This is a genomic window from Methanospirillum hungatei JF-1, from assembly GCF_000013445.1.
Lineage (GTDB): Archaea > Halobacteriota > Methanomicrobia > Methanomicrobiales > Methanospirillaceae > Methanospirillum > Methanospirillum hungatei.
The window spans coordinates 692,059-749,729 of the sequence record NC_007796.1 but is presented as its reverse complement, the minus strand read 5'-3'; the positions used below and the strand labels follow the sequence as shown (position 1 = coordinate 749,729).

General features: G+C 45.0%; 46 protein-coding genes, 3 tRNA genes and 1 pseudogene (2 of these 50 only partly in view). 17 read left to right on the top strand and 33 right to left on the bottom strand.

Annotated elements, in window-relative coordinates; translation table 11 throughout:
* Positions 1-2,888 carry the 3' portion of a NosD domain-containing protein gene (locus MHUN_RS19690; protein ID WP_011447684.1) on the top strand. 391 nt of this gene lie to the left of the window's left edge, so only the last 2,888 of its 3,279 coding nucleotides appear in the window; its start codon lies beyond the left edge, outside the window; its stop codon occupies positions 2,886-2,888.
* 136 nt (positions 2,889-3,024) lie between these two features.
* Positions 3,025-3,690, top strand: a complete 666-nt coding sequence (locus MHUN_RS03390) for a hypothetical protein (RefSeq protein WP_204223022.1) — start codon at positions 3,025-3,027, stop codon at positions 3,688-3,690.
* A 47-nt stretch (positions 3,691-3,737) separates the two neighbouring features.
* On the opposite strand, the gene MHUN_RS03385 is transcribed toward MHUN_RS03390, so the two are convergent.
* Complete coding sequence (locus MHUN_RS03385) at positions 3,738-4,859, bottom strand: response regulator (RefSeq protein ID WP_048067253.1); 1,122 nt, start codon at positions 4,857-4,859, stop codon at positions 3,738-3,740.
* 329 nt (positions 4,860-5,188) lie between these two features.
* Here MHUN_RS03385 and MHUN_RS03380 point away from each other — a divergent pair, with 329 nt between their 5' ends.
* Both MHUN_RS03380 and MHUN_RS17160 read left to right on the top strand, forming a co-directional pair.
* Positions 5,189-6,445 (top strand): ABC transporter substrate-binding protein, encoded by a 1,257-nt coding sequence (locus tag MHUN_RS03380; protein WP_011447681.1) that lies wholly within the window; start codon positions 5,189-5,191, stop codon positions 6,443-6,445.
* Positions 6,442-9,114, top strand: a complete 2,673-nt coding sequence (locus tag MHUN_RS17160) for a cache domain-containing protein (RefSeq protein WP_011447680.1) — start codon at positions 6,442-6,444, stop codon at positions 9,112-9,114. The genes MHUN_RS03380 and MHUN_RS17160 overlap by 4 nt, the downstream gene beginning before the upstream one ends.
* Positions 9,115-9,150: 36 nt before the next feature.
* On the opposite strand, the gene MHUN_RS03370 is transcribed toward MHUN_RS17160, so the two are convergent.
* The 5 genes from MHUN_RS03370 to MHUN_RS03345 form a co-directional block, all read right to left on the bottom strand.
* Positions 9,151-9,798, bottom strand: coding sequence for a 3'-5' exonuclease (locus MHUN_RS03370; protein ID WP_011447679.1), 648 nt, complete (start codon positions 9,796-9,798; stop codon positions 9,151-9,153).
* A 46-nt stretch (positions 9,799-9,844) separates the two neighbouring features.
* Positions 9,845-10,522 carry a potassium channel family protein gene (locus tag MHUN_RS03365; RefSeq protein WP_011447678.1) on the bottom strand — a complete coding sequence of 226 codons (678 nt, stop codon included), beginning with the start codon at positions 10,520-10,522 and terminating at the stop codon, positions 9,845-9,847.
* The gene (locus MHUN_RS03360; protein ID WP_011447677.1) at positions 10,522-11,181 is read right to left on the bottom strand and encodes a potassium channel family protein; all 660 of its coding nucleotides are present in this window, start codon (positions 11,179-11,181) and stop codon (positions 10,522-10,524) included. The genes MHUN_RS03365 and MHUN_RS03360 overlap by 1 nt, the downstream gene beginning before the upstream one ends.
* The gene (locus MHUN_RS03355) at positions 11,178-13,973 is read right to left on the bottom strand and encodes a cation-translocating P-type ATPase (RefSeq protein WP_011447676.1); all 2,796 of its coding nucleotides are present in this window, start codon (positions 13,971-13,973) and stop codon (positions 11,178-11,180) included. The genes MHUN_RS03360 and MHUN_RS03355 overlap by 4 nt, the downstream gene beginning before the upstream one ends.
* A 631-nt stretch (positions 13,974-14,604) precedes the next feature.
* A complete protein-coding gene (locus tag MHUN_RS03345) occupies positions 14,605-14,835 on the bottom strand; it encodes a YwbE family protein (protein ID WP_011447675.1) in 231 nt (76 codons plus the stop codon).
* A gap of 165 nt (positions 14,836-15,000) precedes the next feature.
* On the opposite strand from MHUN_RS03345, the gene MHUN_RS03340 reads away from it, so the two are divergent.
* Positions 15,001-15,597 (top strand): acetate uptake transporter, encoded by a 597-nt coding sequence (locus MHUN_RS03340; RefSeq protein ID WP_011447674.1) that lies wholly within the window; start codon positions 15,001-15,003, stop codon positions 15,595-15,597.
* An 88-nt stretch (positions 15,598-15,685) separates the two neighbouring features.
* Entirely contained in the window at positions 15,686-17,470 is a 1,785-nt protein-coding gene (locus MHUN_RS03335; protein WP_011447673.1) for an SLC13 family permease, read from the top strand.
* A gap of 111 nt (positions 17,471-17,581) precedes the next feature.
* Here MHUN_RS03335 and MHUN_RS03330 read toward each other — a convergent pair whose 3' ends face one another.
* The 6 genes from MHUN_RS03330 to MHUN_RS03305 all read right to left on the bottom strand — a co-directional run bounded on the left by MHUN_RS03330 (position 17,582) and on the right by MHUN_RS03305 (position 24,022).
* Positions 17,582-17,827, bottom strand: coding sequence for a type II toxin-antitoxin system MqsA family antitoxin (locus MHUN_RS03330; protein ID WP_011447672.1), 246 nt, complete (start codon positions 17,825-17,827; stop codon positions 17,582-17,584).
* 3 nt (positions 17,828-17,830) lie between these two features.
* Complete coding sequence (locus tag MHUN_RS03325) at positions 17,831-18,211, bottom strand: DUF4258 domain-containing protein (RefSeq protein ID WP_011447671.1); 381 nt, start codon at positions 18,209-18,211, stop codon at positions 17,831-17,833.
* A 98-nt stretch (positions 18,212-18,309) separates the two neighbouring features.
* Entirely contained in the window at positions 18,310-20,085 is a 1,776-nt protein-coding gene (locus MHUN_RS03320; RefSeq protein ID WP_011447670.1) for a thiamine pyrophosphate-dependent enzyme, read from the bottom strand.
* An 89-nt stretch (positions 20,086-20,174) separates the two neighbouring features.
* Entirely contained in the window at positions 20,175-20,996 is an 822-nt protein-coding gene (locus tag MHUN_RS03315; RefSeq protein WP_143709340.1) for an NAD(P)H-dependent oxidoreductase, read from the bottom strand.
* Between the two features lie 1,241 nt (positions 20,997-22,237).
* Positions 22,238-23,848, bottom strand: coding sequence for an IS1182-like element ISMhu2 family transposase (locus tag MHUN_RS03310; protein ID WP_011447335.1), 1,611 nt, complete (start codon positions 23,846-23,848; stop codon positions 22,238-22,240).
* A 101-nt stretch (positions 23,849-23,949) separates the two neighbouring features.
* Positions 23,950-24,022: transfer RNA gene (locus tag MHUN_RS03305), tRNA-Glu, on the bottom strand.
* A gap of 101 nt (positions 24,023-24,123) precedes the next feature.
* Between MHUN_RS03305 and MHUN_RS03300 the strand changes: the two genes are divergently transcribed.
* Positions 24,124-25,236, top strand: coding sequence for an OBG GTPase family GTP-binding protein (locus MHUN_RS03300; protein ID WP_011447668.1), 1,113 nt, complete (start codon positions 24,124-24,126; stop codon positions 25,234-25,236).
* A 598-nt stretch (positions 25,237-25,834) separates the two neighbouring features.
* Here the strand turns inward: MHUN_RS03300 and MHUN_RS03290 are convergent.
* On the bottom strand, positions 25,835-26,947 hold the full coding sequence (locus MHUN_RS03290; protein WP_011447667.1) for a tRNA (guanine(10)-N(2))-dimethyltransferase: 1,113 nt from the start codon (positions 26,945-26,947) through the stop codon (positions 25,835-25,837).
* 58 nt (positions 26,948-27,005) lie between these two features.
* On the opposite strand from MHUN_RS03290, the gene MHUN_RS03285 reads away from it, so the two are divergent.
* Positions 27,006-27,080, top strand: a tRNA-Arg gene (locus tag MHUN_RS03285).
* A gap of 25 nt (positions 27,081-27,105) precedes the next feature.
* Entirely contained in the window at positions 27,106-27,948 is an 843-nt protein-coding gene (locus MHUN_RS03280; RefSeq protein WP_011447666.1) for a geranylgeranylglycerol-phosphate geranylgeranyltransferase, read from the top strand.
* Positions 27,949-27,950: 2 nt separating this feature from the next.
* Here MHUN_RS03280 and MHUN_RS03275 read toward each other — a convergent pair whose 3' ends face one another.
* From MHUN_RS03275 to MHUN_RS03260, 4 genes are read right to left on the bottom strand one after another with little or no spacing between them, the layout of a single operon-like run.
* Positions 27,951-28,643, bottom strand: coding sequence for a DUF116 domain-containing protein (locus MHUN_RS03275; protein WP_011447665.1), 693 nt, complete (start codon positions 28,641-28,643; stop codon positions 27,951-27,953).
* A 10-nt stretch (positions 28,644-28,653) separates the two neighbouring features.
* On the bottom strand, positions 28,654-29,718 hold the full coding sequence (mtnA, locus tag MHUN_RS03270) for an S-methyl-5-thioribose-1-phosphate isomerase (RefSeq protein ID WP_011447664.1): 1,065 nt from the start codon (positions 29,716-29,718) through the stop codon (positions 28,654-28,656).
* Positions 29,715-30,992 (bottom strand): CoB--CoM heterodisulfide reductase iron-sulfur subunit A family protein, encoded by a 1,278-nt coding sequence (locus MHUN_RS03265; RefSeq protein ID WP_011447663.1) that lies wholly within the window; start codon positions 30,990-30,992, stop codon positions 29,715-29,717. Before MHUN_RS03265 ends, mtnA begins: the two co-directional genes overlap by 4 nt.
* Complete coding sequence (locus MHUN_RS03260) at positions 30,985-31,476, bottom strand: gamma carbonic anhydrase family protein (RefSeq protein WP_011447662.1); 492 nt, start codon at positions 31,474-31,476, stop codon at positions 30,985-30,987. Before MHUN_RS03260 ends, MHUN_RS03265 begins: the two co-directional genes overlap by 8 nt.
* Positions 31,477-31,700: 224 nt before the next feature.
* Between MHUN_RS03260 and MHUN_RS03255 the strand changes: the two genes are divergently transcribed.
* Positions 31,701-32,210 (top strand): phosphopantetheine adenylyltransferase, encoded by a 510-nt coding sequence (locus MHUN_RS03255; RefSeq protein ID WP_011447661.1) that lies wholly within the window; start codon positions 31,701-31,703, stop codon positions 32,208-32,210.
* Here MHUN_RS03255 and pyrI read toward each other — a convergent pair.
* The 5 genes from pyrI to MHUN_RS03235 form a co-directional block, all read right to left on the bottom strand.
* Positions 32,181-32,648 (bottom strand): aspartate carbamoyltransferase regulatory subunit, encoded by a 468-nt coding sequence (gene pyrI, locus MHUN_RS03250; RefSeq protein WP_011447660.1) that lies wholly within the window; start codon positions 32,646-32,648, stop codon positions 32,181-32,183. The genes MHUN_RS03255 and pyrI overlap by 30 nt on opposite strands.
* A complete protein-coding gene (gene pyrB / locus MHUN_RS03245; RefSeq protein ID WP_011447659.1) occupies positions 32,645-33,541 on the bottom strand; it encodes an aspartate carbamoyltransferase in 897 nt (298 codons plus the stop codon). The genes pyrI and pyrB overlap by 4 nt, the downstream gene beginning before the upstream one ends.
* Before the next feature lie 63 nt (positions 33,542-33,604).
* Entirely contained in the window at positions 33,605-36,730 is a 3,126-nt protein-coding gene (locus MHUN_RS03240) for a HEAT repeat domain-containing protein (protein ID WP_011447658.1), read from the bottom strand.
* A 54-nt stretch (positions 36,731-36,784) separates the two neighbouring features.
* Positions 36,785-36,976, bottom strand: coding sequence for a hypothetical protein (locus MHUN_RS18120; RefSeq protein ID WP_083758391.1), 192 nt, complete (start codon positions 36,974-36,976; stop codon positions 36,785-36,787).
* Between the two features lie 66 nt (positions 36,977-37,042).
* Positions 37,043-37,115: transfer RNA gene (locus MHUN_RS03235), tRNA-Lys, on the bottom strand.
* A gap of 85 nt (positions 37,116-37,200) precedes the next feature.
* Here MHUN_RS03235 and MHUN_RS03230 point away from each other — a divergent pair.
* Genes MHUN_RS03230 through MHUN_RS03220 form a run of 3 tightly spaced genes read left to right on the top strand, consistent with a single transcriptional unit; the run spans position 37,201 to position 40,931 of the window.
* Positions 37,201-38,664: a DHH family phosphoesterase gene (locus MHUN_RS03230; protein ID WP_011447657.1), complete on the top strand. Its 1,464-nt coding sequence runs from the start codon at positions 37,201-37,203 to the stop codon at positions 38,662-38,664.
* Positions 38,654-39,274, top strand: a complete 621-nt coding sequence (locus MHUN_RS03225) for a 6-hydroxymethylpterin diphosphokinase MptE-like protein (protein ID WP_011447656.1) — start codon at positions 38,654-38,656, stop codon at positions 39,272-39,274. Before MHUN_RS03230 ends, MHUN_RS03225 begins: the two co-directional genes overlap by 11 nt.
* Positions 39,264-40,931 (top strand): radical SAM protein, encoded by a 1,668-nt coding sequence (locus tag MHUN_RS03220; protein WP_048067250.1) that lies wholly within the window; start codon positions 39,264-39,266, stop codon positions 40,929-40,931. Before MHUN_RS03225 ends, MHUN_RS03220 begins: the two co-directional genes overlap by 11 nt.
* Here MHUN_RS03220 and MHUN_RS03215 read toward each other — a convergent pair.
* Together MHUN_RS03215 and MHUN_RS03210 are read right to left on the bottom strand one after the other, a co-directional pair.
* Complete coding sequence (locus tag MHUN_RS03215; RefSeq protein WP_011447654.1) at positions 40,903-42,036, bottom strand: CBS domain-containing protein; 1,134 nt, start codon at positions 42,034-42,036, stop codon at positions 40,903-40,905. The genes MHUN_RS03220 and MHUN_RS03215 overlap by 29 nt on opposite strands.
* A gap of 79 nt (positions 42,037-42,115) precedes the next feature.
* Entirely contained in the window at positions 42,116-42,898 is a 783-nt protein-coding gene (locus MHUN_RS03210) for an META domain-containing protein (RefSeq protein WP_048067249.1), read from the bottom strand.
* Between the two features lie 150 nt (positions 42,899-43,048).
* Between MHUN_RS03210 and MHUN_RS03205 the strand changes: the two genes are divergently transcribed.
* Both MHUN_RS03205 and MHUN_RS03200 read left to right on the top strand, forming a co-directional pair.
* Positions 43,049-43,309 carry a PRC-barrel domain-containing protein gene (locus tag MHUN_RS03205; protein WP_011447652.1) on the top strand — a complete coding sequence of 87 codons (261 nt, stop codon included), beginning with the start codon at positions 43,049-43,051 and terminating at the stop codon, positions 43,307-43,309.
* 9 nt (positions 43,310-43,318) lie between these two features.
* Positions 43,319-44,044 (top strand): tRNA(His) guanylyltransferase Thg1 family protein, encoded by a 726-nt coding sequence (locus MHUN_RS03200; RefSeq protein ID WP_011447651.1) that lies wholly within the window; start codon positions 43,319-43,321, stop codon positions 44,042-44,044.
* 51 nt (positions 44,045-44,095) lie between these two features.
* On the opposite strand, the gene MHUN_RS03195 is transcribed toward MHUN_RS03200, so the two are convergent.
* The 9 genes and pseudogenes from MHUN_RS03195 to MHUN_RS03150 all read right to left on the bottom strand — a co-directional run bounded on the left by MHUN_RS03195 (position 44,096) and on the right by MHUN_RS03150 (position 56,866).
* Positions 44,096-44,329 (bottom strand): hypothetical protein, encoded by a 234-nt coding sequence (locus MHUN_RS03195; protein ID WP_011447650.1) that lies wholly within the window; start codon positions 44,327-44,329, stop codon positions 44,096-44,098.
* A gap of 277 nt (positions 44,330-44,606) precedes the next feature.
* Positions 44,607-45,523: pseudogene (locus MHUN_RS03190) on the bottom strand (IS5 family transposase).
* Between the two features lie 1,565 nt (positions 45,524-47,088).
* Positions 47,089-50,277, bottom strand: a complete 3,189-nt coding sequence (ileS, locus tag MHUN_RS03180) for an isoleucine--tRNA ligase (protein ID WP_011447649.1) — start codon at positions 50,275-50,277, stop codon at positions 47,089-47,091.
* 60 nt (positions 50,278-50,337) lie between these two features.
* Positions 50,338-52,158 carry a DUF2207 domain-containing protein gene (locus tag MHUN_RS18910; RefSeq protein WP_011447648.1) on the bottom strand — a complete coding sequence of 607 codons (1,821 nt, stop codon included), beginning with the start codon at positions 52,156-52,158 and terminating at the stop codon, positions 50,338-50,340.
* A 41-nt stretch (positions 52,159-52,199) separates the two neighbouring features.
* Positions 52,200-52,379 (bottom strand): hypothetical protein, encoded by a 180-nt coding sequence (locus MHUN_RS03170; protein WP_048067247.1) that lies wholly within the window; start codon positions 52,377-52,379, stop codon positions 52,200-52,202.
* A gap of 44 nt (positions 52,380-52,423) precedes the next feature.
* Positions 52,424-54,037 carry a hypothetical protein gene (locus MHUN_RS03165; protein WP_011447647.1) on the bottom strand — a complete coding sequence of 538 codons (1,614 nt, stop codon included), beginning with the start codon at positions 54,035-54,037 and terminating at the stop codon, positions 52,424-52,426.
* Positions 54,034-54,984 carry a vWA domain-containing protein gene (locus MHUN_RS03160; protein ID WP_011447646.1) on the bottom strand — a complete coding sequence of 317 codons (951 nt, stop codon included), beginning with the start codon at positions 54,982-54,984 and terminating at the stop codon, positions 54,034-54,036. The genes MHUN_RS03165 and MHUN_RS03160 overlap by 4 nt, the downstream gene beginning before the upstream one ends.
* Positions 54,981-55,868: a DUF58 domain-containing protein gene (locus MHUN_RS03155; protein ID WP_011447645.1), complete on the bottom strand. Its 888-nt coding sequence runs from the start codon at positions 55,866-55,868 to the stop codon at positions 54,981-54,983. The genes MHUN_RS03160 and MHUN_RS03155 overlap by 4 nt, the downstream gene beginning before the upstream one ends.
* An 11-nt stretch (positions 55,869-55,879) precedes the next feature.
* The gene (locus tag MHUN_RS03150; protein WP_011447644.1) at positions 55,880-56,866 is read right to left on the bottom strand and encodes an AAA family ATPase; all 987 of its coding nucleotides are present in this window, start codon (positions 56,864-56,866) and stop codon (positions 55,880-55,882) included.
* A gap of 144 nt (positions 56,867-57,010) precedes the next feature.
* Here MHUN_RS03150 and MHUN_RS17155 point away from each other — a divergent pair, with 144 nt between their 5' ends.
* Positions 57,011-57,517, top strand: coding sequence for a phosphate-starvation-inducible PsiE family protein (locus tag MHUN_RS17155; RefSeq protein ID WP_011447643.1), 507 nt, complete (start codon positions 57,011-57,013; stop codon positions 57,515-57,517).
* A gap of 28 nt (positions 57,518-57,545) precedes the next feature.
* On the top strand, positions 57,546-57,671 hold the beginning of the coding sequence (locus tag MHUN_RS03140) for an Hsp20/alpha crystallin family protein (protein WP_011447642.1). It continues 405 nt past the right edge of the window; only the first 126 of its 531 coding nucleotides appear in the window; the start codon lies at positions 57,546-57,548; the stop codon falls past the right edge of the window.

Genomic DNA, 57,671 nt, shown 5'->3' with positions numbered 1-57,671 from the left:
ATTTTTCTGAAAACAACCTGAAAAACCATGTCTCTATATATGATCCGGAAGGGTTCGACTTTGCCGATGGGGGAAATGATCTCATGGCTGCCGCCTATTTCCTTCGGGGTTCTGGGCCGGTACCGGAAAAACTTGACCCATATAATCCGTATTCTTTTATTTCACCCCAGAATCTCCCGGTAGAGACACGGGTCAGCGATGTTCCGATGATACCCGGACGCTCCGGTCCGACCGATAATGAAAATGTAAAATGGGCTCTGGTGAATCTTGGCTGTCTTTACTCAACTATCCTCTATGATGACCAGTACTTCAATACCGGAACAAATGGGTATTATAATCCTGATGGAACAACCCCCAACCATGCGATCTCCATAATCGGCTGGGATGATACCTATCCTGCATCGAATTTTAATACTGAACCGGCAGGAGACGGGGCATTTATCTGTGCAAACAGCTGGGGTACAAACTGGGGAGATAAAGGGTTCTTTTATATCTCATATTACGACACTCTGATTGCAAAGCGGATCTCTGCATTTACTGCAGCAACCGACAATACTGACGGTAGTTATGGCTATGACACATTAGGCTGGGTAAACAGTTTCGGATTTGGATTTGCCGATGCCTCTGCTGCAAATGTTTTCACTGCTGATGCTGATATCGAGGTTACGAGTGCCGGGTTTTACATCCCACAGGTCGGTACCAGTGTTACCGCATCAGTATATCTCAATCCAGATAATGGACCGGTAGGAAGCGCTCCGGTGGCAACGTCAAATGGTGAAGTATATCAGATTCCCGGGTACCACTCACTGCAATTTGATCTCCCGGTAAAGGTAAAGAAAGGTGAGAAATTCTCTATAGTTGTTGATTTTAACACCCCGGACTATGGATTTCCTATCCCGGTTGAATATCCGGTGCCAGGGTACAGCAGCAAAGCGACTGCACAGCCTGGACAGAGTTATGTGAAAACATCCACTGGAAAATGGTCTGATCTGACAACCTGGGATCCTCAGGGGAATGCATGTATTCGGGCAGGATACCGGCTTATTTCCGGGCCAAAAGCAGATTTTTACGCAGAACCAACCAGTGGGAGTGCACCGCTGACGGTAACGTTCCATGATATCTCAACCGGAAACCCTGAACGCTGGCTCTGGCAATTTGGTGACGGCGCTACTTCTACTGAGCAAAATCCCATCCATACTTATACCTATAACGGAGTATACTCCGTCACCCTCACAAGTGATACCCCGGCCGGAGAATCTATGATGGTTAAGAAGAATTATATAACCGTCTCCGAACCGACAAAGATAATCGTTCCCGATGACCATTCGCTTATTCAGGAAGCGATCAACACCGCTCCACCAGGATCGGCGATTCTCGTCAGATATGGGTATTATCCTGAAAAATTGACTATAAACAAACCGATAACCCTTATCGGAGAGAGCAGTTCCGATGGACAAAAACCGATCATTGATGCACAATTTACCGGAACACCAGTCAGCATCACTGCCGCCGGAGTAACGGTTGAGAACTTTTCCCTGACAGGAGCATGGTCTGAAACTGCCATCCGCCCTGGTGTTGCAGTCAGAGGGAATAAAGCGGTTATCAGGAATAACTGGATCTTTGAGAATTACGCAGGAGTAAGGTTTGAAAGTGTTGTCGGAGGAATTCTTGATGGAAACATCATCTGGAACTCAACCAGCAATGCAATCTACGGAGAGTCCAGTTCATATCTTGATATATCAAATAACACCGTTGTCTGGACAAAAGATTCATCAGCGGTCAGGCTTGTATCTGCATACAACTCCGTTCTCAAAGGCAATGCAATCGCAGAAAATAAAAAAACGGGACTTTCTGTTACCGGAACGGGGATGACCATCTATGATAATTACCTGAATAATTCCCAAAATGTTGCACTGACACCAGATACGAAAGTTACCTGGAATATTCCAAAGACAACCGGACCAAATATTGTTCTTGGCCCGTATATCGGCGGTAATTTCTGGGCTACACCGGATGGAACCGGATTTTCAGAGACGCACAAAGATGAAAACGGCGATGGTTTTTGTGATGAGGTCTACCGGATTGGGGGAGACAATGTAGATGAACTACCGCTCGCTATTCCCGATTCCGTGCCTCCATCAGCATCATTTGAGGCTGAACCAAGGACCGGGAGTCTGCCACTGACTGTCCAGTTCAGAGATACCTCACTCGGCACCATTGAGAGCTGGCTCTGGGATTTCGGAGATGGTACGTCCTCATCCGAGCAGCACCCCGTTCATGTATACGAGAACATTGGATCATATAATGTAAACCTGACAGTTACCGGCCCGAAAGGGAGTGATGCCGAATTAAAACTCTCATATATCACGGTCACCGGCACCGGAAACAAATATATCTTGACCTTGATGCCTGGCTGGAATTTCTTCACTCCTCCAAAATCACTCTCACCAGGAAGTGATACTGCCGCACTATTTGGATCCATAGAAACCAGCGGGCACTCAATATTCGAATTTCCAAACCAGACATGGGGCTGGACAAAAGTAAACAGGGATACAGTTCTGCATCCGGTGACGGGGTACTGGATTTACTCCAAGAACCGGGTGGACACAACTCTCTGGCTAGATCCGGTTAGTGGCGGGAAGAAAACGGTTGAACCTGGATGGAACGCTATCGGATCTCCGGGAATCGGACCGATTAAAGCTAAGGATGTAATGAGTACTCTGGGGGACAGCTGGACATATCTCATTGGATATGATGAGAGTATGCAAAAATACGAGGACGTGATAATCAGGAAGGGCTCAGGGATTCATTCGGATGACCGCCTTCTCAAATCAGGACATGGATACTGGCTTTATGCGACCGGGGCGGGAGATATCTATGCTGCCTAACCTTTTTTCTCTGGGAAGAAATACTCATCAGGAAATAAGATGATACACATAACAGATGATTTCTAACAGAAACTGGTTGATATTGTTTGCTCTCTCCTTATGCTGTTCATCATTCCTTCTTTTTCTTCTTCATTATATGATCTTTCATGATATTCATCATATTCTTATCTATACCATCCATGACCTTGCTTTCCTTCCATTAGAAGTCCTTCTTGTTACCCTGATTTTACATCAGATGCTTGAGTACCGGGCCATGAAGAATAAACTCAATAAACTGAACATGGTAATCGGAGTATTTTTTTCAGAGATCGGAACTCCGCTGCTCAGGTATTTTTCTGAACATGACAGGGATCATACAGAAAAGATAACTTTTTTTTCATCGATGAAAACATGGGATACACCACAATATCAAAAAAAACAAAAAGAGATAATGAACCTGCCTTGTTCGATCACCATCACCTGTACGGAACTGATTCCCCTGCGAAATCTTCTGGTGATGAAAGAAGAACTCCTGGTTAGAATGCTCCAAAACCCGGTGCTTTTAGAACACGAATCTTTCACCGATGTATTGCAGGCAGTTTTTCACCTGACCGAAGAACTTAAGCACCGGGGAGAGTGTACAAACCTACCCGAAAGTGATGTGGATCATGTTTCGGGGGATATTACCCGGGCATATTCGATGATGATCCCGGTCTGGCTCTCATATCTCGCACATCTGAAAATTCATTATCCTTATTTGCATTCTCTCGCAGTACGGACAAATCCATTTACCGAAACCGAGGATGTGATTATCAGGGAATGAAAATTCCAAAGAGCTTTATGGTAAGGAAAAAAACTCAATTTATCTGTTTAGGTTTTTTCAAATCTGCCGGCTGGTTCAATGGAGATAACAACTATCTCCTGAACCATCTGTGTTTCAGGGTCCAGAACCGGGCTGTATGTCCTGATAAAGATTCGGGTATCTTCGGTATATCGTTCACAAACTGATTGTTTTGTACTGATGACCTTTTGGATATGAGATTCAAATCGATCGGTTGCTGCTTTATCATGGTAATCCCCATAATAAGTCCCGATATATTCTCCGGTAATCCCCAGCCTTTTCTGGTGATGGGAATTCATAAATTTATACCTGCATTCAGGATCGACGGAATACACCGAGTCCTGCATGGCTTCAACAAGTATTTTATAATGTTCTTCTAGGGTGCTGACCGTCTTTTCAAGCGTCCGGGTATGAGTGATATCAGTAGAAATTACCGTAGCTGCAATGGTGAGATCAAGGATTTCATTCCTGACCGGGCTGATGGTTCTGACAAACCACCTATCACCTTTTCTATATTCGTCATGAACCGGTCTGCTCTCTTCGATAACCTCTTTAATAAGGTTTAAAAAATGTCCGGTTTCTTCATCTGAATGAAGATCTTGATAATAATAATTATGAAAATCCTGGTCACTGATTCCAAGACGGGCTTTGTGATGAGAGTTCATGAAAAGATATTTTCCCCTCTTGTCAACCATGTAGATAGAATCCTGAGTACATTCTACAAGGGTTTTATAATTTGTTTCAGACTGGATGAGGGCTTCTTCTATCCTCTTTCTCATGACAGCCTGATGAATCATATTCCGAAGCTCGGCAAACTGGACTTTTGGTTCAGATCCTTTCTGAAGGTAAAAATCAGCCCCTGAATTTAATGCCTCAATAACAATATCTTCCCGACTTCTTCCGGTAAAGATGATGAAGGGTTTTTCAAGTCCCATCCTCTTGATGGTTTTTAAAAATTCTATCCCATCCATCTGGGGCATTTCATAATCAGAGACAATGGCATCATATTTATGCTCACGGAGCATTTCTATCGCAGTTATAGCAGATGTGCTGGTTTCAACTACGATGTCCCCACCCTTTTCAAGAAAAATCCGGGTTATATCCAGAAGTTCTTCCTGATCATCAACAAGCAGAATTTTAATGACTGTCATATATGCAAAGAGGGATGTTCCTGATCCAAAGAAAGACAACCGTCCATTATTTGTGAGATTGTAATGTATGATTGTACTTCCCACATAAAAAAAGGATTGGATATGTCAACCATTATGCAAATAATTAAATACAGAATGATGAAAAGTTACTGAAATAATTCAGAGAGTGTGCATAATATGATGCACATTAGGTGTACAGGTCATGGACCAATCTATTTTTCAAGTGGATGATACCATTACGTTCAGTAGGCATGGCACGATATTTCAGACACCCCTATGTTGTTTGAATATATACATATACTTTATTCGTCGATTATCATTCATACCCAATGAAACGAAGACTGGATCCAGATTCCCGGATACCATGGTACTACCCGGTTTTACTGTGTTTATTCATTATATGCACTATTCTGTCATGCGGGTGTGTTGAAGAAAAATCTCCGGTAATAAACAAAACCATCACTATCGGTATACTCCTTCCATTGACCGGTGAACTGGCCGGACGTGGAAATGAATGCCTGAACGGCTCCATTCTGGCTATTGAAGAGATCAATAAAAACGGAGGGATTCGATCCAAAGAAGGACGATTGCTCAGATATATCATTGCTGACTCAAAAGGAAATGCAACCATTGGTGCGATGAAAACGAAAGAATTTATCCTGAATCACACGGTAACTGCACTCGTCGGGGCATATCAAAGTAATGTGGCCATCGCTGCTACACAGATTGCAGAGCAATATCAAACTCCTTTCATGGTAAATACGGGAATATCTGATGTCATTATTGAGAGAGGATATTCCTATACATTCAGAATTATTCCCACAGTCGATGATTATGCACATACCAAAGTCGAGTTTCTTGAATCCATGAACCGAAGATTAATTAATCCGATAAAAACTGTTGCACTCATTTATGAAAATACGGCCTTTGGAACCAGTGCAGCCATCGCTGAACATAAATTTTTGAAGAGAGGGGGATTTACCATTCCCATTGATACCAGCTATGTTGCAGCAGATGTGGACAATTATCTTGAAGAGATCAGAAGAACTGTTCGGGAAAAACCTGATGCAATTTTTACGACAACATATCTGAAAGATGGAATAATCATCAGCAGAGAATTAAAAAATGCAGGTTTTACCGGACCTGTGATATATTCAGGTGGAGGAACCATTTCACAAGCGTTTATAGATGCTCTCGGCCCTGATGCTGAAGGCATCTATTCAGTATCTGAATTAGTATATTCTCTAACGGCAGTCCGTGACTTAAATAAACGATACTATGCACGATTCGGCGTGAACCTTTCTGGTGCCTCCGCTCATACCTACCAGACAATACTGGTACTCAGTGATGCATTGGAAAGGGCTGCATCTTTAGAGAGTGAAGATATCCGAACTGCATTATCAGAGACGAATATTACTTCCGATCAGGATATTCTCATCCCAGATGATTATATCTCCTTCAGCTCTGAGGGACAGAATGAATATTCTAGATTAACAATGATGCAGGTACAGAATGGATCATGGACAACAGTATGGCCTGATACATATGCAGAATCAACCCAGGCCACGAACCCTGACAAACCATGACGTACCCAACATCACCCCATACCATCCCTTATCTGCAACGGATTACAACCCGGACCATACTGAGTATAGTTCTTCTTGTAATCCTTATGGTTATGATCGTCGGCTGTGGAGTTATCTGGATAGCATATTCAGAGCAGGGGAATACTATCCATTTGACCCAGAAGAAAACAGCTGAAGAAGTAAGTCTGATAATTTCATACTACTTTTCAAATCTGGCTGATAATCTAATGCTTTTATCCACCAGTTCACATTTTTCAACCTTATCCATCAAAGAACAAAAGGAAGTTCTTATTGACCTCCTCAATGACAAGAGAAAATTGTATCATGAATGCACCGTGTTGACTCCTGACGGAAAAGAGGTTTTAAAATTATCACGTTTTTATACCTACATGCCAGATGAACTTGGTAATCGTTCAACAGAATCGTTATTTAACCGTGCCCTAAAAGGAGAAACGGTCATTTCACCCATCTATGTATTCCCCCAAACAGGTTTAATCTCCGTTGATATTGCAATACCGGTTTCGGATCATCAGGGAGCAATTACTCATGTTCTTATAGGAACTGCCAGCGTTTTGCCATTATGGTCAGAGATAGAGAAGATTGATCTTGGAAACAGCGGGTATGTATATATTGTTGATAAAGAGGGTAAGTTTGTTGCCTATCAGAAGATATCTGATATACTGGACCGTTATGGCTCATTAATGACTGCATATCCACCGGTGCAGGATGTTATTTCAGAAAAATCTGAAAGGACTAATATTTCACCATATATCGGATTAAAAGGAGAGGAGGTGATCGGATCATATGCCGATATAGAAGGAACAGACTGGGCAGTGATTATTGAACTTTCCACAACTGAAGCATTTGAAAATATTCTCCGGATGATTCATGTAACCATTGCAGCTCTTATTATCGGGGCGCTCTTTTCAGGCCTTCTTGGTTATGTCCTCTCCCGGTATCTGACCGACCCGGTACTCAACCTTACCTTTACCGTTTCAAAGATCGGGCAGGGAAATCTGGTGACAGACATTCATGAAATTACCCGTACTGATGAGATAGGCATTCTTGCCCGTGGAATCGAACAGATGCAGAAGAACCTCAGGGAATCATACCTTGACCTTGAATTACGAATTTCAGAATTAACGCTGGCCAGAGAGAAACTCCGTATTTCAGAGGAACAGTACAGGACAATATTTGAACACTCAGAAAATCCCCTGATTCTTGTAGAAAAAGATTTTTCCATCTCACTCATAAATAAAAAATTTGAGGAGTTATGGGGATATTCACAAGATGAAGTGATTGGGCAGAAGAAATGGGTGGAGTTTGTTGCAGATCCTGAAGAACGAAACCGGATGATTGAGTACAACAAGAGACGGCAGGCAGGAGAAAAGGACATCCCATCGCTTTATAATTTCAGATTCAAAACCCGATACGGAGAGATCAGGGATATCATGATCAGTGTTACCCAGATGCCGGGAACAGGTCAGACTCTTGCAACTCTCGTCGATGTTACCGAACAGAAGAGATTTGAACAGGAACTCATTCAAAAAAATTCTGATTTACATGAGGCATATGAAAAGTTAGCAGCAAATGAGGAGGAACTGAGAGAGAGTTACAACACCCTCGCAACATTTGAGCAGGAACTTCGGATGAGCGAACAAAAATACCGGAATATTGTAGAAGATCAGACAGAACTCATTCTCCGGTTCACACCACAAAGAAAAATTATCTTTGTTAATGATGCTTTCTGTTCTTTCTTCCAGTTAAATAGGGAAGATATCCTCCAGCAAGGAGGAGAGATCCAGGAAATTGAAGAATATCTTTCCGGGATTCTGAACCAAATCACCGCACTCTCATCTGATAACCCGGTGGCATTTTTTGAGTGTAGAATTTTCCAGCCTGATGGAGAGGAGAGATGGATCAATGGAACAATTCGGGGATTATTCGATGATTCAGGATCAATCACTGAATACCAGTCAGTCGCACGGGACATTTCAGATCGGAAAAAGGCTGAAGAAGCTTTAGAAAAAGCCAGGAATAAACTTACTCTTCTCAATGCCATCACTTTTGAAGACATAAGGAATTACATATTTACTCTGTCCGGATATTTGGAAGTGCAAAAAGATATGGTCTCTGACCCGGCTGTTCTGACACTCTTTGAGAAGGAGAAGAGTATTGTAAAAAAAGTATCCCAGTCTCTTGAATTTGCAAAGGATTATCAGGATATGGGAATCAAACCTGCATACTGGCAGAATGTTCTGCAGGTATACCTCTATGCAATTTCACACCTCGATCTCACCCATATTGAACGGGTTGAAGAGATAAAAGGAGTTTTTATGTATGCTGATCCCCTTCTTGAAAAAGTCTTCTTCAATCTGGCCATGAATCTGGTCATTCATGGGAAAAATACAGTTACAAGACTCCATCTATATACAGAAATGCAAGGAAACGATCTTAAAATTATTTTTGAAGATAATGGACAGGGAATTCCTGATGAACAGAAGGAAACACTGTTCCAACGAAGAAATGACTTGAAAAAAGGTATGGGATTATATTTTGTTCGGGAAGTACTGGCAATCACCGGTATCAGGATTCAGGAGACAGGGGTATTTGGTCAGGGAGCACGGTTTGAATTGATCGTTCCGTATGGAAAATACAGATTTGAATAACTGGTTAATTTTTTCCGGAATCATTGGGAAATCAGGTCAATAATACGGATTATTCCTTCTTTTCTTCCATTTCATCTCTTTTGGATCAGGTTTTGTCCAGAGTTCCTGAAAAAGACCACGGTTTTTGAGCTCGAGGTAACACCGCATACATGCCCTTACATCAGCACTTGCATCATGAGCATGTTCAAATGGTTCTTCAAACAGAAACTGGTGAAGTTCAGAGAGTGACGGCCACTTATATCCTCTTCTTCCCCCTTTTGCGGGTAATTTACAGACTTCTGTCGACGTTTTCATGGTACAATGATAGGGAAGTTTCAGGATAGGTGCGTTCAGTTTTGCACGTGAATATTCAGATGTCACAATGCTCCGGTCAAATGAGACATTATGACCGACCAGGACATCTGCCTGCTTGATTGATTCTGAAAATACTGAAAGGACCTCAAGTACCGGTTTTCCTTCCTCTCTGGCACGCTCATTGGTAATGCCATGAATCTCCATGGAGGAAGAAGGAATAACAAACCCGTCCGGATAGATAAGATAATTCTCCTCTGTGATAATGGTTTCACCATCAGTCAGAATCCATGCCAGCTGAACCATACGTGGCCAGTATTCAGGATAATGGAAGGGATCTTTCTCCTCTCTGGGAAGTCCAGTGGATTCTGTATCAAAAATCAGATATTTCATGTATAGTAATGTACCTGCCAGGTGATGAACAGATAGGAACTGATAATCATCCGGAGGGGTCCTGAAGTACCTGTCTTACCTGCGCAGTTACCGATTCATGAGCAACGGTGAGGACCTCATCTCCCGGATGAAGAACGATATTCCCACGTGGGATAACCAGTTTATGATCCCTGATGATAGCAGACAGGACACATTCCTGTGGGAGGTGGAGATCTTTAATCGCTTTGCCTGATGCGGCCGATCCACTGGTCACGATGTGTTCTACAAGGGAGTATTCACCGGTCCGGAGTTTGAGCATTGTCATCATATCACCGACGGTCATCTCCCGTGCAATCAGATGAGCCATCAGATCTGCCTGATTCACCATGACATCAACACCCATCTCTCTGGTAAAAAGCCAGGCATTTTTCGGGATGTTTACCCGGGCGATAGTCCTTTTCACCCTGAACTCAAATTTTGCAAGGCTTGCTATGACCAGGTTCATCTCGTCATGTCTGGTGACTGCCGCAACCACATTGACATTTTTTATTCCGGCAGCTATGAGGGCTTGTGGATCGGTCGGATCTCCTTTGACCAGGTGACCCTCTTGAAATTCCTGTTCGAGTTTATGATAATCTTCTGGTGCTCCTTCAAGGATGGTAACAATATTACCGTTGGAAATCAGGATCTTTGCAAGATAGGTCCCGACCTTACCCCCACCGGCAATCAATACAGAAAGACTCATTATCCACCTCCGACGGTCCGCATTTCATTCTTTAACCGGTCAACAGCCCGCTCTTCCACGGCAATGTGAACCACATCACCTTTTTCCAGTGTAGTTCCAAGGGTTGGAATGCTGGTCTTCCCCTTCCTGGTCAGTGACAAGACAATGATCTCACCCGGGACAGTCAGATCCTTCACCTGATGTCCGGCAAGGAGCGGAGGAATATCATATCTGACTATGCCTACTTCTCCATCTCCGATTCCATGAATAATATCAAGAGTTGAAAATGTCAGAAGTTCTGATATCCGTTCTATACCAAGAGTTACATTGGTGACCGTCTCAATACCCAATTTATGATACAGCTCTGCATATCGGGGATCATGAGTTCGGGCAATCACCTTTGGAACCCGGTACATCTGTTTTGCCGCACGGGCGACGACAATATTCACTGCATCATTTCCGGTTACTGCGGCAAGTCCATCTGCCTTTTCTACCCCACTCATCGTAAATGATTTTTTGTCCATGGCATCATGTTCTATTATCATTCCGGAAAATCCTGCCCCAAGACGGTCAAATGCCCGGTGATCATGATCCACTACCGTAATTTCATGATGTGACCGTACAAGACGCATGGCAAGTCCTGACCCCATACGGCCACATCCGATGATGATTATCTTCATGCTATCCCTCCTGATGGATTATTCACTCCCTTTTTCTTTTCAATCATACGAATAACTCCCTTTCTGAACTCCTCTGCCAGTAACAAGACTGGTGCCCAGGCAAACAGAAACAGCCAGTTCTCTACCGGGAAGGGAGCTGTTCCGATTATTTCCTGGAAAAACGGAATATAGAGAACGATGATAATAATGATGAGTTCACTGACAATACCAGCCCAAACCATTCTGTTTGTAAAAAACCCGATTTTAAGAATAGAACTTCGTTCAGTTCGGTGTGCAAGGACATTACCAATCTGGGTGGTCACAACCGCTGCAAGAGCCATTCCTACTGCTGAGTGATAGAGAGGGCCTTGTGCAGGCAGGTCGAAAATTCTTCCCCAGTATCCGTTCGTCCAGTACTGATATAAAAAGGCAGACATCACGGCAAGGCTCTGTATCGGTCCAAGCCAGAGATAGGACCGAAATAGGAGTGACCGGGTGATGACATGCTCTCTCAAATTTCTGGGTGGTTTATCCATAATCCCCGGCTCAGGCGGTTCTGACCCAAGGGCAAGGGCAGGAACGAGATCGGTTCCAAGATCGATGGTAAGAATCGGCATCACATCCAGAGCCAGCGGGATTCTTCCCTTACTGAATGCAAACAGGATGAACGGAACCGCCTCAGGGGTATTACTGGTGAAGATGTAACCGGTGAACTTCTTAATATTAGCGTAGACCGCCCTGCCTTCCTCTATAGCATTGACAATGGATGCAAAGTTATCATCAGTAAGAACCATGTCAGCAGCCTCTTTCGCTACATCAGTCCCGGATATTCCCATTGCAACCCCAATATCCGCTTTTTTCAAAGCAGGTGCATCATTCACCCCATCCCCGGTAACTGCAACAATTTCTCCAGTTTCCCGCAAGACTTCAACTACCCTGAGCTTATGCTCAGGGGTAACCCGAGCAAAGATGACCTCCCCTGACAAAGCCTGTTTTAAGTCATTATTGTCCATCTGATCAAGTTCTACCCCGGTGATGATACGGGGGGTATCACTAGTTATTATTCCAATACGACGGGCAATACTTTTAGCTGTAAGCCCATAATCGCCGGTTATCATGATAATCCGGATACAGGCACGATGACATTTTTTCACGGCCAATGCAACTTCAGGACGGGGGGGATCCATCATGGCAACAAGGCCGAGGAATGTCATGTCATGCTCCACGTCTTCAGCATTTTCCGGAGTAACATCGCCGTGGATATTTTTCCGGGCAATCCCCAGAACACGAAGTCCCTGCTCGGCAAAGGAGTCATTCACCTCCATGATTCTGGCCCGTTTCTCCCCGGTTAACAAAACGGGTTCTCCATTCTCCATCACCATTGAAGAGATGTCAAGGACTGCCTTTGGAGCACCTTTCAGGTAACAGATGAGATCGTTCTCTGCAAGGTGCAGGGTACTCATGCATTTTCGTCTGGAGTCAAAGGGAAATTCCCGAACCCGTGGGAATCGGTGGCTCTCCTCTTCATAATATACTCCTGACTTTTCTGCTGCGACAAGGATGGCAGCTTCAGTTGGATCACCAAGAATATTCCATTGGGGATTTGCAGAATCCGGAGCAAGAAGCCGTGCATTTGAACAGAGAACACCGGCTATGAACAATTCTCTGAGAGCATCCATATTCTTCTGATTCGCCGGTTCGTCAGGAGTAATCTCACCTTCGGGGCCATAGCCGACTCCGGTCACCGAAAAGAAAGAACCAGGGATCCATATCCGGGTAATGGTCATCTCATTCTGAGTCAGGGTCCCGGTTTTATCAGTGCAGATGACACTGGTACAGCCCAGAGTCTCCACCGCTGATAATCGTTTGATCAGGGCATTTCGTTTAGCCATCCGTTGCGAACCCCGTGCAAGCGCAAGGGTGACTGTCGGGAGTAAACCTTCAGGAACGAATGCAACAATCATGCCGAGAGCAAAAATAAAACTTTCAGCAAGGGTGACGGTTGTCAGAGTCATGAGCATGATGAAAAAGAGAATCCCGATACTGACCGCAACAATGGTGACCATCCTGGTGACATGCACCATCTCCTGCTGCAGGGGACTTTTCTCCTCTTCTATCCCCTGGGTGAGATGAGCAACCTTTCCAAATTCGGTGGTCATACCTGTGGTTGTGACTATTGCAAGCCCAGTCCCTGACACAACATTGGTTCCTGCAAAGACCAGATTCTGATACTCAATCTTTGAGATATCAGTCTCATATGACGGATCAGCAGTCTTCTTTACCGGATGGGACTCACCCGTTAATGTGGACTGATCAATCCTGAGTTCTGATGCTTCCACCAGCCGGCCATCTGCAGAGATATGATCCCCCTCTGCAAGGACCATGAGGTCACCGGGAACCAGATCTTCGGCTGCAATCTCGATAGTGACACCATTCCGAATGACACGGACCTTTACGGGAAGTAGCTGCATCAGGGCATCCGCAGCCTTCTCAGCTCTAAACTCCTGCCAGAAGGAGAAAAGACCATTGATAATATTTACCATCCACACCGCTGCTGCGAGCTGGGGCATGTGTGCGATCAGTGCGACAATCCCACCGATCCACAGGAGGATTGCCATAAGATGCGTGAAGTTTGCGAAAAACCTAATATAGACCGATTTTTTCTTTGACTGGATCAGGGTATTTTTCCCATAAATAGTGAGACGGTGAAGACATTCAGTAGGATCGAGCCCGGAGGGGCCGGAAGAGTACCGGGAGTAGATCTCCTGAACTGATGCAGAATAGTCCTGCTCTGAATGCTCTTTTGGTACCATGAAATTCAAATGTGATAGAGACTGAGAAATTTTGGTTATCAGGTATATGCTGAATAATACCTCAGAGATAATAAAAGAACTGATTGTCTACTTGGCCTTATGTAAAAAATTGCGAATTTCGATAAAGCATCTTCAAAATTCTGAAAGTATCCTTTGGAAAGGAATGGAACTATCTCAATACATCATCTGGTCAGATATTACTCCTTTCACCGGCTCTACCCAGGTATAGGCATCAGATTATGTAACCCAACTCTAGAAATGGGTTATTTTTTATAAATAAAGATATTAAAAGATTTATTTGATTTTTAATATAAATTGTTACAATGAGATTAATGCTACAATAGCATTTATATCAGACTGCCCACAACCCCATTTAATCCTCATATCTTCATGAAAACACTCAATCAAAACTCTCTATTAACCTGATAATAGCGACCCAATATTGAATCCAACAGAGAGATTATATAAGGACCTCAGGATTATTCCATAGAGACATACGGTAGGAAGATGCCCTTGAGAATAGGCCTACATGTGGTTTTTATGAAATATATATTATCGGAAAAATTAAGGTTTAAGGTCAATATACTGTTTTCTTATCCGGATTTGATAGAACACGGACTCGGATAAATTTTCAGGGGCTATCCGGATGGATAAAACAAACCCTGCCGACATGACCAGACGTAAGCCTGACTTTAATCCCATGCGGATGAAATGATGAACCGGTTAAAATCTCTCTGACAATACCGCGAGTTTTCTTACCAGTTCGCTGATCCTGTTTCAGGATAATATCTACGGAAAGACCGGGTTTAATGTATTTCCGTTTTGTTCCGTTTCTATCTACAGAATTGATTGGGTCACTCACCTGCAACACCTATTGCACCATTCAGGATTCATATAAAAACCTCCCGTTTATTTGATGTACAGGGGCAAAAAACCTTCCAGGTACCACATCAAATACTCACCATATCCTCTTATACCTTACAGGATAATCACTCTTCAATCCGACCAGATTACTATAGGAGGCACTATGACACAAATCAGTGAAACAGGATCAATGATCGTCTCTGAACTTACTGCAAATCCTGCACCTCTCGGGCTTCTTGGTTTTGGTATGACAACCGTCCTGCTCAATCTGCATAATGCCGGATTATTTACGCTGGGATCCATGATATTGGCAATGGGACTATGTTATGGAGGAACTGCCCAGATTATTGCAGGACTTATGGAATGGAAGAAGAATAATACCTTTGGTATGACTGCATTTCTCTCCTACGGCCTTTTCTGGATATCCCTGGTGATGCTGCTCCTGTTACCGGCGGCAGATCTGGTGGACGGAACCGGAGGCAACATCGCCATGGCCTCATACCTTATCATATGGGGCATCTTCACCGGAATCATGTTCATCGGAACATTACGACTGAACAGAGCTTTGCAATTTGTCTTCGGCTCCCTGACCATCCTGTTCTTCCTCCTTGCTCTTGGTGATATCACCGGAATTGAGACTATCACACAGATTGCAGGAATTGAAGGAATTATCTGTGGGTTTTCAGCAATCTACACCGGACTTGCCCAGGTTCTGAATGAAGTGTACGGAAAGATCATCTGGCCGGTCTGGCCAGTATAATATCCATTTTCATACCATAACCAAATTAGTGTGCAAGAATAAAGGAATCAGAGATTTTTAGTTCCAATTATCACAACAGGTATAAGAAATGATGTCGGTAACAGCTGATCAGATAATCGTTTTTGTTATCCTCATCCTTTCTCTTGCTCTCTTTATCGATGGGAGAATGCGATATGACATCGTTGCTCTTCTTGCGTTGTGTGTATCCGCAATTCTGGGAGTAGTTCCCTGGACCCAGACATTTTCCGGTTTTGCAAATCCGGCAGTCATCACTGTAGCTGCAGTTCTGGTGATCAGCCGGGGACTTTTGAATGCCGGAGTGGTGGAGATGATTACAGGAGCTCTTATGAAGGTTGGAAAACGGCCAACCATCCAGGTCTCTGCACTCACCGGCCTTGTTATCACACTTTCAGGGTTCATGAATAACGTTGGAGCCCTTGCCCTGCTCATGCCGGTGGGAATTAAAATGGCACGATCCAGCCTGGTACCGGTTTCCATCCTTCTCCTCCCACTTGCATTTGGATCACAACTGGGCGGGATGATCACCCTTATTGGAACACCGCCAAACCTTATCATCTCAGCATTTCGGGAGGAACATCTCGGGCAGGCCTATGCCATGTTTGATTTTACCCCGGTGGGTCTTGGGGTTGCGTTCATCTCTTTCCTCTTTATCGCCCTGATCGGATGGCGACTGGTACCAAAACGAACCGGACCAGGTTCACTGGATGATTTTTTCACGATTCAAAATTATCTTACGGAGATACGGGTGCCACCTGAATCAAAATATGCCGGGAAGGCACTTCGGGAGATCATTAAGGCAACCAATGCAAAAATTACCATTATCCAGCTTATCCGGGGATCATTTGCACGACCGGTCCCGTACATGTATGAACGAATAAAAGCCGATGATATTCTGATAGTCCAGGCAGCTCTTGATGATCTGAAAAAATTTCTTCTTGCAACCGGGTTTCAACTTGAGGAACATGTCACGTTAGACCGGGAAACTATTGAATCTGGTGACAGGATTCTGATGGAGGGCACGATCAGGGCTGATTCTCCAGCTTTGGGTTTGAATGTGAGAGATATCGATCTCAGGGCAGGTTTCGGAATTAATCTTCTTGCAGTAGCAAGACAGGGAGTTCTTCTCAAGGAACGGCTCAATGATATCAGGTTTCAGGCCGGTGATGTCTTATTACTTCAGGGAACCGAGGGAGCACTTCGGGAAGCTATCAAAATTCTCGGGTGTTTCCCTCTTGCAGAGCGGGGCCTCAAGATTGGAGAGCCAAAGCGGATCATCGAATCCGTCGGTATCTTTGCCGGTACAATCGTGATTGCAGCTCTCGGGATTGTTCCGGTTCAGGTCATCTTTACTCTTGCTGCATTGCTGATGGTCCTCATTTCCCTTGTTCCGGTCAGGGAGATTTACGAGAGTATTGACTGGCCGGTGATCATCCTTCTTGGTGCATTTATTCCGGTTGGTCAGGCCATGGAGGAGACCGGCGGAGCAGAACTGATAGCATCAACGTTGTTATCATTTCAGAATCTTCTTTCACCGGTGATCCTGCTTACAATTATCCTTATCGTGACCATGCTGCTTTCAGCCCTCATCAATAATGCCGCAACTGCCGTCCTGATGGCTCCGATATCATTTAGTATTGCAACCGGTCTTGGGGTTTCGCCGGATCCCTTCCTGATGGCTATCGTGGTTGGAGCCTCCAGTGCTTTCCTGACTCCGGTGGGTCATCAGTCGAATGCTTTGGTTATGGGTCCGGCCGGGCTCAAATTCGGGGATTATTGGAAACTCGGGCTACCGCTCGAGATAGTAATGGTTATTGTTTCGATTCCGGTGATACTTCATTTCTGGCCAATGTGAAGGGTATTAAGAGATCCGTATTTATTTCAGGCAGATAAGAAAAAAATAACTGAAATTTATCATTCGATCGGTGTTGTAATCCTATAAGTCCTATTAAGGACAAGTATAGTTTCAGGCTGGTAATTCGATCTCACCTGCAGCAAGCGGACGGACACAGATTGTTCCGGCATGAACATCCTGCATAACTTTATCGATTTTTTCTGAGGTCTCATATGAAAACCACGCCTCCCCACATCGTTCGCATACAAAGGCTGGAATATCTTTTATCACAATTACCTGATCCCTGACATGGGCAATAAATTCCGTTTTTCCTTCTTTCATTGTTCCTTTACAAAACTGGCACAATCCCGGTTTCATTATTTATCTCCTCATTTTATCGTTTATCCATCGATTATCCGGATGATATACTGTAACGATTTTTATGTGATCTTCACAAACTGCAATAACAATGTGTAGCACAGAATCGTGAATATATCCAAGCATCAGAAAGGAGGGACATGGAGTATCGTCATCATAAGTTTCAATGATCTCTCCTTTTGACAGGATAGGTAATATATCCTCTGATGAAATGCCACGTTCGAACATCCTGGTCCGTGCATGAGCAGAGAAGATGATTGAACGAGTATCAACCAGGATATGAATTCTCTCGAATGTTTTTAGAATTTTATCCTCTGTTAATTCCAGAGTGGAACCGGTCCCGGAATGAGTCGATGTCTGATTGATTTCCGGAGCGAATGTCATAATATACCCATACTATGGCCGAATATGTAAGAGTCCATTGAACAAATATCCTCTGTTTTCGAATGCCAAAAATATTACTACATTCCTAGATTCATTTTTCACGGAAACCGCCGGGGATCAGTTATCACATCAACAATAACCGGACATTGCTGATTCATTGCCCATTTCACTGCTGGTTCAAGCACGTCCGGTTGTTCAACTCTGATACCATCACCGCCACAGGATCTGGCATACATCACGAAATCCGGATTATGGAGACTCGTTGCAAAATTGGGATACTGCTCCAGCTGCTGCTCGACTCGAATCATTCCGAGTTCATGATTGTTGAGAACTATCACAACCATCGGGAGGTTGTTTTTTACTGCAGTGACAAAATCTCCCATGGCCATGGCAAACCCCCCATCACCGGTAATGCAAAAGACAGGTTTTTCAGGGTATGCAATTTTTCCGGCGATAGCTCCGGGAAATCCAAATCCCATGGTAGCAAGATAGCCGGACATGACAAATTTCTGACCACGTGTTCTGAAATTTCTGCCAAACCACCATCCATTCTCCCCGACATCTATGGAGATTATTGCATCCGGCGGGATTACTCTGGAGAGAACATCCATAATAAAAGGAGGTCTAATGGGAACAGAGAGATCTTCAGCCTCTTTTCTCCTGACTTCTTCCCAGGGTTTTTTCACAGCACTGACCTTTTCTTGTGCATGGGTATGGGAAGATGTAGGGAGTTTCGACAAAAGTTCTAATATGACCTCCCCGACATCCCCATACACCGGCAGGGTATCCTTTCCTTTCCCAAGACGAAGAGGATCATAATCTATCTGAAGAATCCTGATATGCTCAGGCACCCGGGTCATTTTTGAAAACCCGACACCCAGGGTTATGAGCAGATCTGCCTTCTCAACCATAGTCCGTGCTCCGGACGAGCCGACTGTTCCGAGGATCCCTGCATACATCGGATGGTCATCCGGAAATATCCCTTTTGCACGGAAGGTCGAGAGAACCGGAGCGTCAATCCTCTCCGCGAAGGAGGCAACCAGATCAGAATAGGGGCATGCACCCCATCCGGCGAGAATAACTGGATTTTTGGATGAAGCGATGAGTTCAATGGCTTTTTGTATGGTCAGGGCATCCGGTCTGACGATAAGTGAAGGTATGACTCCCCTGATCTCGGTATGTTCAGGAGCAATCTCCTGTTTCTGGATATCATTCGGTACCGAAATTTGTGCAACGCCACTTCTGACAATGGCATGCTGAACGGCCACGGTCAGGATCTTTACAGCCATCTTTTTATCATAGATAGTGTTGTTATAGACCGTAACCGGCCTGAAAAAGGCATCCTGATCAATCTCCTGAAAACCGCCCGGACCGGCATACTGCATCTCTACCTGTCCGTTTATCGAGAGCACGGATGCCCGATCTTCCTTGGCATCATAAAGACCGGTTGCAAGATTGGTCGCTCCTGGTCCTGCAATGGTCACACATGCTGCTACTTTTCCGGTGAGCTTATTGTAGGCTGAAGCGGCCATTGCTGCATTCTCTTCATGTCGGAAGAGCGTGAAATTCGCTCGTTCATGTTTCCTGATTGCATCAATGATCCCAAGACTGCTCGTTCCAGGAACTCCGAAATACTCTGTGATACCAAAGTGAACGAGGTTTTCAATTATTGCTTCAGAAACTGTGGGGAATGGGGTGCCTTCTGGTGATGCTTCACTCACCTGTATAAAGACTGTTTTGTCTGCATGACAGATCGGACATCGCCAGGTATCAGGGATTGCTGCAAATGGAGTTCCAGGTGGTATGGAGGAGGTCGGATCTCCGGTTGTTTCATTATAGAGATATCCACAGATGTTACATTTCCATACAGCCATGATATGTGAATTACCGGTGATATGATAATATTGTTTTGTCCGGGAAAAATATTCAAAAATTATTAAAAAAGGAATTCAATTTAGAAAAATCATTCCGAAACCGGAATTATCCTATCTTTTATCTGACTTTCAATATTCAGATCAATCATCTCTATCACATTATTGACAACACCCCTGGTATGGGTCCGAAGCATCTCATCGGTACTGAAAAACTCCCTATCCTCATTGCTGGAGTATTCTGCCCCGTGGGTTCGGTATGCAATCCCAAAGGGAGCCAGAATATACCCGAGCTGCTGAAAGTTCAGAAAGATATTCATGGCAGTGGTAATCCCTCCGTCCTCATGACCACAGACCAGAATCCCGACTACTTTCCCCTGTGTCAGACCCGGTTTTTGCAGATGATAGAGGTTCTGCATACAGGTTGTCCGGTCCAGGAATGTCTTCAGCCTGGCAGACATGTTGTTCCAGTTAATAGGTGAAGCAATTATCACCGCTTTTGTCTTGGCCAGCAACTCATGAAATACATGCATGTCATCATCATTATTCCGACAGGGGTAGTCACATGACTGGGCCCTGACCGCATAGCAGCACCAGCAATTATCGATAGTATATTCATTCAGGTTAAACCGCCGGTATGAGATATTTCGTTCCTTCAGGACCTCTTCCGCAATATCGGCCATTACCCCGGTATTCCCAGCTCGGTGAGAACTTCCATTGATGATGAGGACGTCAAAATCCTCAACCGGACAGGTAACCGGCTTGTCATGCACCGGTATGAACTCACCACTCGGACTATGACAATGAGGGCAGCCTTTCGGGGGTTTCTCTCCGGTGAACAGAAACCCACAAACGGTGCATTTCCAGGGTATTTTATTGGTTCCCGGTGTCTGGTTATCTGATGTATCAGCCATACTACTTCTTGGTTATACTATCTGGGAAGAACTATTTGAATACAATTCATTTGTATCCGGTCCCTGATGATTATTGTTATCAGGATATCAGGCTAAATCAGGCCGCCAGTAATCTCTGACAGCAACCACCATTTCAGACGAATATGTATACGATATCCTCCTCGTCAGCACCTGTTACCGAATCAGATCACAGAGAAAGAGAACGAGTTCTTCTGCCGGATTCCTACACTATCGCGACTGATGATTCAAGCCGGGCTGGGCAACCATGGTGATGAGGGAGGTTCACATACCATGGAAGGCAGGCGGATCCATCCGATCCACCTATTCAAGTTACGAATTTATAGTCGCTCATCAGAACGAATAGAAATACCACTCTTCTGATACATGCATTTACGAATAATGTATATCGGTCTGTCGCTCCTTCATCTAGTAAAACTCCGGGTAAAATCATACGGTTCTTCTGGATATGGGCATTTATTGGAAATTTTTTGATAGGATCCTGAAATAAAATCGAGTTTCTTCAGATCGATCTTTCCAATGTTCTGGTTCGTGTCGGTTTTTACCTAGTATATCCGGTTCTTATGATCCCTCACCAGAGAAAACTGTGTAAATAATTGCACTTCATGGAAGAAGGTCACATTGCTCTCTGCTCCACTCTCTAGAATGGCTGCTGGATCTTCTCCGGTGACAACATCAACCGAGTTTAACAGGTGAAATACCTACATGACATAATTGTGGATTGTATCATTACCGGATTTTATCGGGAGATTGAACTGGTTGAGTTTTGTTAATCTGACAGACCGGTCAGCGGGAGCCGGGCCTCCGGGAAGGCCAACAAATAGGTTCTGCGGTATTTCATTGTCATAATGTGCAAGATTACACGTGAATAACGAGAATTTATCGATGCTCTACTCAGTGAGAGTTTCTTTGTAGAGTGCTACAGACCTCCCCCTTGGGTTGATCGTCTGAATTGTAATTTTTTTTAAATTTTTTTACCTGGCATCATCAGCCAAATCCATAAACGGTGAATCAAGGTTTCGTATGGATTTCTTTATGATATATTCTTCTTCAGAATTCCAAGTGAATGATTCCAGGACTGCAATATTTCTATGGTCGGCAATGATGTATCAATCTGGAAAAAGGTATTACAACAGAGAAATTAAAATTATCAAATGAGGGTGTTGCACCAATGATCAATATCATGCAGGATCACAAATGATCGATCTCTACCCCTTAAGCTATCAACCAAAATAGACTAATGGATGTATGAACCTGCATGTATCAATTCCCACTTTACATACTGTGTTTGCAAAAATATAGGAAAAACCTGAACCTCTTGACGGTTTTATAATATTCGTAGCAAATTCTTTAATTTTAACTATACCCTCAAATCTGATAAGTTTTTTTATATTATGCACTAATGCAGCTAAAAAGAATTCTCCCTCGCAATTCTCTTTCCCTTTTTGAGAGAAACTCCTAAACCTCATATTATGTTTCATATTACCAAAAACTGGTTCGACCATGTATTTTCGTTTTCGATATAACTCTCTACCAGTGGGGGATTTCACACGTACTTCCATAACTCGTTTACAAATTTCCTGAGTTGTTGCTTGTTTCTCTCTGTTCATAAAAGATTGCCAAACAAACGTCCCGATACTTTGCAATTCCGGAAATGTGATTATTTCTCCCATACAAATCGCCCGACATATCATTTCCATTCGTGAGATATACCCATCATTATCTGAATATTCTGGAATTTTTCTTTCTTTAGAAGGAGGGATGATGAGTTGAATGCCATAATCCAATTCTGCTAAAGAATTCGGGTATGAGAAATAACCTGCATCAGATAGTAGTATATTAGGCGAAATTGATGGATGAATACCCGTAAAAAGGTCTTCGAGTTCATTTAGCATAGGTATTAATAATTTTTTATCGTTTTGCTCATCTGATATCATTGCAGCGAGGATAAATTGATTTTCAGAAACGATAATCTGCCCATTATACCCTTGAATCCAGCCATTGGTGGTTGACATTATCTGACTTTCAGGATCAGTGAGATTTACTTTTGAATCTGAAGATGGCTCTTTTTTAGGCTCTAAAGGCTTTCTACCTCGTTTCTTTTTACCCGATTCTAATTCTTCTTTTTCGCGGTCCAGAATCTTTTCTTCTTGTTTTTTAGATTCGATATCATGTCGTTCAATTAATTTCTCTTTAGCCCGATTAAGAACTTCCTTTCGTTTTTCTTTTGTTGAAAGATGCTCAGGTAGTCGGTTAATCTCCATATCCTGAATATTTATATCATCGTTTTCTAACTCATCAATTTCCTGTGATTCATCAAAAAGCCGACCTAGCTCTGCTTCAAGGTATTTTAATTTTTTATTGGCTGATAAAGAGGCATTACAGCCAAATTTTGATCCATCGAGGGCTAGGACACCGATTCTTGCTATCCCGGATTCTACGATAATTTGAGATAATTGTTTAAAAAGGGATTTGATTTCTTTTGAATTATTCTTCTTGAAACGATAGATCGTTGTATGGTCAGGTGTAAGATTATTGGCGACAATCCGATATCCAATATCATAATGGCAGCACATCTCAATTTTTCTGCTAGATTTTTCTCCACGAATCATTGAATAAATTATTATTCCAAGCATTGAACGAGGATCAAAAAAGGCAGAACCGCGACCATCGTCACGATATTTATTAATAAATGGACTAATATCGAGAATCGAAAGAATTTCTAATATGCCATAAGTAATATCATTTTCAGATAGCCAGTCCATCGCATTGACAGGGAGTAAAAATTGTTGTTCATTACCATATCCTCTAATCATGTTATAGCGATGAGACATATAATATATTGATCTTAATAATATATATAATTAAGCTTTAATAATTTATATTAAGCTTTTTTTGTGTTTGTGCAACAGCCTCAAATATTTAAGATAAATTATGCTGATATGGGGATTTGAACCCCAGTCGCAGGAGTGAGAGTCCTGCATGATTGACCCCTACACTATATCAGCTGTGCCTCTAAATGTTATCATTTGAAATATATAAACAAACCGGTTTTTCCTGAAATGATCCCACAGATATAAGAGTACAAGAGGGGAACGTATTAGGATACATGGCTGGTATTGAGGATCAAATCAAGGAGATAGAGGACGAGATCCAGAATACCGTTTATAACAAGGCTACCTCAAAGCATATCGGGCGGCTCAAAGCAAAACTCGCCAAAATGAAAGAGGAAGCCGTAAACCGGGCGATGAAAGCCGGTGGCGGTGGAGAAGGCTATGCCGTTAAAAAATCCGGCGATGCAACGGTGGTTCTTGTCGGTTTTCCTTCTACTGGTAAATCCACGCTCCTGAATGTGCTCACAGGTACTCAAAGTGAAACCGGAGCGTATGCATTCACCACCCTGACAGTGGTTCCCGGCGCTCTTGAACATAAAGGCGCAAAAATTCAGCTCCTTGATATCCCCGGACTTATCGCCGGTGCCGCGATGGGAAAAGGCCGGGGGAAGGAAGTCATTGCCGTTGTCAGAAATGCAGATATGATCGTCCTTCTTGTCGATGTTTTTAATGAAAAACACGTGGACGTCCTGTTCCGTGAATTATACGACGCAGGTATCAGGGTCAATGTTCCAAAACCTGATATTACTATAAAAAAGACCTCACGGGGAGGGGTCAGATTAAATGCGGTTGGAACCTTGGATCTGGATATCGAAGAAGTCCGGTCCATTTTGACTGAGAACCGTATCGCAAGTGCAGATATTCTTATCAGAGGAAATGCTACCCAGGATGACCTGATTGATGCAATCATGGGGAGCAGAGTATACATCCCGGCGATCATCGCTGTCAATAAGGTTGACCTTATCGATGAAAAGGACCGGAAGAAGATCGAAGAAGATCTTACCGAGCGGTTTGGACAAAAACCAATCATGATATCTGCAGCAACCGGCTACCACATGGAAGAATTAAAGGATGCAATATACAATGCACTTGGATTTATCAGGATATTCCTCAAGCCCCAGGCAGGACCTGCAGATATGGATGAACCACTCATCATGAGAACCGGTTCAAAAATTGAAGACGTCTGTCGGAAATTGCATCGTGACTTTGTTGATAAATTCAGATATGCACGTGTCTGGGGCACATCTGTCAAACATGAAGCACAGCGGGTAGGTATTGCCCATAACCTTGCAGATGAGGATATTCTGCAGATCATCATCGAACGATAATTATTTTTTTTAGATGATATCACATGGATATCACTGTGGAGATGCCACCTTCAACAAAGACAAATACTCCCCCGACATCAGACTCTGATAATACTGAGGGTCCGCTCACTTTTGATAAACTATGACTGATGTTTCAGAAGACAGGTAAAAGATTCAATAAACTGGAAAGATTGTTTACATCATAGTGGGGAAAATTAATTGAAACCCTGGTGGATCGAGACATTATACCCATCCTGAACCAACGGGGAATGGCAGTTACGGATATCATAAAAAGGGAGATCCGGGGAACGGGAGGGTATTGATTATGAATTTGACATTAATGCAATAAACGGCATTGATATCGTGATTGTCAAAGTAAAAACAACCTTACGGCCTGAAGATTTCAGGGATTTCAAAAAAAACTGAAGATGACAAAGATATGGATGCCGGAATATTCTGATAAAAGGGTATACGGGGCAGTTGCATTCCTGACAGAGGATACCGGAGCAGCATAGAGAAGAAAGGTCTCTTTGTCATCAGGGCAACAGAAGATTGTGTCAATATAATAAATGCAGATACATTCATCCCAAAACCCTGGTAATTTTTTCTCCCTTATTCTTCACGAACTTATACAATCCCTTATCTCTTCGAGCGGTGCATCGGTCTTGATACCATACCCGGAATAATGCACCCGGCCTGCACGGTATCCTTTATCCCTGAGTCGGTTCAGCAGCACATCGATCGGCCCTGGTGACAACCGGTAAAATTTCCCCAGTTTATGATAATCATAACTAAAGGAGATATCTGGCTCATCTCTGCACAATGCTAACAGTTTTAATAGTCCTGATGGATCACCGGCGATAAAGGTCTCAGCATCCTCTATCATCCCGGCAAGAATATTGGGATCATGGGTTGATCCGGTCCAGAGTGGTCCGGTTGGAGTTAATGATGCTCCGCAGAGCGGACAGGTATGAATCCCGGGGAAGAATTTCTGTTCCTCCAAACGGTATGGGCATTTCGGACACTGATGAATGTATCCAAGCCGTGCAATACTCTTGTCAGCTGCCGACGCACTACTCTTCAGCTGGAGATGAAGCCTGACAAAATGTTCATGGGCATAACAGAAGAGTGGAGTAATCCCTTTGTCATATACCGCTGCATGCCTGGCAACATTCCCAAGAAGTATCCGAAGGCCAACTTCGGTATGGTATTCGGTATTGAGTGGCCGTGCCATGTACCGCCGTATCCCTGCTTTCAGGTGAGCACCACATAATGGTGCCGTATCAGTTGCAGTAACGCCAAGATACTTCCCCGAAGAACGAATGGCAGCATCAATAAACGGAGCAGGAGTGCCAAAAGGATCAAGATCCACAAACCCGAACTTCTCATCTGACATCAGACTGTTCGCATCACGACAGGTAATATCTGCCTTTATCCCAAGAGACTGGACATTATGCGTGATAAGATCAATCGCCAACTGATCCCGATCATTGAAGGTGACCGGAACACCGGTTTCATAACCGACCCTGCACCCCCTGATTCCGGAGGCGGCCATCGCATCCAGATATGAATGTGGATGGGTCTGCCGTACCACAAGAACGGTACTGTCACGATTCAGTGCCATCCTGGAATTATAAAATACGGGCGCTGTGCCAGGCGGAAAGGGAACGTCAGGATTCTGGCAGGGCACTGCAATCGTGGTCCTGCCTTCCGTGACCCAGGTGAGGTCCATTCCGCTAAAAATGGTGTTCGATAATCTTATACCTATCCCTGCTACATGTAATAAGGCAGGACGTGTGGCCTAGTCAGGATATGGCGTCAGCCTCCTAAGCTGAATGCCGGGGGTTCAAATCCCTCCACGTCCGTACCCTTTTTTGAAACAGGTGTGAAATGAACGGCGCAGCCTATCTCTCCATCATCCGGCCGGTTAATGCAGTTGTTGCCGGACTAGCAGGAATTCTTGCATCAATTATCGCAACCGGCTCTATTCCGGCAGAGTTTTTTTGGATTTTTTGTATCGTCCTTACAATCACTGGGGCAGGCAATGTCATCAATGACTACTATGACAAGGAGATCGATGCGATAAACCAACCTGACCGGCCCATCCCATCAGGGCAGATAATACCAGGGCATGCACTCATGTATGCCATTCTTCTCTTTCTTATCGGTAATGGTATCGCCATCCTCTTCACCCCCCTGCCTCTTGCCGGAATAGCCATGGGAAATTCAGTTATTTTATGGCTGTATGCATCATTTTTAAAAAAGACGCCTCTCATTGGAAATATATCGGTATCATATCTTGCAGCAAGCATCTTTCTGTTCGGTGGCGCAATACAAGGAACTCAAGGCATTATATCTGTTTTTCCTATTGCCGGTGCCACCTGGGGTGTCATGCTTGCACGTGAACTCATAAAAGACGCTGAAGACATGCCGGGGGATAATGAACATGGAGCACGGACATTTCCTCTCCTCTATGGTATTCGTGCAACCATCTATCTTGCTCTCATAAGTGCAACTGCCGGCGTTCTCATGTCTCTGCTCCTCTATTCGAGGTGGGGGGCATTCTACCTGGGTGCCATCATTCTTGTTGATGCAATCATCCTGTTTGGAGCAATACGGGGAATGAAGGCAACCAATTCAGAAGAGATGATAAAAGCAAAGAGTTCAAAGATATTAAAGGCAGGAATGTTTGCTTCACTCCTGGTATTCCTACTCTCGGCAGTTCTGCTGTAATCTCATTCAATATATTTTTTCAGCTCTTCGGGGATTTTATCCGGTGCAATACCAAGAATAGCGGTCTTGAAAACCTGGTCCCAGTCTGCAGAAGTCTCCACACACCCATCAGAGGTATTTACAACTCCCATGGCAATGATGTTATACTGACCGGACATCTCAATCCCCTCTTTTACTTCAAGAAGACATCCTATACCGATAATCGCACGGGGACGATACCGCTTTATCATCCGCTTGATAAAAGAAGAACCAGGAATAATAAACACCCGGTATCCTAACAGCTCTAACAGACGTTTTCCCTCTCCTACCTTACAGAGACCGCATTCACGACATTTCAGCCCTTCGTCATGCAGGTGAGCAGGACATGCATTGGATCGAAGACAATGAGGCATAAAGACAACCCGTTCGGTCACGGGGATAGACATGAATGCCTTTCGGTTCAGCGTATTCTGAAGCGTTACAATGATCCTGAAAAAATCACTGTCTTCAAAACCGAAGAGGCGGAACATACTTCGCATCATTCCTTCAAGAAAGAGAAGTCCTGCCCGCATGAACTTAGGAAACAGAATATTTCCTGAGCGGATGGCATAGAGGGTAAGAATAAGCAGAATGCATCCAAGCACAAGGATGGATAAAATTACCAGTATTGTCAGCTCTCCGATAAGCGTGATTACCGGCATATATGGCTGAAGCATGGTCATCACCTTAGTGCCTCTGCATATCCTTCCCCTTCTTTAACTGTTTTATGGTTTCAATATCACGAGGGAGTGTAAAAATTCCGTACTCGGTAATAATTCCGGAGATAAGATGTACGGGTGTTGCATCAAAAGCAGGATTCCATACCGGGACGTTATCTGGTCCGGTCACACATCCACGGACCTTCCTGACCTCTTGTGGATCCCTCTCCTCAATGATGACCATATCTTCACAGCTCTCCTCGTCAAAGGTGGAGAGTGGGGCTGCAACATAAAAGGGAATAGTATGAGTCTGTGCACAGACGGCATGCATATATGTCCCGATTTTATTGAATACTGCATCAGATACGATTCTGTCGGCTCCAACAATTACAACGTCGATGGCACCTTTCCGCATGAGAACGGCGGCCATGGAATCTGTGATGAGGGTGACGTCGATCCCGTCTCTGAGCAGTTCCCAGGTGGTAAGGCGGGCACCCTGGAGAAGTGGCCGCGTTTCACAGGCGTATACCGAAATGTTCTTTCCTGCTTCATGAGCGGAACGGATTACTCCAAGAGCAGTCCCCCATTCGGCACAGGCAAGAGCTCCTGCATTACAATGGGTCAGGATTCTGGCACCATCCGGAATGACTTCAAGCCCGGTTTTCCCAATGGCATGGCAGGTTCTCCTGTCAGCATCGATAACCTCCTCTGCGGCATCTACTGCCCTGCTTTTGGCCTCTTCTATCGTTTGTGAGGACATGATAGCAGTGAGGACATGATCTATGCCATAAAAGAGATTCACCGCAGTAGGCCGGGTTTTTCTGAGAAGATCTGCATCTGATCCCACCTGGTCTAAAAATTCCGGCAGTGAATCTGCTTTCGTAATCAGCGCCGATAACGCAACCCCACATCCTCCGGCACACCCTAACGCTGGTGCACCCCTGATACCCAGACGTTTTATCGCTTCAGCAAGATCAGGAATTGTCCTGGCGGTTCTGACTTCATAGATGTCAGGAAGCAGGGTCTGTTCTATGTATTCAATTGAGGGAATGTGGGGGTGAAAAAGAATTGGACGAAGAGGCTCCATGGTCATCCACGCATCAGACTCATTACGGCCTGCATTGCTGCTGCACCGCCTTCCATGACAGAATCAGGAATATCCATTGGTTCCTTGCAGGTCCCGGCAATAAAAACTCCTGGTTTTAAGGTCTGTACCGGACCTGATTTTACATTTACACTCTCAAAAAATCCTGATTCATCGCAGGTGATACCAAGACGTTCGGCAAGTGTTGATGCATTTCCTGTCGGTCTGATTCCAACAGACAAAACAACGAGATCAGCATGTATCTTAAGAACATCCTTTGTCTCTGAATTTTCAACCTGCACGATGATCGTTCCGTCCTGAGCATAGATATCTCCTGGCATCCCCCTGATAAACCTGACACCAAGCTGCTCTGCACGGGCATAATACTCCTCATATCCCTTGCCATATGCACGGATATCCATATACAGAATCGTAACACGGGTATCCGGATTCTTCTCCTTAATCAGCATGGCATTTTTTATCGCATACATACAGCAGACTGCCGAACAGGAGGGGCATCCCAGTGGCAAGTCCCGTGAACCAACGCATTGGATAAAGACGATCTCCTTTGGCGGCTGACCATCGGAAATCCGTTTTACCTTCCCCCCTGTCGGCCCGCTGGCATTAATAATACGTTCCAGTTCCAGGCTGGTGATTACATCCGGTATTGAGAGATATTTGTAGGGAGTTTTCTTTCGTGCATCAAAGACGGCATATCCGGTTGCGATTACGATGGTTCCGGCCTTGATGACTAACTCCTCCTCTGCATCTTCACTATCCCTGAGAACGGCCTGTTTCCCACAGATATCATAGCAGAGACCGCAGTCAATACAATGCTCCTTGTCACGTATGACGACATTGGGTACAACCTGTGGATGCGCCTTATATATTGCTTTCCTGACACCAATCCCGGCATCAAACCGGTTATAGACCTCAACAGGACAAACTTCCACACAGTCCCCACAGCCGGTACAATCCGCTGCCCTGACATACCGGGGATGACGGAGCACATGGACAGAGAAGTTTCCCGCTTCTCCCTCTACTCCGATAACTTCAGAACAGGTATGAAGTGTTATGGTGGGATGCCTCTCAACCTCGACCATCTTGGGACTTAAAATACACATGGAACAGTCATTTGTCGGGAACGTCTTATCCAGCATCGCCATATGACCTCCGATGGTCGGTTCACGTTCAATAAGGGCTACATGTACACCATGGTTGGCAATATCCAGTGCAGCAGTAATTCCTGCTATGCCTCCTCCGATTACGACCGCGTTATTCATGGGCATGAATCCGTGCAAGTTTTACATACTCAGAAGCATTCGTTCGTATTCCTGCTATCTCTTCATCTGAAAGTGTTCTGATCACCTTTCCAGGCAGACCAAGGACCAGAGATCCGGGAGGTATGACCTTTCCTTCAGTAATAACGGCGCCTGCACCAATGATGGTATTGTCACTAACAACCGCACCGTTTAATACAATCGCCCCCATTCCAACCAGGACAGTGCTCCCGATAGTACATCCATGAAGGATTGCGCCATGGCCGACGGATACATCGTCACCAATGGTAACCGGATGCCCTTTTGAAGTGTGGACCACACAATTATCCTGAATATTGGATCGATCTCCAATGGTAATCCGGTCCTTGTCTGCACGGATGACAGCTCCGTACCAGACATTGACCTCCTGACCGGTAACCACATCGCCAATGACCGTGGAGTTTGGTGCAATAAAAGCAGCGTTTGGGATATTCTGATAAATCTGCATAAGACGTTCTCAGGTTTATTACCGCATTCACCAACCCTCTGTTCGGGAAGGTTATCTCATACGTTTAGACTCCGATAGTATAATAGCATCAGTAATAATCAGCCTTTTGTTCCACCTTTTCCCTCATCATATGATTCCAGTACCGGAATACCTTGTCAGATATTCAGGCCTCACAGAGAACGAATGATATCAGATTTTATAAAATCGCATGAAACAGTATATCTATGAAAATTATGGTGGGGGGCACGTTTGATCCTCTGCATGACGGACACCGGCTTCTCATCAGACGCGCTTTTGACCTGGCCACCCCGGAAGGGACGGTCATAATCGGCCTTACCAGTGATTCTTTTGCCAACCGGAAGAGTCATCCGATTCATTCCTATGCTGACCGGTACCGGGATCTGGTCTCATTTATCAAATCCCTTGAACCTGAAACGACCTGGGAGATAGAAGAACTGCATGATCAGTACGGTTCCACACTTGATGCAGACTTTGATGCTCTGGTTGTCAGTGAAGAGACATTTCCTGTCGGGAAAAATATCAATCAGAAGAGGCGGGAGCGGGGAAAGCCGTGCGTTGAAATTCACATGATACGGTGCGTCCTTGCAGAGGATGGCCGATGGATATCAAGTACCCGTATCTGGCGGGGTGAGATCGATACACATGGGAGACTGATACAGCAGCAGCCCCAAAAAGAAGGGAGTTCAGATGATATGCGAAGAGATGTCGGATGAGATAACCGCATCACAATAGGAACAAACTGCTTTCTTCCCATGCATCTCAAATCTGCTCATAACAGGTTCATTGGTATTTGTAATACAACAGGGATTGGGACATCGTAAAACTCCAATCAGAACCGGGGGGATAATAACACCTTTCTTTTCAATAACCCTGAAATTACGGATGATATTGATGGTGGCGTTCGGTGCAACAAGGGCTATCCGATCAACTTCCTGTGCTTTGAGCTCCCGCTTCTCTATCTTTACTACATCTTTCTTCTCCTGTGCCTTGCTGCTGACATTGGTTGCAACACTGACGCACTCCCGGGTACTTCCCGTTATCCCAAGAATCCGGAGGACGGTGAGTGCCTCTCCGGCTTTGATATGATCGATAACCGTACCGTTCTCGATTGTGCTGATGACCAAAGTCCGTTTTGGCTCTTCATTGGTCATACCATAACCTCGGTGAGCATGGCCATCCTGACTGGGACGCCATTTCTTGCCTGTTCAAAATACCGGGCATAGGGAAGGTTGTCAACAGACGGATCAATCTCATCAACCCGCGGTAAGGGATGCAGAATAGCAAGGTGTTCCTTTACATCAGTGAGAAGGGAGGGGGTGATCCGGTAACTGGACGATACATCATAAAATTTGGCAGGGTCAGGGAACCTCTCACGCTGAAGTCTGGTCACATACAGCACATCCAGGTCACTGATTACCTCTTCAATCGAATCATGTTCGATAACGGTGGCCCCCCGCTCCTCAAGATTATCATGAATGGAATCAGGAAGCCCTAGTCCCTTTGGTGCAATCGTATGGATCCTCGCATTGTAGTGGGTTAGTGCATAGGCAAGGGAATGAGTGGTCCTGCCATACATCAAGTCCCCGATAAGACCGATATGAATGTTGTCTAGTGACATTGACTGACGGATGGTATAGAGATCGATGAGGGTCTGGGAAGGATGTTGTCCGGCGCCGTCCCCTCCATTCAGAATTGGAATCTCTGAAAATTCACTGGCAAGCCTGGCTGCCCCAACCTTGGGATGACGGAGCACAATGGCATCAGCATACCCGCTGACAACCCGGATGGTGTCGGCAAGGGTCTCTCCTTTTGCCATGGAACTTACCTCCACGCCGCCAAGGTTCATACAGGACCCGCCAAGCCGGAGCATGGCAGATTCAAATGACATCCGTGTCCGGGTGCTGGGTTCAAAAAAGAGGAGACCGAGGATTTTTCCTTTAAGCGGTTCTTTACCTGCAAATTCAGCGGTTACTTCTCCAGCCCTGGCCAATAGCCGGTCGATCTGATCCCGGTCCAGATCATGGATGGAGATGATGTGATTCATGGACGTATGCGTTCTCCTCCGGTACCTACTAGTGGATTTCCATTCTGCTAGTATGTTTTGTTATTATGTTTGAATAGAATCCCTTATGACAGCGAGTGCATCCCGGGATCGTTCCCTGATTTCAGGGTCATCATCATGAAGCCCCTTGGCAAGGGTATCAACACTTGGAGGTCCGATACGGATGAGATCATCAAATTTCTCTTTGGCAAAGAGGTAACTCAGCCGATCAGTCGTATACTTGGGTTTCCACCCGCTCTCTTCCAATAACCTTGCCACCGCATTTCTGACTTTTCTGTCTTTGTCATCAAGTGTCTGAACCAGCATAAACTGACCTGGTTCCCCGATCTTGGATATCCCTTTGAGTGCTGCTGCACGGATTGAACCGTCGGGATCTTTTAATGCTGCAATCAGCTGATCAAGGACAGGAAGTCCGATATCACCCAATGATTCAACCGCTGCTGCACGAACATGAGGGTCCGGGTCATGCATCGCATCGGTCAGTGGTCCCAGAGCTTCCCTGCCAAACTTTCCAAGTTCCCTGATGGCAGTCATCCTGATTTCATGATCCGGATCCTGCAATGCCTCATACATAAGAGGGGCAGATGCCGGATCTTTCAGAACACCAAGCACCTTTAAAAGGGCAATCCGTCGTCTGTCTCCAGGACCTATGGATTTTAAAAGCCTGGTAACGGCGGTCTGTGCCTGTGGGCGCATGGAGGTGATGATATTGGCGGCCATGTCAGGTACAGCCTGTTCATACATGACGGCATCCAGAAGAGGGGCCAGGATCTGCTCACCCTTACTGATAAATATACGCTCAAACATCGTGATGAGGATCGGATTTTGTATGGAGAAGAGGTGCCTGAGGTCGTCTCTGTTTGAAAGAGCTATCTCGGTTATCAGCGACATGACCGCAATACCTCTGCTGCTACCCTCCTGTCCTGATCCTTGAAGCGTCTCAAGTTCCTGAATAAGCTCTGGCAGGGCTGAACCTCCCATTCCGGCCATTATCCGGCTAATCAATGGCACAAGACTCTCATCTTCCTGCATCAGGGTCATCAGTGCCGAAGCAGCCGGAGTACCAATTCTGGTAAGAGCATGAATCGCATATTGTTGTGCAATCAGGTCAGGACTTTTCAGCAAAGGCAAAAGAGCGGGTACTGCAGGTTCGCCAATAGCGCTTAATGCTGCCATGGCATAAGGAGCAATATCCTCGTCACCAAGCCGTGCTACCAGATCAGGAATGGCATCTTCTCCGATTCGAATCAGGAAACTCGTTATCTCAAGCTTCCGGTCATCATCAGTTTCACTCCGGAGGGCATCAATAAACGGTGGAATAGCATCCTTTCCAAACCTGGACAACAGATCTCCTGCAATAAGTGCCCGGGACCCGTCATCTCCCTGAAATATATCGATAAGCTCCGGAATGACAACCTCAGGTGAGGTATGCACCAGTTCGTACATCAGATCGGTGTCCGGTACCTGACCGGAAAAGAGCCGCATGATAAATTTCCTGGGATCCTGACTGAATAACTCTGACAGGTAAGACGTGATCTCCCTGGCCAGTTCGGGCCCTGAACCTGAAAGAGCCTGCAGAAGAGGAGCGGTTGCATCTGCACCAATCTCACGAATAAGTGTCATCGCCTCATCATAACCGTCCTTTCCCGGTGCCATGAACGGGATAAGGTACGGAAGAGCAGCAGTCTCGTTCTCACGGAGAATCTCCAGGATAAGAGCATGATTGGCACCCATGGGATCTGACAACGAATCTACAAGATGGGGGATTGCCAGTTCTCCATTCTTCATGAGAGCAATCTTTGCCAGATCGACCGCCTCTTCATCGCCAGAACCAAGAACCTGAATCAGACGGGGGATCGCAATCTCACCTGAAGCAACCAGGTTATCAAGAGCAGTCTCCCGTACCTCCCGGTCAGTATGATACAGAGCACTAATCATCGGCTCAATGGATCTGACCGGATCAATCTGTCTGAGAAGATCAATAGCGAATACAGAAGTTTTTCCCCGCTCACGCTCAGATGCCTCTTCCAAAAAGGGGAATGCAATACGCCCCATCGAGAGAATTGCCTCTTTTATTCCGGACGTATCTGATTGCTCCCTGACAGAATTGATAAGATAGGGAATGGTGACAGCTCCCATTCGTGACAGAATCTGAACCATCTGTTTTGAACGATCACCCTTCGAATGAATCAGATTCCCGATAAGGTAAGGGATAGCAGGTTCACCGATATGCTGAATGACAGAGATAATCGGTTCGCGATCAGTATCACGGCGTACAGACATCTCCTCAAGCAGGTGAGGGATGACAGGCTCTCCTATCCTGGTCAGGGCATTTTCTGATACCTTCCGGACTTCAGGGTCCTGATCATACAGACCGGATATCAGAGGCATAATTGCCGATTCTCCAAACTCAAGGAATGCCTTTTGTGCCATTGAAGAAGTGACCGGATTTGGATCTTTGAGTGCCTGATAAAGGGGGTCGAGTGCCGGCTTTCCTATCTCACTGATGATGTAAAATTTCAGTTCTCGCAGCCATTCCTCATCCTGACCGCATGATGAGAGGAGATCTCCAACTACCTGGTCACCCAGAATAATAAGATAAGCAGAGATACGTGCTCTGACTTCTTCATGGTCATGATTCAGCCCCTTGATTAACGGCTGGATTGCTGATCTGCCAAATGACTCAAACAGACCCTCGATGAACCTGGTCGTCGTCTGATCCTCTGTCCCGTAGGCATCTATAAGAACCGGAATAATCCGAGTACCCATTGAATTCAGGATATATCCTGCTCGTTCATATCCAATACCCTGAAGTGTGGTGATATTCTTTACTATTTCCCTGGCTGCATCATCACCCATCGCGGTAAGAGTGGTATGAATCATCCTCGCGGTCTCTTCATCAGATACAGACAAAGCCCGAATCAGCGGGTTTATAGCATCAGATCCAATTTGAACAAGCGCATGAGATGCAGCATTCCTGATCCCATACTCAGGGTCCTGAAAAAGTCTGATAAGTTCTTCAACTGCAACCGGAGTTTTCATCCGGCCGAGCGCTAATATTGCTTCTATCCGTAATGCAGTATCATTTTTCCCGTCCAGTAACCGGAGAAGGCCTTTTAAATTCCCTTTAAGTCTCATCCGTTCCGGATTCGGTCTGAAAATAGACTTCATATCCCCCCAATATCAACAGTCACCCAAGAGAATGATCAATAATCCACACTAAAATTAATCATATTTCCCTTTCAGACCACCCCAGCCAGTATATCCGCAGTATATGCATCCGACTCCGTTACAATGGCGACACATCTTTTCAGGCCATTTCACCGTAACCATTCCCTTTGTGTTACAAAAACAACATCCGGCTCCTTCACAGTGCTGGCAGGTTACTTCCACGTATTCTGGTTCTTCACCAGTCATCAGAGAATTTTATGAATGAGAACGTTAAATAATCGATTGAGACCATTGCAAAAAAGAAACAACGAGCGGGCCTGAAGGGACTCGAACCCCTGGCCTGCGGATTAAGAGTCCGCCGCTCTACCGACTAAGCTACAGACCCGTTGTGCCATAACATGTTAGTTTAGCCCACTTATATAGTTTTCTTACGCCCCTTTATACCTCTATAATCCAACCTATACCTGAATATGCCTGGATTCAGCCCGGCAGCGTCACCGGGGATCAGAACCTATCTCATTTGTGGGTGTGGGAGTGTTGGATACCTGATCCTTGAAGAACTGAAAAAGGAAGGTGGCAGACTGCTCTGTATGGATAGCAATCCTGAACGTGTTCAGGAACTTCGGGAGCAGAAGATTGAAGCTTTTCTTCGCGATCTTACCGATCCTGACATGCTGCAGGGAATAGATCATTTTGATATCGCCTTTGTGGTCAGCGATAATCATGAAGCAAATATTACCGGTCTGAAAACAGTCAGAAAAAAATATCCACGGGTTCATATCGTCGCCCGTGCGCAGGATCCAATCAATGAAAAACTCCTGATGCAGGAGGGCGCGGACCTCGTTCTCTACCCCCAGCATGTAGTTGCACGGGCCGCTATAGAACACTTACACCGTCTTGAAAAGCACCACCTCTCCCGTGATCTCTATAACCTGCTTGCATCCTGGTCTGGCATCTTTGGTATTGTGACGCATACCAACCCTGATCCTGATGCGATCGCCAGTGCCATGGCTCTTGCAGCGATCGCAAAACGGGCAAACCAGAATCTGGAAACCAGAATCATCTATGATGGGATCATCGGCCACCAGGAGAACCGGACACTGGTAAATCTGCTTGATATCAGGATGGAGAAATTAAAACCAGAGACACTTAATGAATGCACCCATATCGCTCTAGTGGATAGCAAGGGACCTGGAGCAAATAATGGTCTTATTCACTCCATGCCGGTTGATATCATCATTGACCATCACCAGGAAGATATCTCTCACATTGAAAAGGTCCATTTTATCGATATCAGGCAGAATGTGGGTGCCTGTGCGACCATTCTGACCGAATATATCAAGGAACTCAATATTGAACCAGACGAAAAGGTTGCAACGGCACTCCTCTACGGCATCAGGGCTGACACAAAACAGTTTAGACGAAATGTCTCACCCAGTGATCTTGAATATGCAGCCTTCCTCCTGGAGTTCAGTGACGCTGATCTTCTGGAAAAGATCATGTCCCCTCAGTACTCCCATGAGACCATGGATATTATCGGGGCAGCAATCCGGAACAGAAAAACAAGGAACGGGTACCTGTTTTCAAATGTCGGGTATGTCAGAAACCGTGATGCTCTTCCCCAGGCCGCGGATCTCCTCATCAACCTGGAAGGAATCAGTACCGCGCTCGTCTATGGAATTACTGATGAAGCGATCATCATGTCAGGCCGGAACCGGGATCTCAGACTGAACCTAGGCAATGTCATGAGCGAAGCGTTCTCAGAAGTCGGTGATGCGGGAGGTCATGCCACCATGGCTGCTGCAAGTATTCCACTCCATGTCTTTGCTCATGTCAGGGAAAAGGAAGAACTTTTACACCTGGTAATAGATCCCGTTTTACAGAACTTTTACCGCCTCGTCGGTCTTCTGGAGGATGAGGAGAGTGAAGTATGAAGACTGGGAACCGGTGTACCAGGAGATTTGCGAGTACTTCTCTTTTGACCCTGCAGAAGATGACCGGGCTGCACATATTCTTGCAGATCTGACAATACAGGATGCAACAGATCTTTTAAAATCCTGTATTGCAGGAAAACCGGTTACAATCTGCGGGAATGCACCAACTCTTTCACAGGAGCTGGAAGCAATTACCGGAGTAATCATCGCTGCAGATGCAGCCTCCGGCGTTCTGATACGACATGGAATTACACCTGATGTCATCGTCACCGACCTTGACGGGATTGAGGATGAGGCAGTTACCTTGAACAGGAAAGGGACTATTCTGGTAGTCCATGCCCATGGAGATAATATTCCCCGTCTTCGGACATGGGTTCCCCGGATGAAAGGACCGCTGGTTTTGACCACCCAGGGAAAACCCTTTGGCCATGTCTACAACTTTGGTGGATTTACCGATGGTGATCGGGCCGTATACCTTGCTCATGAGATGCAGGCATCAGACGTAACCCTTATCGGATTTGATCTAGATGATCCGGTGGTCACTCCTATGAAGAAAGGAAAACTCCAATGGGCAAGAAAACTCCTCTCCCTCTGTGGACATGAGCTCTGAGGCATGGATAATAGACGGGTATGTCGACGAACCGGCATGCCTTGGCGTTCCTCCTTACATCTCCCCCTATATACGAACCATCGCAGGGGTATTTTTCTCTCATGGATTCCCGGTCACCTATCATACCATTGATCAGATCAGATCTGACCCCGGCCTGCTTTGTGCGGCAAATACTGCATCGTATGTCGTCATGATCGCCGGGATGACCGTTCCGGGGAAATATCTCGGGGGCACACCGGCGACCTGGCAGGAGATAGAGCAGATTGGATCAGCCCTTTCTAACCCGCATACCTTTCTTGGCGGTCCCATTCTCTTCGGAGCAGGATCAGCCGGAGGTCAGGCTGCACTCAGGAAGGGAGATTTCCATGTTGATACTCTTCTGCATGGTTCGCCGGCCGGTGCACTTGACAAATGGTTTTCAGGGAATATCCCGTCTGCTCTCTTCTCATATGAGAAAGAAGATCCCTGGTCAGAACTAGGTGCCAGCATTATCTGCCAGCATCCAAATTATCCCTATGTGATGTGTGAGATTGAGACCGCACGGGGATGCAGCAGGGAAGTTACCGGTGGATGCAGCTTTTGCACTGAACCACTCTATGGAAAACCACAGTATCGATCTCTTCAGGGAATAAAAAACGAGGTTTCTGCCCTTGCACAGGCCGGGGCAGCTCATTTCAGAATAGGCCGGCAACCGGATATCCTGACCTGGCAGGCAGGAAAAGGAGAATTTCCGGTCCCAAAACCAGACCTGATAGAAGAACTTTTTTCATCAGTCAGAACGTCTGCTCCTTCCCTGAAAACCCTTCACATCGACAACGTCAATCCGGGCACAATAGCACGACACCCGGAAGAAGCAGGTGAAAGCCTGTCTGCGATCATCAGACATCATACCCCGGGAGACATTGCAGCATTTGGCATGGAGACTGCAGATCCGGTTGTCATCGAGGAGAACAATCTCAAGGCGACTCCTGATATGGTGATGGAAGCTATCCGGATTGTGCATGAGGTGGGGAGTTTGAGAAGAGATGGAATTCCTGAACTCTTACCTGGCCTGAACTTTATTGCAGGTCTTGCGGGAGAAAGCCTGAATACCTATACACTGAACAGGGAATTTCTTGAAAACGTGTTGCAGAAGGGATATCTTATCCGGAGAGTGAACATCCGTCAGCTCATGCCATGTGAGGGGACAAAAGCAAGTAAGCATAATGCTCTTCCAGTTCCGGACAAGGCTTTTCATTCATTTAAAGATTGGACACGGAAGAATTTTGATCTTCCCATGCTTCGAAAGGTCTTCCCTCCATTCACCATCCTCAGGTCGGTTATCATTGAAGAAGAGGGAGATATCTCTTTTGGAAGGCAGATGGGATCATACCCAATCCTTGTTGGCATTCCTCTTCCCCTGCCAGTCCGAGCAGTTCTTGATGTGGTAGTCGTTGACCATGGCATGCGTTCCCTGACGGCTCTTCCCTGTCCGGTTCCAATCAACACGCTTCCCCACAAAGCACTCAGATGGATCCCGGGCCTCTCGAAAAAAGGAATAGTTCAGGTGATTGCAAAACGACCGTTCAGATCAGAGAAGGAGTTTGCAAAATTCACCGGTACTTCTCTGCCGGATGGTATTCTGGATCTTACACTTCCCGCAGCTCAATTACCGTAAAGATATCTGACTTTGTAACAATCCCGATAATCTTCTCTTCTGCCATAACAGGAATCCTCCCGATATCCTGCCGGGTCATGATCCGGAGAGCGTCCATAACCGGTGCATGAGGCGGGAGGACAACTACATCCCTGGACATAACATCACGAACCTGCATGGCATCCCGGTCAAGCACCGGTGTCCGTGCAAGATCAGTCAGGGTGATGATGCCAACCAGATGGCCGAGCTCTGTGACCGGAAATCCCAGATGCTTTGTCTGGTACATCAAGGACAGTACTTCAGATAGCGGCATCCGCGGCGGTACTTCCACAACCGGACGAGACATGATCTGCCCGACCGTAACATCCTTTAAAAGGAAGTTGTATCTGGTCACCATTGATTCCTGTCCGGCCCCGATATATATGAAGAAAGCAATTAGGATGAGGATGGGGGAGAAGAGGATCAATCCGACTAGACCGAATAATACTGCAAATCCCTTCCCGACCGATGATGCTATGGAGGTGGCCTTATGAAGGGGCATCCGGGTTGCAAGATAGGCACGGAGAACCCTTCCGCCATCCATGGGAAAGGCAGGGAGGAGATTAAACGCAAAGAGCAGGATGTTCAGAATCGCAAGATACCCGAATATATAGATAAGAACTCCGGCCTCTGCTGATGAATCAACAAACCGATGAACAACGTAAACAAGAACCCCGGAGATAAGACCGATAGCAAGACTTGTGAGCGGTCCTGCCAGGGCCATGACAAGTTCGGTTCCTGGATCAGGCTCCTGCTCTTCTATTGCTGCTACTCCACCAAAGAACAGAAGAGTGATACTGTCTATCCGAATCCCGGAGCGGAGAGCGATGAGTGAATGGGCCAGCTCATGGATAAACACCCCAATAAAGAGTCCAATTGCAACGGTGGCTCCAAGAAAATAGGGAATAAATCCGGATAGAATATACCGGTCATCAATACTCACATGAAAGACATTTCTGACCATTTCTACCGTGAATTCAATATCTGACCCGATTACCCAGGCAAATAACGGTATAATAAGAAGAAAGGTAAAATGAATCAGGACTGGAATACCAAATAGCCGGCCGATTTTAAATGAGCCATCCATATTATCTGATATGTTTGGCACTCGGAACCAGTATAGCTATCGAAAAATTATCAGAATGATACAAAAAATGAGAGAATTTTTATGGAGTATCGTACTCTTTCCACTCAGCAACCACTACCCCGGCATCATTCATCAGGATAACCTGATCATTCCTTATCTCATATCTAAGCGTTCCCTTCATAATATCCAACAGGGATTGCTCCTGGTTTAGTCTGCTCTTATTACATGCCTTCTTTGTAATGGTCACCGGATTAAAGGTGATGGTGTTCGCAGTCAGGTTGTACGTTCCTGAGAATTCGTTACATCCCCCATTACCGGTAAAGGTCCCGTCCGGATGAAATTCAATCAGGGTTTTCAGGGCAAGAAAAGCATACTTTAACTGATCGTCCCTGAAGATTCTGGTAAGTATAAACGGAGTGTCATAGGGGAATGGTACAGATTCCTTCTCCTCATACCTGGTAAATGAGATGACGGGGTGATTTTCCGCGTCAAACAAGAGAAGATTATCATCAATAATCTTGTAATGGACAATCTTTTCAAGGTTTTTCAGATACTGTGACTCTTCCTTCATTACTTCAGGTTGACAGTACTTGAGAGTTGCTGCAGGGGCAGAGATGGTAATGGCCCCGTCTTTCATAGCAATCGTCGCCTTGTACTGATTACAACCTGCGCTACCGGATATATTCAAACCATCAATTGTCGCAGTAATTCTTGACAGATCTGAATGTTTGATAAGGGCCCCGGCTTCATCCCTGATCTCAGTAACGATGTATGATCCCAAAGGAGTATTCTCTGCCAGAGCGGGAAATACAGAAATAGCAAGACACAGAACCAATATGGTCAAGATTGTATAACCAGCCATGTGCACCATACGGGAATATTCCTGTATGAACATAATATATGTTTGGATACTTGTTTCATCAGATGATCGTATCCCACGATTGATTTTTCATCGAATCCTGAAATGATAAGGTAACATTTTTTATCTATCCGGTATTAATGTCAATGCAGTATGAAGAATCAGATTACTGACCTGATCGGACTAAAAATATATTCTGAAAACGGGATGTTCATCGGAGAGGTTGATGATATTATCCTGGATATTGATTCAAAGAGAATTGATGCACTTGCTGTAGGAAAACTGAACCCTGAAGTCATGGAGATCAAGTCTCATAAAGGGGTGAAAATCCCGTACCGGTTGGTCAAGAGTATATCTGATGTGATTGTTATCAGGCACATCCCGCACATGTTCAGAAACGAAGGGGAACTCTAACCCTGACTTATGAAAGAGAGGGAAATCTATGCAGACCTACGGACCCTCTCTCCGATAATCGTCCGTCTTGATGGCCGGGCATTTCACCAGGTTACAGATAAACTAAATTTTTCTGAACCCTTTGATGAGAAGTTTTCCGATGCCATGGCCTTTGTTACCAAAGGATTGCTCATTGATGCCGGCTTTGCCCCGGTGTTCGGGTATACCTTTTCAGATGAGATAAGTCTCTATTTTTCTGAAAATCTCTTTCTTGGGCGAGTTGAAAAAATTGATTCGGTCCTTGCCTCCTTTGCTTCAAGTTGCCTTACCATTGCCTTAGAATTAAAAGAGCCGGTCTCTTTTGATGCACGAATAATCCCGGTCACTCCGGATCATATCCTACCCTATCTCTCCTGGAGACAACAGGAGGCATGGCGAAACCACATGAACGGATGGAGCCAGAAATTACTGAAAGATGAAGGGTATACCTCACAGGAAGCAGCATCTATGCTCCATGCAATGAAAGCTGCAGAGCTTCATGAATTCTGTTTTCAGCGAGGAGTTAATCTTGCCATGACTCCCGCCTGGCAACGGCGGGGTATTCTGGTGTACCGGACCGTGGTCGAGAAGGAAGGGTATAATCCGAAGACGGATGAAAAGACGATAACAACGAGAAGGGTAGTGACAATTGACAAGGATATACCGTTATTTGGGAAACCGGACGGTAAAGATTTTATTGAACGAATAATTATATAAAAAATCCGACATCACCGTATCAAGAAGAACAGAGGGAAAATTGCCTTTCCTTTACTCGACAACTCCCCAGACCTTTGTAATTCCCCAGCCGACGGTTTCTGAATTCTGAGCCCAGGTGGAACTGCCTGAATCAAGTATCTGGTACCGTCCCGGATCAAGCACAAGATCTGGTTCAACAACCCAGTATGCATTTGGCACTCCACCCATTCCGTCAAGTCCCTTTGCATTGAATTGAGGGGTATCAAATCCTCCATCAGAATGCTGATAATTTAGGTCAATAATCATGATTAAACCGAGTGATGAGGTTCCTTATATATAATTACAGTGATATAAATATTTCCAAGGCGAATGATATCCTCTTTATCGTATCTTATAATTACCAAGACTGAATTCAGTAACCCGAAAATTAATAAAGAGAATAGCTAATAACCCCTATTTTTGATCTTACAACGACAACATATGATCATATGAGAGGTGATAAAACTGAAAATATGCAAAAAAATCACAAAAGAAGCAAATTCTTTCCCATCCTTTTCGCTTAGAACGATAGCTATCGCAATTATTACATAGTTATTTGAACACTATTCAGCCGATATAAATTGTAAGAAAAGCAGGAAAAGATGTTTTTCACGTGTACACGTTCAATAGTTGTTACCAAAACATGCCCTCCCTTAAAAATTCGTTTCATCACAGCGTATGGCAACTCACCAAGAGAGCGGATCCGTGATATTGCTTTATTTCGGCGTTTTTCTTTACAACTCAAGGGATGATCTCGGGTTGCTCTGTGCATAGTTATATCCATTGATGCATTGGGTTTTACGCCAAAATATCCTTTATCGCGGTAAACTGTTTGTCCGGGTTCAGTAAGATCGATTTGACTATCGTGAAGTGATGCCGTCGAGGTTCCAACTTCTCGAATAATCATAAATTCTTTGTCTACTAATGTATGCATTTTATAACCGAAATAGGAGTTATTCCCTTTTTTACTCCATGTTCCCTCCTTTGATCGTCGAGTCAGAGCTTCATCACCTCTCGGTTTATCTTTTTTAGCATGACCTGGAACTCCACGATGAATTCCAAATCCTAATTTGTCTATTTGATGCTGTAATTCTTCCCAAATTAAATCAAGGCAGTTACTGTTTATTAATCGCTCTCTGAATAGCCAAATTGTCGAACGATCGGGAATTATGTCTGGAAAACCTAAAAAATGACGAAAGCTCATTCGATCATAAATATTTCGTTCGATTTCATAATCTGATAATCCATAGAGATGTTGCAATACCAAGGTTTTAATCATCACTATTTCATCTAAATGGGGACGTCCACCATCAATTTTGTTATCTTTGTAAAGGGGTGAGATTAGCTCTCTAAACGCTCCCAGTCGATAGAATCACTAATTTTTGAAAGTGTGTCGCCCGATTTTTTGTATTTTTTATATTCTTCTCGAAAAATAGACGTGCAAAAGTTATCCACTATTATTATTCGATCGCCACTGATAAAAAGGTGAGGTTTTTAGCTATTCTCTAAAGTTAATAGATCTGCATACACATACACACATAGAGGATTAGAGAGGAATGAGTACAAAAACAATCAGCATCAGAGAAAAGGCATAAGAAAGTCTGCGATCTTTAAAAACCTCCGAAAATGAATCATTTTCAAAAGTAATCATAAAACATTTTCCAAAATAGAAGACGTTATCTAAAAATTTTTCAGATCTTGACCCGGATAATGAATTTGCAAATGCAATAGAAGATGTCATAAAAGAAAGCCGGGCCAAATATCCAAAAGATATCAGGTTATAATGCCACTACTCGATACATCACATCTGCTCGGGCTCATTCAAAAAGATAAAAAATCACCTGAAATTCTAAATACTTGTATCAATCTGGGGATTATCAATATATTTCAGTAATTTCTATTTTTGAATTAACTGCAGGAGCTTACCGATCAGCTCATCCGAAAAAAAATCCAGGAGATAGAGACAATTAAAGAGAATATTGAGGTAATCCCGGTTACCAGCGATTTTGCAATATTAGTAAAATTCTGATAAACACCATACATTAGAAGGGTTCCCGAATAGGAGCCCTTGATGAATTATTAACAACAACCTCACTTGGATTTGATGGAAAATGATAACATGGGATTCTCATTTCCTCTCCTGTCCGGGAATCGAGGTATTATTAGATTAAAGTATTAAAGATTTGAGATTATTCTTTACCCATCCAGAGATAACCCCAAAGCAATTAAATTTTTTCAAACACCACAAAGTCATTAGTTCAAAAAAAATATTTCGGCCAACAACATCTGACGGTAGACCATAATTCCTAAATCACAGGAATAAAAATATTGGGTATGTCTCTTGTTCTCTCAAATCAGGTTCAGGAGATATATCGGATTTTTTTCCTGGGAAAGAAAATGATTTGGTAAAAATATTCATATTACAAGAAATAAGATGTCGTCTTACACAATATCAATGCATGAATACATATTTTCATCATAAATATAACAGGACTTCCAATCATTTCAGGAAAAAATAAAAGAAGATCCAGATTATTCATTTGAAGCTGAATCTGATTTTTGTGATTGGGAATTAGCAGTTGATGGTATAGAATCAATGAAAAGAAAATTCTCAATTCTTGAATCCAGCGTGATTTCGTGAAAATCGAAGAATTTGTTGGAAAGATGGAGGATGCTGCAGACCTCTGTGCTCTGCCTCTAGAAATACTTCATCTGACTGATCATTCAGTAAAAAACCAGGGTTGATATTCTTGAAGACATATGGATCCAATTTTATCCCCATGAGATATCCGGAACAACATACTTTTTTTTGATAAGCAGGTCAAACAGATTATTTACCAGAGATTGCATCCATGACTCATGGCATATGCATCCTTTTGAAAATCCAGACCACCATGTTTTTACCATTAACTATTCAATCGAACCGACACCAATTTCTTTTATGGAAGAGATATTTGAATGGCCTGTAAAAAAAAGGGAGTGTTTTAATAATTTTATCGTTACTTGAGATCCAGAAAAGGAATATCTCATCCGGCCAGAGATATCCCTAGCGTAACATTCACTCCTTCAATATCCCAATCCCGGTCAAGCTGGAACAATACTGATCCATCCCTGCCACCGACAGAGTCATGAATCTTCAGCGTTTTACCCCGAACCTCTTGTTTTATGAGATCCAGCCATGATGCCGAAAGCAGCTCCCGCAGATGCACATCCTCTATAACAGCATCTATCACGATATTATCCTCAACATTCAGATCAAGCTGTTTTCTCATCTCCTGAAGCCTTCTGATGATCTCACGACTATATCCTTCAGCTTCAAGATCCTCAGTAAGCGTCGTATCAACATAGACCGACGCATCGGTCATCTCTGCACCAAAGATCCCTTCCGGAAGATGCTGACTGAAGGTCATATGTTCAGCGGTCAGGACAAACTCCTCAGATCCATCACTCAGTGTAACCGACCCGGACTCCTCAAGCTGCTTTCGGAGGGCTGACCCGTCTGCAGCCTCAATCAGACCCTTCACAACCGGTCCTTTCTTCCCAAATGATGGTCCGATCTTCTTCATGACCGGTTCTGCATTGAATCGCATCCGTTCCCAGCTTCCCTGGATAACCTCAATATTTCGGGTATTGGCTCGATCCTTTGCCAGATCTTCCATTGACCTGAAAGCTTCGATGACCGATTCACTTGACGTCACAACAATGACATTCTGCACCGGCCAACGAAGTTTTCTCTTCCCTGCCTGCCGTGCATTTGCAACTGCTTCATCAAATTTCCGGACAACATCCATCCGACGCTCAAGATTCTCATCAATAAGCCTGATATCTCCTGCTGGCCATTTCAACATGTGAACTGATACCGGATCTTCAGGCAGCCGGAGATTCTCATACATTGCTTCGGTGATATGAGGAGTAAACGGGGCAAGAAGTCTGCATAGGGTGCGAAGACAGTATGTAATCGTCTCATATGCAAACTTTTTGTCAGGTGAGTCTTCCTCAAGCCACATACGAGGCCGGACAATCTGGACGTACCACCGGGAGAGATCTTCAAGGATGAAATTCATCAAAAGCCGGGTGACACGGTGCAATTGGTACTCATCCATGTCTGCAGAAACCGATCTGGCAATGGTATTAATCCGTGAGATGATCCACCGGTCAATCTCCGGCATCTCCCGGTAGGAACGAACGATGTACTCATCATCATACTTCCCGTCTGATGTCTGGGCAGGGGAAAACCCGTCAAGAATCATATAGGGAAGCGGGAACCGATACACATTCCACAGGATATTCATCGTCCGGTTTACGGTTGAAACCCCGTCCCAGTTGAATTTCAGGTCTTCCCATGGTGCATTGGATGAGAGAATATAGAGACGGAGAACATCAACACCGAACTTCTGAACCACCTCTTCAGGAGTGACCACATTTCCAAGACTCTTGCTCATCTTCCGCCCATCAGCATCGAGAGCAAACCCATGCATCAGGACGCTCTTATAGGGAGACCGGTTAAAGGCAATCGTAGAGGCACCAAGCTGTGAGTAAAACCATCCTCTGGTCTGGTCCTGCCCTTCAGTGATAAAGTCAGCAGGCCACATCTCATGGAACAGGGCATCATTCCGGGGAAAACCAAGGGTTGCCCAGGATGCCATTGCCGAGTCAAACCAGACATCAAAGATATCCTCTACCCGTTTCATGGTCCCGCCACAGGAACAGGGCACGGTTATCTCATCGACATACGGCCGGTGCGGATCAGTGAGATTGCTCCCGGCTGCTGCATTCAATTCTGCAACCGTCCCAAAGACCCGGTGGGCAGAGCATGAGGAACACTGCCAGACCGGAATCGGGATACCCCAGTACCGCTGTCGTGAGATACACCAGTCACGTGCATCAGAGACAAAATCATAAAAACGGGCACTCCCGGCCCAGTCCGGATACCATGAAGTCGCCTTGATCTCAGAGAGCATCTTCTCTTTCATCTTCGGAACAGAGATGAACCACTGCTCAGTAGCCCGGTAGATGATAGGGGTCTTACACCGCCAGCAATGACCATACCGGTGGGTTATCTTCTGCCTCCCAAGCAAATGACTACCAAGATCTGATAGGATCTTCTCATTTGCATCACGGACAAACTGACCGGCATATATCCCGCCTTCATCGGTATAGTATCCGGCTCCGTCAACAGGACAGAACACATCAAGGCCTTTCTCCACACCAAGGAGATAATCGTCCCATCCATGTCCGGGGGCGATATGGACCATGCCGGTATTGTCCATCTCAACAAATCCAGCGGTAACCACCGTATGCACGATCTCTTTCTGTCGAGGGATGAGATCAGCAAGTGGTGAATCATACGTTGTTCCTGCCAGTTCCTCTCCGGTCTTTTCTGAGAGGATTGAATAATCCTGATATTTCCCCCGTTTTAATACCGGTTCGACAAGATCCTTTGCTATCCAGAGAATCTCCTTTTTCCCCTCTTTTATTGCCTCAACTCTTGCATATATGAAATCTTTATCGACAGCAACGGCCACATTTGCCGGAAGGGTCCATGGGGTCGTGGTCCAAATGACCAGATATTCATTCATAAGACCATGGATCGGAAACTTTACAAATATTGACGGATCCTGTTCATCCCAGTATTCCACTTCAGAATCGGCGATGGCGGTCTCACACCGGGGACACCAGTTGACTACCCGGTGACCACGATCTAAGAGACCCTTCTCATCTGCCTGTTTCAGTGTCCACCATGCCGCTTCAATATATTCGGGCATGATGGTCTGGTAGGGATCATCAAAGTTCATCCAGACGCCGAGAGATTTAAACTGCTCTGACATGATGTCTTTATGGCTGAGGGCGAACTGCTTGCACCGCTCGATAAATGCGCCGATACCGAAAGCCTCTATATCTTTCTTATTTTCAAAGCCAAGTTCATGTTCGACCCTGACTTCGATGGGAAGGCCGTGCATATCATATCCGGCACGATCGATGACATGTAACCCATGCATCCGCTTATACCGGAGAATGCTGTCTTTGAGGATCTTATTCCATGCTGTTCCAAGGTGAATGTGCCCGGTGGTATATGGCGGCCCATCTACGAAAAACCATGTTTTGCCATCCCGGTTCTGCTCCTGTACCCGGGCATATATGTCCTCCTGTGTCCAGAATTTCTGAACCGAGGCTTCTATTACCCTGGGCGTAAAACTGCTGGTAACCTCTTGCACAATATTTCCTCAAAAATTCCGTATATTATTGGCTGCACCGGAAGATAGGTGTTTCTTACATTACCACCCGCCGGCGCCTCCACCACCAAATCCTCCGCCGCCGCCAAAACCTCCTCCTCCAAAGGATCCGCCTGACCCGGATGAAGGGGGAGAATAGGCAAGCATAGGAGAAAATCCGGTGTGAATGAGAGCAGGAGCAAACCACCCGCCGGATGGGAGATCAGGAACATGAATTTTTAATGATTTAAGCGTCTTTGATACCTGATCACCAACACCAAGAGCGGTCCCATATACCATCCAGTCTCCCCAGATGGATATATCCTCCGGAGAGTACCGCTGCATCATGACCGAGTCTGAAAGAAATCCCCGGAATGACTCCCATTGTAACCGATCCCGGTAGTAATCCTCCTTCCAGGTTCCAAAGAGAGATACCGGGAATACCAGGGCGATAATCATCTGTAGAATAGTTAAAGAACTATGATAGACAGCCGGACCAAGGATCAGACGATCACCCGGACCGATGATGATCAGCACCAGGGATACAAAAAATACACCTACAGCCAGGATGAGAAGGGGAATAAGATGGGTATGACCATTCCTGATATAAGCAGAGATCATCTGATCAACGATTCCGGTTGGAAGGTCCCGGAATGATCTCTGAAACTCAACCAGTTGGGTCCTCATTGATTCATTCGCATTGGCATCAGAGGCCATCCGGGTAAACGTCTCATTTGTCACAATTCCGTCCTCTGAAAGGAGGGATAATGTTCTGATCACCTGCTCTTCGTATCTATCACCGGTCCCGTTCTTTAATACCCGGATTGAAAAGTCCTTCTCTGACTGCTGCTGTATTGAGATGATGCCTCTGCGATGGAGATCAATCAATGTCGCATGGAGCCCTTCTTCTGGAAACTTCCCAGGATCTCCTGAGAAGACAAGAGAGACAAGCCAGGGTTTTATTGACGGATCAGGAACAAAACTCAGGTGATCAGGGACAGTATAGGATTTTTCCCGGCCATACCTGTACCAGATACCAAGCAGAAGGACAGGAATACCAAAGAGCAGCAGACTGGAGAGTGCGGATATCAGCCGGTACAGGGGATTTGCTACTGAGAGATACCAGGGGTTTGCCTGCTCTGTCCGTTCCCTGACTGAACCGGATATAGGTCTGACCTGCCCGTTCAGTGATGCGGTGACCGAGGGATCTATCAGCACTTCAAATCCTAGTGGAATATCTTCGGATACTGAACCGGTCAGGATGTATGAATCACCAGATCGGGTAACCGTAAGATCTGCCGGATGAGGATAGAGTTTGGTCACACCGGGTGCCGGGATCTGAATCCTGACTGAATCATAAGGAATATGAGTTGTGGCCAGATCAATATTCAGATGGTCCCCATCAGTCCCCCGTTCTACCGGAGGTACAATATCCCACGTATACGATATCAGGTACGTCCCTGAACGGAAATACCCTGGATTGAATGCCCCGGCTTCATTTCTTCCAGCCCGGTCAGTAATAATTGAACGGGCACCTGTATTTTCACCGGTAAGGGTTACGGTTCCATCAGCTTCTTTCACATACCCAATGGTTCCCGAGGGAGGCGCTACTGATATAAACCGGATATATGAGTCTGAACGAATCGTGCTATACACCGGACTTTCAAATTTCCGGTTCAGACTTCTATAGTAATCAGATATATGAACATTATAGAGATATGATTCCTGTAATGTACCATCCCATGAGAAGGAGACATCATATGAATTGACCTTCAGATCAGGGATAAATATCGTCTGGGCAAAAGAGAAGAGAAAAAATCCACATATCGCAATTCCGGCGGTTATTAAAAGGAGAAGTGTCAAATCCTTATTTTCATCATCCATGGCGTTCCTCTGAAAAGCCATATCTGGTTTGTACGCGGATATCAATATCTGACATAATAACAGGCTCCAAACTCCAATTTTTCTCCTGATGAGAGATTACGGAGGAAGGAACTAGCATGATCCTCGCATACCACCACCTTACAACATCCGAGTATTTCAAGACCGATTGCAGGTTTCCCACAGACCTGGCATATCGTTTCATCTCCGGGTGATATCCCCATACTATTCCTGAACCCTGAAAATATTTGGATGCTTTGATCAGGAATCAGTCTTCACTTTTCTGAAACCTGACGAGATCATGAGCTTGTGAGAGAAATCCGAAAAACTGCTCATCCAGTGGTTCTTCTTTTGCATATTCAACAAGAGAAGACCATGTCAAAATCTCAATTATCTTCTCCTTTTCCGGAAGAATCAGTCCGGGGGAGCCGGATATAATCTCCTCACTGGTCAGGGCATCTCCTTTTCCATAAGTATGTGAAATATAGGTCCGTATTGCCTGACCAAGCATGCCATACCCTTCTTTCTTCTCTCCTGCATGATAGGCACGTTCTGCATCGCTCAGCATCTCATTCACAATCTCATGGTAATCTTTCGATGGAATCACACATTCTTCGCATGGTTTTGGCTCCGGGCGGGTGGAGAGATACCACCAGGCAACTCCGGCGCAGAGGACAATAAGAAGAATAACCAACAATATTCCGATAAACCAGAATAAGGGAAACGCATCATCCTGCTGCAGAGTAACTTCTTCCACGGTTTCATTTACAATCCGGGCAGACAGGGTTGCATTTCTCCCATCCGGACTTGTGTACTGCTGCCTGATCGTCGTCTCTTCAGGAGTCCTGGTCACCGATCCCGATAATGGCACCATCGAACTGTTGTGTAACTGGTCTTTTAGATCATTCCAGGTACTGTTCGAGCTGAGTGTCGGAGGAACAGGAATTTCTCCACTCTTCTCAGCGGTGAGCGATGAAACCTTCCCATCTTCTGCCTTTCCTGTTACAGAAATCTTTTCCCCGTTATCATTCTCAAAACTGACAGCGACCTCTCCTTTATCTGGTCCGGTCGGAACTATCCGCCCTGAAGTTTGGTTATACCCGGCCTTTCGAAGATCTGATGCCTGCTGCCTGATAAGGGGATCCTTCTCAAGAGAATCTGCAAGTTTCCGCCTATTCTCCTCATTTTGCTGACTCTCCTCTATCATCTGCTGCTGTAATGCTGAAGAGGAAGAAGACATCTGATTATTTTGTAAAGCCTGCGAGGGATTCTGTGCAGCGGAAGAAGACCGTGAAGATCCTGTCATACTCTGAGACATGAAACTCTGCATCAGTTGCTGGTGTTGCTGTCTTATCTGCTGCATCTCCTGTTCCATCTGGGTAAATGGATCCATCTGTGAAGAGGATGAGGGAGTCTTCGTCGCTTCAGATGTCGAAGAGCGAACAGTCTTCTGCTGTGGATTATATTTTTTTGGATCAGAGACAAAGTGAACCGACAGTGGAGGAAGAACAACCGCATAATCCTTTCCCTTATCCTCATACAGCAGGAGCAGAGAGAGATCATAATCGGTTTCTGTTTCTGAAGTAAGAGTCAGGCCATGATTCGATCTGCCCGGAGCTACCGGAAAGGACTGGGACTGTGTACTGGTCTGTGATATGGAAAAACCACCGTCATTCTGGTGCCGGGTTAGACTATACTGAAGCGTTCCAATCAGAGTATTCGGAAATGAACTCTCTATGGTAAAGGGAACCTGTGCATCGGTCCCAACCTGATAATAATATTCTGATTGTGCAGATGACATTGAAATATCATCCGCAACTGCATGAAATCCGGATATAAGGATACATCCGGCAAGAATCCACAAGAATATTTTCGCATTCATTGAATAATCCTCCTCCTTCCGTATCGTAGGAATATCTCTCCTGAAATCAGAATCAGTGCGGCAATATAGAACCAGTCACGGATACTGGTATCCTCTTTCTCACGGACGATCTCTTTGTTCAGATTTGAATATATCTCTGAAAGGGTTCGATCGTCGACTGATTTGAAATACTGTCCATTCGTAGATGCTGCTATCTGCTGGAGCATCGCTTCATCAAGTGTTGCATACTGGGGATTTCCAAACCAGTCATATCCAAGTACGACCGGACTGTCTGAACCCATACCAATAGTGAACACCTGAATTCCCTTCTCCCGTGCAAACCCTGCCGCCTGTTCAGGATGGATAACACCGGCATTGTTCACTCCGTCGGATAACAGAATAACTACCTTTTTACGGTTTGGCATAGATTCAGCCATATCAATACCAAGAGCCAGACCGTCCCCAATTGCTGTCGCTCCCTCCTTTGGCTCGATTGCCTGCAGTTTTCTGATTACACGATCCTTATCAGGTGAGAGATAGGCTGCACTGGTGGCACCTGATTCAAATGTAATTATCCCGGCGTAATCCTTTGGATCAAGGGATTTTAACAGAATCTCTGCTGAACGTTTTGAAGATTCCAGTCTGGTCGGCTGATAATCGGTTGCCTGCATGCTTCCTGATACATCCAGAACAAGAACCACACTTACCCCTTCTTTTGTCTGTTCAAGGGGTATGTGAGGATCCGCAAGTCCGATGATGATGCATCCGATAGCTGCAAGAATAAGCAGGAGAAGAGTCCGTGGCCGGGAAGATTGCGTACTCCCATGAAGAGCACTTTTTAAAAACCCGATATGTGAAAAGACGATTGCTTCCTGTTTCTTTCGTTTTGTCTGATATTCATAGTAATAATAGAGACAGGGCAGAAGAACCAGGGCAATCAGCCACTCAGGATGATAAAACCCAGTCATAATTCTCCTCCCGGACGGGCCATCATCAGATGCTTAAGGATAGGGACATAATCATCACCGGATCTGATATTGACGAATGGGATCCTGTGCTTTCTCATCATAAGAGAAATCTTCTCGGTATGCTGAGCCGTTGCTTTTTGGTATTCCTCACGAACGAGAGGATTTGATGTATCAACCAGAATCTGCTCTCCTGATTCGGCATCCTCTAGTTCTATCAGTCCGACATCAGGAAGCTCTTCTTCACGGGGATCGGAGATCCGGATCGCCAGGAGATCATGATGTCGTTTCACCATGGATAACTCCTTTGAACAGTCAGGAGTGAAGAAATCAGATAAGAGGATCACGGTCGACATCCGGCGGACCCTTTGCACGATCATGGACAAAGCCGGGCGGAGATCAGAACCTCCGGCCTGCGATGTATGAGTTATTATCGACTGGATAAGGTGAATAACATGGTTTCTACCACTTCTGGCAGGAATGAACTTCTCAACCTTGTCTGATACCAGAATCAGCCCTACCCGGTCGTGATAATGAACCGCTGATAAGGCAATGGTTGCGAGAACAGAGACCAGAGTGCTGAATTTTGAGACCACGTGACCAAAAGTTCCTGAACCGGAGATATCTGCAATCAGATAGATAGTATGATCACGTTCTTCAACAAACTCCTTAACATAGGGGATTTGATACCGGGCAGTTATCTTCCAGTCAATGGCACGGATATCATCACCGGGAATATATTCCCTGATATCGGAAAATTCAACACCCTGTCCCTTGAAAAGAGAGATATGGACTCCGGCCTGCTGACCGGTAACCCGTGCCCTGGTCAGGATATCAATTGTCCTGACATTCTGAATCAAATCCGAATAGCTGGTATTATCCGGCATAGTTCACCGCTTCAGGGGACCGGGACTGTTCGTATGATCTGATCGATGATTGAATCCACCGTAATCTCTTCTGCCTCTGCAAGATAGGAGAGCAGGATCCGGTGACGAAGTACATCATGAGCAACTGCTTTTACGTCATCCGGAATGACAAATCCTCTTCCCCGGAGGAGTGCGTGTGCCTTCGCTCCCAACATCAGATATATAGAGGCACGGGGCGATGCTCCATACCGGATATAGGAAGCAAGAGGGATTTGATACTCTTTCGGATTCCGGGTTGCATCAACAAGAGATGTGACATATTTCTTGATCTCAAGGTCTGCATAGATAGAGGGAACCACCGTTTGGATTTTTTTGATATCTGAAGCAGAGATGACCGGTTTTGGCTGATAACAGACTCCTTCGGTAAACCGATCCAGAATGAGAAGTTCCTCTGATTTTGACGGATAACCCATCAGAACCTTAAACATGAACCGATCCATCTGTGCTTCAGGAAGCGGATACGTTCCTTCATGTTCGATCGGGTTCTCTGTTGCAAGGACAAAGAAGGGGTCAGGAAGAGCATACGTCTCACCTTGGATGGTAACCTGCCGTTCCTGCATTGCTTCAAGAAGTGCTGACTGAACCTTTGGCGGGGCACGGTTTATCTCATCAGCAAGAAGAAACTGAGTAAATACCGGACCCTTTACCGTTTTGAATGTGCAGTCCTGCTGGTTGTAAATCTTCGTTCCGGTGATGTCGGCGGGAAGGAGGTCTGGAGTGAACTGTATCCGGCAAAAACCGGTATCGATGCACTGTGCAAGAGTTTTTATCATCAGTGTCTTTGCTATACCAGGAACACCTTCCAATAGAACATGTCCATCTGCGATCAATGCGATGATAAGTCGTTCAAGGATGTTTTTCTGACCGGCGATAACCTGACAGATCTCATGTTCCAGAGGGATGAGGAGATCCGCACACTCTTTTGCCTGATTTGTAAGTGACTGAATTTCTGCGTTCATGGAATTGAACTCCTGAAGAATAATCCGGACCTTTTTGTCTTTGATTGTCAGGAGGTGTACGATGCAAAGTAAAGGTTGCCTTACAAAAGGATAAATATGTAGTACATAAGGATAAAATATGGAAAGAGATCTGAGGTGAATTGTATGCCGGGTATTTCATACAATAAAATTCATGATCTTTTCAGACGATTGCTTGAAAATATTCAGGATATCATTGTAATCGGTACGTGTGGATTACTATTCGCTCTCATGGTGAAGACGCTTCTGTCCATGTACTTCGCCCTGGCACAACCTTTTGAATTTCAGTATGTTGCATCAGAATTGATCTATATTCTGGTACTTGTGGAAATTTACCGCCTCCTTATCATCTATATCCGGGAGCACCGTATTGCAGTTGATATCATGATAGAAGTAGGAATCGTGTCCATACTGCGTGAGATAATCCTTCATGGAATTCTTGAGATTAATCCTCTTACTATACTCACGGTTTCAGTATTGTTTTTTTCACTTCTCCTGTTATTGCGATATGGTGCTATCAGAAAGGAGGAAGTTGAGGTTCTTGACCGGGGGACCTTTATTGAGGAGTTCAGGGGATCACTCGAAAATTTTGCAAAACGAAAAGAGAAAAATATAAATAAAATTAAAGACTAACTTAAAGTGTGCAAAGGAGGGAACGATTATGAGCCTCTTTAAAAAACAAAAAGGAACAGAAATTACTCCCTCATCACCACAAACCCGTGCCTTGAGGGAGCACCGGTCAGGATTTATTGATGACTTCGATTCCATATTCGAAGATTTTCGAAGG

Coding starts and splice junctions, on each gene's coding strand:
- MHUN_RS03275 (WP_011447665.1), bottom strand. CDS start 28,643: ATGCTTCAGCCATATATGCCGGTAATCACGCTTATCGGAGAGCTGACA.
- MHUN_RS03195 (WP_011447650.1), bottom strand. CDS start 44,329: ATGATTATTGACCTAAATTATCAGCATTCTGATGGAGGATTTGATACC.
- MHUN_RS18910 (WP_011447648.1), bottom strand. CDS start 52,158: ATGGATGATGAAAATAAGGATTTGACACTTCTCCTTTTAATAACCGCC.
- MHUN_RS03315 (WP_143709340.1), bottom strand. CDS start 20,996: ATGGCTGATACATCAGATAACCAGACACCGGGAACCAATAAAATACCC.
- pyrB (WP_011447659.1), bottom strand. CDS start 33,541: ATGAATCACATCATCTCCATCCATGATCTGGACCGGGATCAGATCGAC.
- mtnA (WP_011447664.1), bottom strand. CDS start 29,718: ATGACCATGGAGCCTCTTCGTCCAATTCTTTTTCACCCCCACATTCCC.
- MHUN_RS03370 (WP_011447679.1), bottom strand. CDS start 9,798: ATGAAATATCTGATTTTTGATACAGAATCCACTGGACTTCCCAGAGAG.
- MHUN_RS03260 (WP_011447662.1), bottom strand. CDS start 31,476: ATGCAGATTTATCAGAATATCCCAAACGCTGCTTTTATTGCACCAAAC.
- MHUN_RS03155 (WP_011447645.1), bottom strand. CDS start 55,868: ATGCCGGATAATACCAGCTATTCGGATTTGATTCAGAATGTCAGGACA.
- MHUN_RS03255 (WP_011447661.1), top strand. CDS start 31,701: ATGAAAATTATGGTGGGGGGCACGTTTGATCCTCTGCATGACGGACAC.
- MHUN_RS03310 (WP_011447335.1), bottom strand. CDS start 23,848: ATGTCTCATCGCTATAACATGATTAGAGGATATGGTAATGAACAACAA.
- MHUN_RS03265 (WP_011447663.1), bottom strand. CDS start 30,992: ATGAATAACGCGGTCGTAATCGGAGGAGGCATAGCAGGAATTACTGCT.
- MHUN_RS03165 (WP_011447647.1), bottom strand. CDS start 54,037: ATGAATGCGAAAATATTCTTGTGGATTCTTGCCGGATGTATCCTTATA.
- pyrI (WP_011447660.1), bottom strand. CDS start 32,648: ATGACCAATGAAGAGCCAAAACGGACTTTGGTCATCAGCACAATCGAG.
- MHUN_RS03360 (WP_011447677.1), bottom strand. CDS start 11,181: ATGAAGATAATCATCATCGGATGTGGCCGTATGGGGTCAGGACTTGCC.
- MHUN_RS03290 (WP_011447667.1), bottom strand. CDS start 26,947: ATGGACCTCACCTGGGTCACGGAAGGCAGGACCACGATTGCAGTGCCC.
- MHUN_RS03355 (WP_011447676.1), bottom strand. CDS start 13,973: ATGGTACCAAAAGAGCATTCAGAGCAGGACTATTCTGCATCAGTTCAG.
- MHUN_RS03385 (WP_048067253.1), bottom strand. CDS start 4,859: ATGACAGTCATTAAAATTCTGCTTGTTGATGATCAGGAAGAACTTCTG.
- MHUN_RS03150 (WP_011447644.1), bottom strand. CDS start 56,866: ATGAACGCAGAAATTCAGTCACTTACAAATCAGGCAAAAGAGTGTGCG.
- MHUN_RS18120 (WP_083758391.1), bottom strand. CDS start 36,976: ATGACTGGTGAAGAACCAGAATACGTGGAAGTAACCTGCCAGCACTGT.
- MHUN_RS03330 (WP_011447672.1), bottom strand. CDS start 17,827: ATGAAACCGGGATTGTGCCAGTTTTGTAAAGGAACAATGAAAGAAGGA.
- MHUN_RS03205 (WP_011447652.1), top strand. CDS start 43,049: ATGAAGAATCAGATTACTGACCTGATCGGACTAAAAATATATTCTGAA.
- MHUN_RS03215 (WP_011447654.1), bottom strand. CDS start 42,036: ATGGATGGCTCATTTAAAATCGGCCGGCTATTTGGTATTCCAGTCCTG.
- MHUN_RS03390 (WP_204223022.1), top strand. CDS start 3,025: ATGATCTTTCATGATATTCATCATATTCTTATCTATACCATCCATGAC.
- MHUN_RS03220 (WP_048067250.1), top strand. CDS start 39,264: ATGAGCTCTGAGGCATGGATAATAGACGGGTATGTCGACGAACCGGCA.
- MHUN_RS03380 (WP_011447681.1), top strand. CDS start 5,189: ATGAAACGAAGACTGGATCCAGATTCCCGGATACCATGGTACTACCCG.
- MHUN_RS03280 (WP_011447666.1), top strand. CDS start 27,106: ATGAACGGCGCAGCCTATCTCTCCATCATCCGGCCGGTTAATGCAGTT.
- MHUN_RS03200 (WP_011447651.1), top strand. CDS start 43,319: ATGAAAGAGAGGGAAATCTATGCAGACCTACGGACCCTCTCTCCGATA.
- MHUN_RS03230 (WP_011447657.1), top strand. CDS start 37,201: ATGCCTGGATTCAGCCCGGCAGCGTCACCGGGGATCAGAACCTATCTC.
- MHUN_RS03325 (WP_011447671.1), bottom strand. CDS start 18,211: ATGACATTCGCTCCGGAAATCAATCAGACATCGACTCATTCCGGGACC.
- MHUN_RS03340 (WP_011447674.1), top strand. CDS start 15,001: ATGACACAAATCAGTGAAACAGGATCAATGATCGTCTCTGAACTTACT.
- MHUN_RS03335 (WP_011447673.1), top strand. CDS start 15,686: ATGATGTCGGTAACAGCTGATCAGATAATCGTTTTTGTTATCCTCATC.
- MHUN_RS03240 (WP_011447658.1), bottom strand. CDS start 36,730: ATGAAGTCTATTTTCAGACCGAATCCGGAACGGATGAGACTTAAAGGG.
- MHUN_RS03210 (WP_048067249.1), bottom strand. CDS start 42,898: ATGGCTGGTTATACAATCTTGACCATATTGGTTCTGTGTCTTGCTATT.
- MHUN_RS03365 (WP_011447678.1), bottom strand. CDS start 10,522: ATGAGTCTTTCTGTATTGATTGCCGGTGGGGGTAAGGTCGGGACCTAT.
- MHUN_RS17160 (WP_011447680.1), top strand. CDS start 6,442: ATGACGTACCCAACATCACCCCATACCATCCCTTATCTGCAACGGATT.
- MHUN_RS17155 (WP_011447643.1), top strand. CDS start 57,011: ATGCCGGGTATTTCATACAATAAAATTCATGATCTTTTCAGACGATTG.
- MHUN_RS03320 (WP_011447670.1), bottom strand. CDS start 20,085: ATGGCTGTATGGAAATGTAACATCTGTGGATATCTCTATAATGAAACA.
- MHUN_RS03160 (WP_011447646.1), bottom strand. CDS start 54,984: ATGACTGGGTTTTATCATCCTGAGTGGCTGATTGCCCTGGTTCTTCTG.
- MHUN_RS03170 (WP_048067247.1), bottom strand. CDS start 52,379: ATGGGGATATCACCCGGAGATGAAACGATATGCCAGGTCTGTGGGAAA.
- MHUN_RS03300 (WP_011447668.1), top strand. CDS start 24,124: ATGGCTGGTATTGAGGATCAAATCAAGGAGATAGAGGACGAGATCCAG.